The organism is Pseudomonas sp. KH_027 (assembly GCF_057838565.1).
This window is the reverse complement of record NZ_CM174470.1, coordinates 2,957,534-3,013,675: the sequence shown is the minus strand read 5'-3', so window position 1 is coordinate 3,013,675 and position 56,142 is coordinate 2,957,534. Positions and strand designations below refer to the sequence as shown.

The window sequence follows — 56,142 nt, the reverse complement described above, 5'->3', positions numbered from 1 at the left end:
GCTTCGCATGCCGTCGGTGCCCGTTATCGGGGGCGGCCAGTGGGTTGCGGCGAGTATGCGGATATCAGCGTATTCAGTTTCCACCCGGTAAAAATCATCACCACCGGCGAAGGCGGGCTGCTTACCACCCAGCGCGATGACCTGGCCGAACGCTTGCGCCGCCTGCGCAGCCACGGCATCACTCGCGACCCGGCATTGATGACCGAGCCCAACCATGGGCCCTGGTACTACCAGCAGTTGGAGCTTGGCTACAACTACCGCATGACCGACCTCCAGGCCGCCCTCGGGCTTTCGCAACTGAACCGCCTGGACAGCTTCATCGCGCGCCGTCGTGCGCTGGTGGCGCGCTACCAGGAACTGCTGGCGGGTTTGCCGTTGACGCTGCCGGCCCAGCAGGTCGGCGCGGAGTCGGCCTGGCACCTGTATGTGGTGCGCCTGCAGCAGGATGCGCTCGGACGTAGCCAGCGGGAGATCTTCGAGGCGCTGCGCAGTGCTGGCATCGGCGTCAACCTGCATTACATTCCCGTGCATCTGCAGCCGTATTACCGCGCGCAGGGTTTTGCCCCTGGTGATTTCCCCGAGGCCGAGCGCTATTACCAGCAGGCGCTGAGCCTGCCGTTGTTTCCCGAACTGACCGACGAGCAGCAGGACCAGGTGGCGCAGATCCTCGCCCAGGTTCTGCAGTGACCAAGAGAGCACCCGCATGCGTGAGTTGACCGAGCAAGAACGATTCTGGCAGGGCGAGTTCGGCGACGAGTATGTCGACCGCAACGACGGCGACGTGCATGTCGCTGCAAGTACCGCTTTTTTCGCCAATGCACTGCGTAGCGCCGGGCGTATCGAACACCTGATCGAGTTTGGTACCAATCGCGGGCTGAACCTCCAAGCTCTGCGCCAGTTGTTTCCGCGCGCTGATTTGCATGGCGTAGAGCTCAATGCCAAGGCGCAGGCCACGGCGCAGGCACTGGGCATTGCCGAGGTCTGGCAGGGCTCGTTGTTCGATTACCCGGTCGAGCGCCGCTTCGATCTGAGCTTCACCAAGGGCGTGCTGATCCACTTGCCGCCGGAGCTGCTGCCGGCGGCCTATGCCAAGCTTTATGCAGCTAGCCAGCGCTATGTGCTGATCGCCGAGTACTTCAGCCCCTCGCCGGTGGAGGTCACTTATCGCGGCCACCGCGGCAAGTTGTTCAAGCGCGATTTCGCCGGTGAGATGCTCGATCTGTATGCCGATCTGCGCCTGCTGGATTACGGTTTCGTGTATCGCCGCGATGCGAACTTTCCGGCCGACAACGTCAACTGGTTCCTCCTGGAAAAACGCCCATGAGCAGTGTCGCGATTATTCCGGCAAGGGGTGGCAGCAAACGTATCCCACGCAAGAACATCAAGCTGTTCCACGGTCAGCCGATGATCGTCTATTCGATCCGCGCCGCCTTGCAGGCGGGGATTTTCGAGCGTGTGCTGGTCAGCACCGACGATGCCGAAATCGCCGAGGTTGCGCTCGCCTATGGCGCCGAGGTGCCGTTCGTGCGGCCGGCCTCGCTGGCCGATGACCATGCCGGCACGGTCGAGGTCATCCAGCATGCGCTGGCCGAGCTGCATGCCTCTGGCGCCAGGCCGGAATTCGCCTGTTGCCTGTATGCCACCGCGCCTTTCGTGCAGCCGGCGAACCTCAGTGCCGGGCTGCAGCTGCTGCAGTCGCGACCGGACAAAGCCTTTGCGTTCAGCGTCACCAGCTATGCCTTCCCGGTGCAGCGGGCGATTCGCCTGAACGCAGACAACTGCATCGAAGCCTTGTACCCGGAGCACTACGAAACCCGCTCCCAGGATCTTGAGCCGGTCTACCACGATGCCGGCCAGTTCTATTGGGGCCGCAGCGCGGCCTGGGACAAGGGCGAGCCGCTGTTCGCGCCGCACTCATTGCCGCTGCTGCTGCCGCGTTACCTGGTGCAGGACATCGACACGCCTGAGGACTGGCACCGCGCCGAGCTGATGTACGCCAGCCTCCTGGTGGAGGGAGACATCTGAAATGCGCGTGCTGATCCGCGTGGATGCTTCGCAGGTTTTGGGCAGCGGGCACCTGATGCGCTGCCTGACCTTGGCGCGGCAGTTGCGTGCGCAAGGTGCTGAAATCAGCTTCGCCTGCCGTGAATTGCCAGGTACGCCACTCGATGCGCTCGCCGCTGAGTTCGCCTTGCTGCGCCTGCCCGGGACCTATCCCGGCGAGCAGCCGAGTCTGGTCGCCGAGGCCGCCATCGACGCACAGGTTGACAGCCAGGCATTGCAGGCGGTGCTGGGCGAACAGCAGTTCGACTGGTGCATCGTCGATCACTATGGCCTGGCTGCCGATTGGCAACGCCTGGCGCGCCGCTTCGCCCGGTGGATTATGGTCATCGATGACCTGGCCAACCGCCCGCACGCCTGTGACTTGTTGCTGGATCAGGGCCTTCATCCGCAGCCCGATACACGCTACGCGGCCTTGCTCAGCGGCAAGCCACGGCAACTGCTCGGCCCCGACTACGCGTTGCTGCGCGAGGAGTTCCTCGCCGCGCGCGCGCAGACGCAACCGCGCGATGGTCATCTGCAGCGTGTTCTGGTGTTCTTCAGCGGCGGCGACGATCACGGTGAAACTTTCAAGGCGCTGCAAGGCCTGGCCGCTTGGCGCGAGGACGTACGGGTGGAGGTGGTCATCGGTTTGGCGCACCCGGCCGCCGAGCAGTTGGCCGCCTTGTGCCAGCAACGAGGCTGGCACCTGCATCGGCAAATCGATTACATGGCGCGCCTGATGGCGGATGCCGACCTGGCCGTGGGGGCCGCCGGCTCTTCCAGTTGGGAGCGCTGCGCCCTGGGCCTTCCGGCATTGCTCGCGGTACTTGCCGAGAACCAGCGTGAGCAGGCCCGGCAATTGGCTGCCACGGGCGCGGCAATCGACCTGGGCGAGTACCAGGCGTTGACGCCCGAGGATTACCGCTCGGCCCTTGCCGGGCTGACGGCCGCCCACCTGCAGGCGCTTTCCGCCCGTGCCTGGACGCTGGTCGATGGCCACGGCGCCGCGCGCGTGAGCCAGGCCTTGTGGGACAATCAGGCGGATGCGCCGGCGTTCACCGAGGAGGTTACAGACTGATGCACGCACAGCCGTTTTCCATTGCCGGCCGCGCCATTGGCGCAGGCGAACCCGGCTATTGCATTGCCGAGGTCGGGATCAACCACAATGGCGATCTGGAGCTGGCGCTGCGCATGATCGAGGCGGCCAGGCAGGCCGGCGCCGACGCGGTGAAGTTCCAGACCTTCAAGGCCGAGGAGTTCTGCGGCGATCCGCAGCAAATGTTCACCTACCAGTCCCAGGGTCGCAGCGTTACCGAGTCGATGCTGGCGATGTTCCGCCGCTATGAGTTCAGCCCCGCGCAGTGGCTGAAGATCAAGGCGCATTGCGCGGACGTCGGGATCACCTTCTTTTCCTCGCCGCAGAACCGCAGCGATCTCGATCTGCTGCTGCAGATCGGCGTGCCGGCGATCAAAGTCGGCTCCGACGATTTCAGCAACCTGCCGTTGCTGCGCTCATACGCCGAGGCCAAGCTGCCGCTGATTCTTTCCTGTGGCATGAGCGACCTGGCCGATGTCCATCAGGCCTTGGAATGTGTCGGCTGGTTCGCCGGGCAAGCGGTCGCTCTGCTGTTATGCACATCCCAGTACCCGACGCCGGATGCCGACGTCAATCTAGCGAAACTGACCACCTTGCAGCAGGCTTTTCCCGGTCTACTGGTGGGTTTTTCCGACCACACCCAAGGCGCGCTGGCGGCTTCCCTGGCCGTTGCCCGTGGCGCGCGACTGTTCGAGAAGCACTTCACCCTCGATCAGAACCTGCCGGGGCCGGATCACTGGTTTTCCGAAACGCCGCAGGGCCTTGCCGAGTGGGTGACGAGCATCCACCGTGCCGAGGTCATCCTCGGTTCCCCTTACGTACGCCCGACCCTGGCCGAGGGCGACATGCGCGTACTGGCCCGGCGCAGCCTGATGGCCCTGCGCGACATCGCCAGCGGCGAAACCCTGGACGCCAGCAATATCGGCCTGCGGCGGCCGGGCAATGGCTTGCCGCCGATGCTTTTCGAACAAGCCCTGGGCAGTGTCGCGACCCGCGCGATTCGTCAGGGCGAGTTGCTGCGCCTGGGCGACTTCGCCACCGGGGCGTCGGCATGACGGCCGAGCCGGCGCTGGCCATCGGCGCTTACGCCCTGCGCGCCGTGGTGCCAGCCGATGCCGAGCGGCTGTTGCGCTGGCGCAATGCCGAGCGCGTGCGCCAGTACATGTACCACACCGCCCCGATCGAGTTGCCGGCGCATCAGGCCTGGATCCAGGCCGAGCTGAAGAATTCAACGTCCCGACACCTGATTTTCGAGCAGGACGGGCAACCCATCGGCTATGCCAGCCTGACGGACATCGACCATAAGCACCGACGCTGCGCCTGGGGTTTCAACCTGGCCGACACGCCGCCGCCCAAGGGCAGCGGCTCGCGCATGCTGTTCTGCGTGGCGGATTACGCCTTCGACAGCCTGGGGTTGGAAAAGCTCTGCTCGGAAGTCCTGACCTTCAACAGCGCCAGCCTGCGTCTGCACCAGCGCCTGGGTTTCCTGGAGGAGGGCTGCCGGCGCCGACACATCCGCCGCACCGACGGGGTGTTCGACGTGCAACTGCTGGCGCTGTTCGCCGATGATTGGCGAGTGCGGCGCGGGCAACTGGCTGACGAGCTGTTCGATGTCTGAACACTGCCTGCTCGCTGCCCACCAGCCGGCCTATCTGCCGTGGCTGGGCTACCTGGACAAGATCGCGCGGGCCGATGTGTTCGTCTTTCTCGACACCGTGCAGTTCGAGAAAAACAGCTTTATCAACCGCAACCGGATCAAGACCGCCCAAGGCGCGCAGTGGCTGACGATACCGGTGAAAACCCGTGGCCATTTCGATAGCACTCTGCGCACGACCGAAATAGACGATCGCCAGGACTGGCGCTCCCGCCACCTCAAAGCGATCAGCCTCAACTACCGCAAGGCGCCGCGCTTTGCCGAGTGCTACGCCAAGCTGGAGCGGTTGTTCGACGATGACGAGCGCAACCTGGCCGAGCTGTGCTGGCGTCAACTGCGCTTCTGGCTGGACGAGTTGGCCATCGACACGCGCCTGGTACGTTCCAGCGAGCTGCCGGTGAGCAGTCGCAAGTCCGATCTGGTGCTGGATATCTGCCGCAGCCAGGGGGCCGATCAGTATCTTTCCGGCGCGCTGGGGGGCGATTATCTCGATGCAAGCGCATTTCAGGCCGCGGCTATCGACGTGAGTTATCAGGCGTTCGTCCCGCCTGTCTATCCGCAGCTTTGGGGACCGTTCATTCCCGGGCTCAGCGTGTTGGACTGGTGGATGAACTGCACGGCAAGCCCGATCAATTACAAGGAGAGGCCATGAGCTTTTCAGCCGAGTGGGAACAACGCTACGCCGAACATACGCATCTCTCGGTTTGGCCCTGGTCGGACGTGGTCAGCCTGGTTCGTCGGCACTGCCGCGACCTGGGGCCGCAGAGCCGGGTGTTGGAACTGGGCTGCGGTGCCGGTGCGAATATCCCGTTCTTCCAGTCGCTGGGGGTGGCCTATCACGCCATCGAGGGTAGCCCGACCATCGCCGGGCAACTGCGCGAACGGCTGCCGCAACTGGCCGACGCCATCGCCACCGGCGACTTCACTCAGGAGCTGCCGTTCGCGCCGGGTTTCGAGCTGGTCATCGACCGCGCCTCGCTGACCTGCAACAGCGGGCAGGCGATCCGTCGCTGCCTGAAACTCGCCTACGAAGCCTTGCTGCCCGGTGGCTATTTCATCGGCGTGGACTGGTACTCGACTCTGCATTCGGACTACGCCGGCGGTGAGCAGGGCGAAGACGCCTACACGCGCAAGGGCTTTACCAGTGGCTCCTTCGCCCAGACCGGCAACGTGCATTTCTCCGATGAGGCGCATCTGCGCGAGCTGTTCGCCGATTTCCAGTTGTTGCTGCTCGAAGAGAAACAGTCCGTGCGCTACCAGCCGGCCGACAGCCACCGCTTTGCCTCGTGGCTGCTGGTCGCGCGCAAGCCGCTGGCATGAGTGTGCCGGGCATGGATGAACAGGTGATAGTCGTCGGCGGCGGGATTGCCGGCCTGCTGGCGGCGCGTTGGGCCCAGGCCTGTGGCCGCCGGGTCAGCCTCATCGAACGAGCCGAGGCCTGCGGTGGCCTACTGCGTTCGCAGGTCGACGACGCGGGCCATGTCTTCGATCTCGGTACGCACATCCCGGCTTACACCGGCCAGCCGCAGGTCGATGCGCTGATGTTCGACAGCTGCGGACAGGCCTGGGACGAGGTGGAGCTGCTCAAAGTCGGCAATGTGTTCCAGGGCATACTCAACCCGGACAGTCAGTTCATTGACCTGGCCTGCCTGCCTGAAGCCGACTATCAACGCTGTTTGTCCGGCTTGATTAACTCGCTCGGCACCGATGTGGGGGCGGCCAATCTGGACCAGGCCCTGCGCCAGCACTTTGGCGAACCCCTGCTGGAGCAGGTATTCACGCCGCTGCTGAGCCGCTTCTACCAGGCACCGTTCGAGCAACTGAGCGCTGCCAGCCACCGCTTTCTCGGCTATGGGCGCGTTATCGCCGGTTCGGCGCAGGTCTGCCGCGAGCTCAAACGCTCAGCGCTCTATGATGCCAAGGTCGGCTTTCGCAGCTACCGTGAAGGCCGCAGCGCTATCCGTCATGTCTACCCGCGCACAGGCGGGATGGGTGCCTGGATCGGCGCGCTGTGCGACGACTTCCGCCAGAAGGGCGGCGAACTGCTGACCCGCGCCGAGATCATCACAGTGGATCTGCAGGCTCGCCGTCTGGGCCTGGCCGATGGCCGCGCGCTGGATTTCGCCCAACTGGCCTGGACCGCGCCCCTGGCGCTGCTCGGCAAGGCGCTGGGGCTGCCATCCGAGAGTGGGCCGCCACGCTTCCTGCCGATCCGCCTGCATCATCTGTTGCTGGATCGGGCTCCAGCCTGCGACTGTCATTACCTCTATATCAACGAGGCGCACGCGCGCTCCTTCCGAGTCACGCTTTACGACAATTTTTCGGTAGCTAAAGGCGGGGTCTGGCGGGTGACCGTCGAGGCGCTGGAGCGCGCCGACGAAAGCGCGCAGCAGCAGGCCTTGGCCGTCATCGAGGAGCTGCGTGCGGCAGGCATTCTGGCCCCGGGCAGTGTGGTCCGGGTGGCGGCCAGCCAAGCGATCGGCAACGGTTTCCCGGAAGTAACCCTGGCGCAGGAGGCGGCGCAGCAACGCTTGCGCACGCGCCTGGCAGGCATCTCGCCGCATTTGCTGCTTTGCGGGCGCAATGCGTCCGAGGCGTTTTTCATGACTGATGTATTGCACGATGCCGCGGCGACGCTGGCGACGGGTTTCGGCGTGCCGGCGCGGTATCCGGTAGGGGAGGTTACGTGATGGGCGAAACGGTATTGGTGGTGGCGGCTCACCCGGACGATGAAGTGTTGGGTTGCGGCGGCAGCATCGCGCGGCATGTGGCCCAGGGCGACCGCGTGCATGTGGCTATCATGGCGCAGGGCCTGTTCAGCCGCGGTACGCCAGGCGAAGCCGAGCAGGCGGCCTTGCGCGCGGCCTGCACCGCGGCGAACCAGATTCTCGGCGTGCATAGCCTGGAGTGTTTCGAACTGCCGGATAACCGCCTGGACAGCGTCGACCTGCTGGATCTGGTGCAGCAGGTCGAAGCGCTGATCGCCAAGCATCGGCCCGGCATCGTCTACGGCCACTGGAGCGGCGATGTGAACATCGACCACCGACGACTGCATGAAGCGCTGGTCACGGCCTGTCGACCGCAGCCGGGGCATCCGGTGCATACGCTGTTGTTCTTCGAGATCGCGTCGTCCACCGAGTGGCAGGTGGCGCATAGCGCCCCGGTCTTCTGGCCGAACTGGTTCAGCGACATTTCCACCCATCTGGATGCCAAGCTGCAGGCCCTCGCGGCCTATTCGATGGAGTTGCGCGCCTGGCCCCACCCACGTTCGTTGCAGGCCGTCGAGCATCTGGCGCGTTGGCGCGGCGCCACGGTGGGCGTTGAAGCTGCCGAAGCTTTCGTACTGGGACGCCGGCTGATTTCCCGTTGATTGGCGACCCGCTGTCGCCGCCTGATCGAGCCCGACCATGAGTAATGAATCAATGCCTGTTGCCGCGCCTACCGACTGGACGACGTCGGCCCTGCCGTTGGCCGACACCCCGCAGCTGTTCGATAACCCCGGCGTGGTGCGCTTGCGCCAGGCCGTGGAGCAGGCTTTTGCCGAGCGCGAACTGGCTGACCGGCCAACCTTGCGGCTGCAGCCGGGCCAGGTCCGCGCCTGGCAGGCTGAGTCGCAGGATGCCATTCTGGCCCTGGCCGCGTTGTCGGCGCAGGAGCAGTTGCCCGAGTTGCTCGAGGGTTGCGCCAGGACCCTGCGCGACGGCGGGCGGGTGGTGATCGACCTGCGTTCGCCGGCTCACTGGCATGCGGCGTTCGGCGAGTCGAGAGCACAATGGCCGGCGGCTATCCGCGAAGATTGCGCCGTCGCTCTTTGTGCGCCGGGCGAGTTACTGGCGCTGGCCGATGCTTGCGGGCTGAGCCTGGTGGCCCTGGCACCCTACGCCGGCCTTTGGGATAACGGCGCGCTCTACCTGAGCCTGGCACACAAGCACAAATGGCGGCGCCTGCTGTCCTGGCTGGCCAGCGACGAGCGTCTGTTCGAGTTGGCGCTGCTGCTGGAGCAACAGGTGTTTGGCGTACTCGGCCCGGCAGTCAGCGGGCGTTACCTGGTGGCGCTGGAAAAACGTGTCGATCCGTTGGCTAATGCGCGCTGGGCCGAGCGCCTCGCAGGCCTCGATGCTGTCGCCGGCAGCCCGCAGTTGGTCGGAATCGAAGCGTTGTTGCCACTCAGCGCTGCGAACTTCGCCGAGCGCTCGCAGCCGCTGCTTGGCTCGCTGCGCGCACGTCATTTCGCCCATCTGCTGGTGCAGGCGTTGGCGCAGAGCTATCCGGCTTTCAGTCTCGATACTTATCTCGGCGCAGAGGTTCGTGAGCAGTTGCGCCGCTGGCAGGAGGCGCAGGACATCGACCAACGCAATGTGGCGATCGCCCGTCATTGGACGGACGACTGTCCCGAACGCCTGCGCCAGGGCGTGGAAATCACCTCGGGCCTGGAATACAACCTGGTCACCGCCCTGTTGCGGGACTATTTCAAGACCCACAGCGGAGTCAGTTCGTGAAGTCCTCAGCGATCGTCTGTTTTATTTGGGAACCCCAACTCGGTGTACTGCGGGAGTTCTTCAAACGTCATGGCCCGCTGACCGTCATCACGCTCTCGCCCTATGTCTCGCAGGCGTTGATCGAGGTGGTGGCCGAGGTCGGCGGCAAGCTGTTCCTGATCGATCAGGAGCTCGGCGATGCCGGTGCGCAGAGCATTCGCGCCGAGCTGGAGCCGCTGCGCCACGCTCTGGATCGGCACCTCGCCGGGCCGCTGCCGGCAGCGCTGGCGAATGAAGAGGGTGAGGCCGTGGCCGCTGTCGTCCGGGCTCGCCTGGATGCCGAGTTGCCGCTGCTGCTGACGATGCTGCAGGGCCTGGAACTGGCACAGCAGACCTACCGCATCAGTTTGATGCTGGTTAGCGAGGATGTGTTGCCGGTGGCCAAGACCAGCGTGCTGTGGGCGCGCGAGCAGGGCATCCCATCGCTGCACCTGTCCCATGCGTTGGCGTTGAACGATCCGCATACAGTGCATTCGGAGCTGATCGCCGATGTGCATGCGGTCTATGGCCAGCGTGGCCTCGAAGGCTATCTCGACTACGGCGTCGCCCCCGAGCGTTTGCGCGTTACTGGCAACCCGGCCTGGGACAAGTTCGTCGAACTGCGGGGGCAGCGCAGTGCGCGCAATGCCGAGTTGCGCGAGAAATACGCGTTGCGTGAGGGCGAGCCGGTTGTCGTGTTCGGTACGACCTGGACCAGCAGCCTGACGGCCTGTGGGGATGAGGGCATTTATGGGCAGACGCTGGGTGCCTTCATTGCGGCCTGTGAAACCCTGCGTGGCGAAGGGCTGCGTTTCAATCCTGTGATCAAGGACCGGCCGCCCAATTACCACTTCGGCGAGCGCCGCTTCAAGGAGTTGCTGGCCGAGCAGGATGCCGACCCGGCGCATTACTTCTACCTCGTCGAGGATGCCCCGTTGTGGGCGGCGGCGGCCGATGTGCTGATCGCGGTGGATTCCAATTACAGCGTTGAAGCCATGCTCTGCGGCACGCCGGCAATCAACCTTCAGCACCCGGCCAATACCCTGTTCGGGCCTTGCTATGACGCCGAGTCCGGGGTCGTCGATGTCGAGAGCGGCGAATTGTGCGCGGCCATGCGCCAGTTGTTGCTCGACGAGGCGTTTCGGGAGCGGCAAGTGGCGTCGATGGCCGCGCGGGTGCCGTTCTACAACCTCGGTGTCGATGGTCAGGCTGCGGTGCGCGTGGCGCAATTGATGAGCGAAATGGCCGTTGGCCTGGTGCCGAAGCTGCTGACCTGGCTGGAGGCCCGCGTGCCGACGGCAAGCGAACAGGCGCTGATCGCCGAACGCCTGGCTCGCTGCGGCAATGAACGCCCGGTGCTCGGTGTGCTGGTGCTCGACCCGCAGGGCAACCAGGCCGCGCTGGAGCTTACGCTGCGCAGCCTGGAGCAGGCGTTGCCGGCACCGTTGCAGGTGGTGGTGTTCAGCAGCGCCGCAACGCTGCCGGGCGATCGCCCCGGTGCGGTCGATTTCATCTCGGTGGCGGCCGGGGATCAGGTGGCGGCCATCAACCGGTTGGTGCTCGCAGAGCAAACCGCTCCTGCATTCGATTGGCTGCTGTTGGTCGACGCGGGCACGGAGTTCACCCGTGCCGGGCCGCTCTTGTTGAGCCTGCAACTGGCTGAGGCGCAGGCCCGCGAGGGCGCATCTGGCGAGGTGGCGCACGGGTTTTTCGCCGACGAGTTGCAACGTTCCCCGAGTGGCGCGCTGGGCGCGCTGTTCAAGCCGGACTTCAACCTCGACCTGTTGCTCAGCTTCCCTGCCATCGCGGCGCGGCATTGGATGATCCGCCAACGCAGCTTCGTCGAGCTCGGTGGTTTCGATCCGGCATTCGCCACGGCTTTTCAGCTGGATCTGTTGCTGCGCCTGGTTCACGGTTGTGCGGGTAATGGCCTTGGACACGCCGCCGAAGTGCTGCTGATCGCCGATATCCCCAACCTGGGGTTCAACCCGGCCGAGCAGGTGGCGCTCGAACAGCACCTCGAGGCGCGCGGTTACCAGGCGCATGTGCAGGCTTTCCTGCCGGGTCGCTATCACATTGAATATGGCCATCCCCAGCAGCCACGGGTTTCGATCGTGGTGGCGGTACGGGATCATCTGCCGTTGCTGCAGCGCTGCGTCGAAACCCTGCTGGATAAGACCCGCTACGGCCATTACGAGCTGTTGCTGGTGGATTGCGGCAGCCAGGAGACGCAAACGCAGGAATGGCTGGCCGGCGTCGAGGCGCTGAACAGCGAGCAGGTGCATGTCTGGCGTTTCGACGGTGCGTTCAACTTCTCCTCGATGGTCAATGCGGTAGCCGCTACGGTGAGCGCGGAATACCTGCTGCTGCTCAGTCATGACGTGCAGATCGTCCAGGAAGACTGGCTCGAACAGTTGCTCAATCAGGCGCAGCGCCCGGAAGTCGGTGCGGTTGGCGCCAAGGTGCTCGATGCGCAGGGGCGCATCGAACAGGCCGGCATCATTCTCGGTCTGCATGATGTGGCCGATCGCGCCTTTGTCGGTGAGTCGGCGGAGGCATCCGGTTACATGAACCGTCTGCAGGTTACGCAGAACTACAGTGCGGTGGGGGCGGCTTGCCTGATGATCCGCCGCGAGGTGTTCCTTGAGGTAGGCGGTCTGGACGAGAGCCGGCTGAATGCCTTCTATGGCGATGTCGACCTTTGCCTGCGGGTGCGCGCGGCAGGCTTGCTCAATGTCTGGACGCCGCACTGTGTGCTGCTGCGCGACGGTATCGACTTGCCGGCCCTGGCTATCAGCGATGGGCTGGAGCGGCATGCCGCCTTCAAGGCCGAGCAGGAGGAAATGATCCGCCGCTGGTTGCCGATACTGGCCCGCGACCCGGCCTATAACCCCAACCTCGGGCTGAAAGGCGCCGGGTTCGAGTTCGACTACAGCAGCCGGCGCGTGCATCAGCCGCTGCTGCCGCAGGTCCTCTGCTATCCGGCGGATATCACCGGCTGTGGCCATTACCGCGTGCGCCAGCCGTTCGCGGCCATGCGCGAGGCCGGACTGGTCGATGGCCTGCTCAGCAGCATCCATTTGCAGCCGGTGGAGCTTGAGCGCTTCGGTGCGCAGACGGTGGTGTTCCAGCGCCAGATCATGGAGCCGCAGATCGCCAGCATGCGCGAAGTTCAGGCCTATTCCGGTGCGTTCAAGGTCTACGAGCTGGACGATTATCTGCCGAATCTGCCACTCAAAAGCATGCATCGGGAACACTTGCCGCGAGATGTCCTCAAGTCACTCAGGCGCGCGGTAGCGCTTACCGATCGCTTTGTGGTCTCCACCCAGCCGCTGGCCGAAGCCCTTGCCGACCTGCACGGTGACATCCGCGTGGTTCCCAACTGCCTGCCGGTCAACTGGTGGGGCAATCTGCGCAGCGAGCGTCGTCGTGGTCGCAAGCCGCGCGTCGGTTGGGCCGGTGGCAGCAGCCATACCGGGGATCTGGAGCTGATCGCGGATGTGGTGCGCGACCTCGCCGGCGAAGTGGAGTGGGTGTTCTTCGGCATGTGCCCGGACAAGCTCAAGCCCTATATCCATGAGTTCCATACCGGTGTGGCCATCGAACAGTACCCGGCCAAGCTGGCCAGCATGGACCTCGACCTGGCATTGGCTCCGCTGGAGCAGAACCTGTTCAACGAGTGCAAGAGCAACCTGCGCCTGCTGGAATATGGCGCTTGCGGTTTTCCGGTGATCTGCAGCGATGCGCTGTGTTATCGCGGCGACTTGGCGGTGACGCGGGTCAAGAACCGCTACAAGGACTGGATGGATGCCATCCGCATGCACCTGGCCGACCTCGATGCCAGCGCCAGGGCTGGCGATGCGCTGCGCGAGCAGGTGCTGCGTGACTGCATGCTCAGCGCCAGCAACCTCGACTACTGGCGTGCCACCTGGTTGCCGGACTGAACCGGCGGCATAAAAAGGCCGACGAACGGCGTGGTCGGGGTCTCAACCTTCGCCACACCTGCCGATAAATAAGGTGCGAACACAGTTCGCGCCTGCTCGGCAAGCCCAAGGCGAAAAAATTAAAATTTCCCCTAAAGCTCTTCCAGCAAGCGCCGATAAAGAATCTGAATGCGGACTGAATGCGAATTCTAGGGGCGCCTGAGCAAGCAGGCCCTGAACATCGCAAGCTCAGGTAAATACTAGGTACTTTGGGAGACGCCAAATGGCACTTACAGTCAACACAAACATCGCTTCGCTTAACACTCAGCGCAACCTGAACGCTTCGTCCAGTTCGCTGAACACTTCCCTGCAACGTCTCTCCACTGGCTATCGCATCAACAGCGCCAAGGACGATGCTGCCGGCCTGCAGATTTCCAACCGACTGACCAACCAGATCAGCGGCCTGAACCAGGCTACCCGCAACGCCAACGACGGTATTTCCCTGTCGCAAACCGCTGAAGGTGCACTGCAGCAGTCCACCAACATCCTGCAGCGTATCCGCGACCTGTCCATCCAGGCTGCCAACGGCTCCAACAGCGACGCTGACCGTGCCGCCCTGCAGAAAGAAGTAACCGCTCAGCAGGCCGAACTGTCGCGTATCGCTGAAACCACCACGTTCGGTGGTCGCAAATTGCTCGACGGTTCTTTCGGTACCACCAGCTTCCAGGTTGGTTCCAACGCCTTTGAAACCATCGACGTGACCCTGAAGGATGCCTCTTCCAACAAGCTTGGTTCTTACCAAGTGGGTGGCGGTGCTTCGACCAACGCCGCTGGTGCTTCGGCGGCGTCGGTCTCGACTGTTGCCGGTTCTCTGGTTGCCGGTAGCGGTGGTGCATTCACCGCGAACACCGTGACTGTAGTTGGCAACGGCCAGACTGCGGACGTAGTGACTGCCTCCGGCGACAGCGCCAAGAGCATCGCCCAGAAGTTCGATGGTGCTATCGCAGGTCTGAGCGCTACTGCTCGCACGGTCATTCAGGCTGACGTGAACTTCTCGTCGGGCTCCGCTTCGTTCAGCATGACTGTTGGCTCCAACACCGTGCAAATGGTGGGTGTGACTTCCAACGAAGACCTGGCTAACCAGATCAACTCGAACGCCGGTAAGCTCGGTCTGACTGCTAACTACGATTCGCAGAACGACAACATCACCATCACCTCCAGCACTGGTGAGACCATCCAGTTCGGCATCGCAACGGGTACGTCGGCAGGTACTGTCAATGTCGCCGTTCAGGGTGCTGACGGTACCTTGGGTGCGGCAACTGATGTGAAGACCACCGGTGCCAAGGCTTTCGGTACTGTACAGCTGAACTCCCCGGTATCCTTCGCGGTAACCGGCACCACCACCGAAGTGTTCAACACCAGCGCTTCTTCGCTGAGCACCGTAGGTAACGTCGATATCTCCACCGCAGACGGCGCTCAACGTGCCATCGCTGTGATCGACAACGCCTTGGCTGCCATCGACTCCCAGCGTGCCGACCTCGGTGCTGTGCAGAACCGCTTCGACAACACCATCAGCAACCTTCAGAACATCTCTGAGAATGCTGACTCTGCTCGTAGCCGGATCCGTGACACCGACTTCGCCCAGGAAACCGCTACCCTGTCCAAGAACCAAGTTCTGCAACAGGCTGGTACCGCAATCCTGGCCCAGGCCAACCAGCTGCCACAGTCGGTTCTCAGCCTGCTGCAATAAGGCAGGGGAGCACCCATAAGCCATGGGAGGAAGGGGATAACCCTTCCTCCCATTTGGTCATTGTGAGGTATGTAAAATGGATGTCGCGAACATTACGTCTGTTGCTGTCCACCCCAGGTTTTCCAAAGAGGCCGCGCCGACCGTAACTCTGAGCCCGCAGGCTTTGAAGGAGAGCAAGGAGAGCAAGGAGAGTAAGCCGAGCAGTGCCGTTGACGCGGACGCTCCGGCGGCGGATGGAAGCCTGGAAGCGGCGGTGGCCGATATCCAGTCGTTCGTCCAGACCGTCAAGCGTGGTCTCGACTTCAACGTGGATGACTCCAGTGGCGAGGTTGTGGTCAAGGTTATCGATACGGACTCGGGCAAGCTGATTCGTCAGATTCCGTCCGAAGAGTTGTTGCGTCTCGCCGAGCGTCTTGAAGACATCCGTAGTTTGATGTTCGAGGCCAAGGCCTGAGTTGGTACGTTTTTTGAGTACAACTCCCCCGATCGTTTCCAACAGGGAACTCGGGACGTTTTTTTGACGGAGGTACCAGATGGCCGGTATTAGCGGGATAGGTTCAGGGATCGATATCGATACGATCGTGGCGGCTCTGGTCAGCGCGGAAAAAGCGCCCAAGCAGAATCAGCTCGATACCCTTGAGACCAAAACCACCACTAAGCTCACCGCCCTCGGCTCCCTCAAGAGCGCCGTCAGCGAGTTTCAAAGCGCTTTGGCACTGCTCAACAGCCCGACCAGTTTCCTGTCGCGGACTGCGACTTCCTCGAACACCGCCGCCTTGAGCGCCACGGCGAGTCAAAGCGCGGTTTCCGGCACTTACAAGATCGCGGTGTCGCAACTGGCCAGCAGCAGCAAGATTGCCTCTGCTGCATTCGCGGGTGGTTCCGCCGCGGCTTTCAGTACCGGAACGCTGGATATCAAGCTGGGTAGCGATACGGCCCTGAGCCTCACTGTCGACAGCACCAACAACACCTTGGCCGGCATGCGCGATGCGATCAATGCGCAAGGTGCTGCCAAGGGCATCAGTGCCACCATCGTTACCGATACCCAGGGTTCGCGCCTGGTGCTGAGCAGCAGCAAGACCGGGGATGGCAATAACATCACCGTTACCGGCACCAGCACTGGCGGCACTGGCACCTCGCTGGAAGAGCTGACTTTCCCTGGTGCTACGCTCAATGTCGGCGACTTTTCCACCCCGGCTGAATATGACGCAGCGGTGGCCAAGGCGGGCAAGACCATTTCGACCGCGCAAAGCGCGAAGCTGACCATCGATGGCCTGGATGTGGTCAGCGACTCCAATACCGTTACTTCTGCGATCGATGGTCTCAGCCTGACCTTGACCGCGACGACTGCGGTGGACACCCCTCTGACCCTGACCGTGGCGCAGAACAGCACTGGGGTTAAGGCCAACGTCCAGAACTTCGTGACCGCTTACAACAAGATGGTCAGCAGCATCAATTCGCTGACCAAGGTCACCACAGTCGAGAACAGCGACCCTGTGGTTGCGGCGCTTGCCGGCGATTCGACGGCCCGCGCGTTGCTGAGCAGTGTGCGCAACGAGCTGGTTTCAGCCCAGGCTGGCACTGGCTCCGTCCGCGCGCTCGCGGACCTGGGTATCACCACCAAGCAGGATGGCACGCTGGAGCTGAACAGCGCCAAGCTGGACACGGCCATCAGCAAGAATTACGAAGGTATCGCCAGCTACTTCACAGGCGATAGCGGGCTGGCTAACCGCCTGAAAACCAAACTCGACCCCTACACGGTATCCGGCGGGGTCATCGAGCAGCGCAGCAAGGTGTTGCAGGGCAACATCACCAGCATCGACAAGCAGCAAACCGATCTGGATCGCCGCATCGAAGCGCTGCAGACGCGCCTGTACAAACAGTACAACGCCATGGATGCTCTGGTTTCCCAATTGCAGAGCACCAGTGAAAGCCTCACCTCCCAGCTGGAAAGTTTGCCTGGGTTGGTTAAAAAGAGCTGAACACTGCATCCCAGGCTTTGATCCAGGCTTTTTCAATCGTGAAAAAGCTCACCGAAGGCATAAAGCTCCCGCGAATCCAGCCGATATCTTGAATATCGAAACATGGATTCAAAAGGATCTGCAAAATGAGAGCGATGTTGGCCATGAAGCAATATCAGCAGGTTAATGTTCAGTCTCAGGTCTCTGATGCCAGCCCGCACCGACTGATCCAGATGCTGATGGACGGTGGTCTGGAGCGCTTGGCGCAAGCGCAGGGCGCCATGGAGCGCGGCCAGTCCGCTCTCAAGGGCGAACTGATCAGCAAGGCCATCGGTATCGTCGGTGGCTTGCGCGAGGGATTGGATATGACTAACGGCGGCGAGGTTGCGCTGAATCTGGATCGTGTCTATGAATACATGACCGCCCGCATGCTCGAAGCCAATAAGATCAATGATCCGGCTCCGCTCCTCGAAGCCGCCGCTCTGCTGCGTGAGATCAAGTCCGGTTGGGATGCGATCGCACCCTGAGTTGGAGAGAATGATGGCGAGTTCAGTATTGCAACAGATCGAAAGCACCCGTATGGCCTTGATCGATGCCTTCGAGCAACAGGATTGGGAGCGTATCGGTGTTCTTGACCATGCCTGTCGAGAGCAGGTGAATGCTGCCATGGTTGCCAGCGCGGACATCGAAGAGGCGCTGCGCGAGCAAATGGAAGCATTGGTCGAGGTTTATCGCTGCCTGACCGAGGCCTGCGTGCGTCAGCGCGAATCCATAGGCCAAGAGCTGAGCATGATTGCCAAGTCCAGCCAAAGTGCAAAAATCTATCAGATGTTCGGTTAATTCATTCTTTGCAGCTAACCCCCCTCTATCTGAGGGCATTGTCTGGCGGAGCGCACGGACACGCTTATAACGGGTTATAGCTCCCGTCGATCAGGGCAAAAAAATCACGTCATAAAATTGACTGCACCCAATAAATTGACTCTACTAGTGGCCTATTACTGGCGTTGCTCCGAGAGTTCGATGCTGTGCGCTTTCTTCACTCCCAGGATCAGATCAAGACACTATGTGGCGTGAAACCAAAATTTTGCTGATTGATGACAACACTGAGCGCCGTCGTGATTTGGCGGTCATTCTGAATTTTCTCGGGGAAGAGCATCTCGTCTGCAGCAGCGCTGACTGGCGCGAGACTGTCAGTTCGCTGGCCAGCAGTCGCGATGTGTTGAGCGTGCTGCTCGGCGAGGTCGAGGCCAAGGGGGGCGCGCTCGAGTTGCTCAAGCAGCTGGCGACCTGGGACGAGTTGGTACCGATCCTGCTGATCGGCGAAGCGGCTTCGGCCGATTGGCCGGACGACGTACGCCGGCGCGTGCTGACCTGCCTGGAGATGCCGCCGAGCTACAACAAGTTGCTCGACTCGCTGCATCGTGCCCAGGTTTACCGCGAGATGTACGACCAGGCCCGTGATCGTGGCCGTCAGCGCGAGCCCAATCTGTTTCGTAGCCTGGTCGGCACGAGCCGTGCCATCCAGCAGGTGCGGCAGATGATGCAGCAGGTCGCCGATACCGAGGCCAGCGTGCTGATCCTTGGTGAGTCGGGTACCGGAAAGGAAGTGGTTGCCCGCAACCTGCATTACCACTCCAAGCGCCGTGATGCGCCTTTCGTGCCGGTCAACTGCGGCGCAATTCCGGCTGAGTTGCTGGAAAGCGAATTGTTTGGCCACGAGAAGGGTGCCTTTACCGGCGCCATCACCAGCCGGGCTGGGCGGTTCGAGCTGGCCAATGGCGGGACGCTGTTTCTCGACGAGATCGGCGACATGCCGTTACCCATGCAGGTCAAGCTGCTGCGCGTGCTGCAGGAGCGGACTTTCGAGCGGGTAGGAAGTAACAAGACGCAGAGCGCCGACGTGCGCATCATCGCGGCGACGCACAAGAATCTGGAGCAGATGATCGAGCAGGGGACCTTCCGCGAAGATCTTTACTACCGTTTGAATGTGTTTCCGATCGAGATGGCTCCCCTGCGTGAGCGGGTGGAAGACATTCCATTGTTGATGAACGAGCTGATTTCACGCATGGAGTTCGAGAAGCGCGGCTCGATTCGCTTCAACTCCGCGGCCATCATGTCGCTCTGTCGGCATGACTGGGCCGGCAACGTACGCGAACTGGCCAACCTGGTGGAGCGTATGGCGATCATGCATCCCTATGGCGTGATCGGCGTGCTGGAACTGCCGAAGAAATTTCGCCAGGTCGAGGACGAGCATGATCAACAGGCGACCAATCTGCGTGACGAGCTGGAAGAGCGGCTTGCGTTCACCAGCAGCGTGCCGGGCTTGGATTCGTCGACGATGCTGCCGCCGGAAGGTTTGGACCTCAAGGATTACCTCGGCAATCTCGAACAAGGGTTGATCCAGCAAGCGCTGGACGATGCCGGCGGGGTGGTGGCGCGTGCTGCCGAGCGCCTGCGTATCCGCCGTACCACCCTGGTGGAGAAAATGCGCAAGTACGGCATGAGCCGCCGGGATGACGAAGAACAGCCGGAGGATTGACACGCTCTCCGGCATGTTTTTATAAGTTTTTGAAAAATAAGCCTATTTTTTTAGGCACGGGTATTGCTAGTCCTCTCTCGACTGACCGTCTTATGACGGCGCGCCGCGCGAGAGAGGATCATGAACCCAACCGCACTCCAACCCCATATCGCTGAACCGGACGCTGCCACTCCCCAGGAGCAGGCCAGCCGTGTCGGTCTTGAACAGGCGTTTGCCCTGTTCAATCAGATGTCGACGCAGCTCAGCGACTCCTACAACTTGCTGGAGGCGCGGGTTACCGAGCTCAAAGGCCAGTTGGCTTTGGTCAGCGCTCAGCGCATGCAGGAGTTGGCGGAAAAGGAGCGTCTGGCCAATCGCCTGCAAAGCCTGCTCGATCTGCTGCCTGGCGGGGTGATCGTGATCGATGGTCAGGGCGTCGTCCGTGAAGCCAATCCGGTGGCGCGCGGCCTGCTGGGGCAGCCATTGGTCGGCATGCTCTGGCGCCAGGTCATCGCCCGTAACTTCGCGCCGCGTAAAGACGATGGCCATGAAGTCTCGCTGAAGGACGGCCGGCGCCTGGCGATTGCCACCCGCTCGCTGTCGGCCGAGCCGGGGCAACTGGTGCTGTTGACCGATCTGACAGAAACCCGGCGCTTGCAGGATCAGCTCTCACGACATGAGCGCCTGTCCGCCCTTGGGCGCATGGTCGCCTCCCTCGCGCATCAAATCCGTACACCGCTTTCCGCGGCCTTGCTCTATGCCAGCCACCTGGCTGAGCAAGTGCTGCCGGTTGAGCAGCAGCAACGCTTTGCCGGGCGCTTGAAAGAGCGCCTGCATGAATTGGAGCACCAGGTGCGAGACATGCTGGTGTTCGCCCGTGGCGACCTGCCGCTGCCTGACCGTCTGGCGCCCAAGACCTTGTTCGACGCGCTGCGCTCTGCGGCGGAATCGCATCTCGTGGACATGCAGGTGCGCTGGCAATGCGACAGCCATGCCGGTGAGTTGCTGTGCAACCGCGATACCCTGGTCGGCACCGTACTCAACCTGGTCGAGAACGCGATCCAGGCCGCCGGCCGTCAGGCGCGCTTGAAGATCCATCTGTATGCGCGCGGTACGACCTTGCGCTTGTGCGTCAGCGATAACGGTCCGGGCATCGACGCGATGACCATGGCACGTTTGGGTGAACCCTTCTTCACCACCAAGACCACGGGTACCGGCCTCGGCCTGGCAGTGGTCAAGGCGGTCGCGCGTGCGCATCAGGGCGAGTTGCAACTGCGTTCGCGGCCTGGGCGCGGCACGTGCGCCATTTTAGTCTTGCCGCTGATCCATGCGGCGCAAATAGGCGCTGGTGGCATAAGCGAGCCAGCCGCGACTCGCTTATGTCACCAGCGCCTAATAATTCAGGAGTAAGTATCCATGGCTGCCAAAGTCCTATTGGTCGAAGACGACCGTGCGCTGCGCGAGGCCTTGGCCGATACCCTGCAGATCGGTGGGCATGACTACCGAGCGGTGGATTGTGCCGAGGCGGCGCTTGAGGCCTTGAGCGGCGAGACGTTCAGCCTGGTGATCAGCGACGTCAACATGCCGGGCATGGATGGGCATCGGTTGCTCGGCTTGATCCGCAGCCGCTACCCGCACTTGCCCGTGCTGCTGATGACGGCTTTCGGCGCGGTCGAACGGGCGGTCGATGCCATGCGTCAGGGTGCGGCGGATTACCTGGTCAAGCCGTTCGAGCCCAAGGTCTTGCTCGAGTTGGTGGCGCGCCACGCCCTGGGTCGTTTAGGGGCGGCGGAAAGTGACGGGCCGATCGCGCTGGAGCCGGCAAGCCGGCAGTTGTTGGAGCTGGCCGCGCGGGTGGCCAAGAGCGATTCCACGGTGCTGATCTCCGGCGAGTCCGGCACCGGCAAGGAAGTGCTGGCACGCTATATCCACCAGCAGTCGCCACGGGCGAACAAACCTTTCATCGCCATCAACTGCGCGGCGATCCCCGATAACATGCTCGAAGCCACGCTGTTCGGCCATGAGAAGGGCGCCTTTACCGGGGCGGTCGCCTCGCAGCCGGGCAAGTTCGAACTGGCTGAGGGTGGCACCATCCTGCTCGATGAGATTTCCGAAATGCCCCTCGGGCTGCAAGCCAAACTCTTGCGCGTCTTGCAGGAGCGCGAAGTGGAGCGGGTCGGGGCGCGTAAGCCGATTACGCTGGATATCCGCGTACTGGCCACCAGTAACCGCGACTTGGCCGGCGAAGTGGCGGCTGGGCGCTTCCGTGAGGATTTGTTCTATCGCCTGTCGGTTTTTCCGCTGGGTTGGCGGCCGCTGCGTGAGCGGACTGCCGATATTTTGCCGCTGGCCGAGCGTTTGCTGGCCAAACACGCCAAGAAAATGAATCACGCCGCCGCGCGCCTGTCGCTGGAGGCCCAGAGCTCTTTGATCGGCTACCCCTGGCCGGGCAACGTGCGCGAACTGGATAACGCCATTCAGCGGGCGTTGATCTTGCAGCAAGGTGGTTTGATCCAGCCGCAGGACCTCTGCCTGAGTGGCCCGGTCGGATTGGCGGCATCGCCAGCTACGCCGGCGCAGATGTTGACGGTGGTGCCCACGAGCGGGTTGCGCCAGCCTGACGCGACGGCTCTCGATGCTGCCGGTGCGCTGGGTGATGACCTGCGTCGGCATGAGTTTCAGATGATCATCGATACCCTGCGCTCCGAGCGTGGTCGCCGCAAAGAGGCTGCAGAGCGCTTGGGCATCAGCCCGCGGACCCTGCGTTACAAGCTGGCGCAGATGCGCGATGCGGGCATGGATGTCGAGGCATACCTGTTCGCCAGTTGAACGCTATCCGAGTCACCGATAGACCCCTGTTTGGCCCGCCTGGCGCGGGCCTTTTCTTGTCCGGCTTGTTTGGCACCCTTGTTGCTAATACCTAAGCCAAGCACCGCGCAGCGTCAAAAAAACCGCGGCTACCGGAGATAGGTTATGAGCCAGGGTATTGAATTCAATCGCTTGATGTTGGAAATGCGCTCCATGCAAATGGACGCCATGGCCCGCACCAAGCCACCGGTGGAAGCGCCGGCGGCAGGCGCTCCGAACTTCTCCGACATGCTCAGCCAGGCGGTCAGCAAGGTCAACGATACGCAGCAGGCTTCCAGCCAGTTGGCCGAGGCCTTCGAGGTTGGCAAAACCGGGGTCGATCTGTCCGATGTGATGATCGCCTCGCAGAAAGCCAGCGTGTCCTTCCAGGCCATGACCCAGGTGCGCAACAAGATTGTCCAGGCTTATCAAGACATCATGCAGATGCCGGTATGATTCCGGCCCCAGATCATCAGTGCCGGCGTTGAGTTCGAATCACCGAATCGCTTGCCCGGTCGCTGGCCGACCTCCGCGGTATGCATGATCTGGAACCGGAATAAAGGAGTGAGATTGAGAAATGGCAGACGCAGCGCTCAGTAACGTACCGGTCAAGGCGGGCGCAGGGGAGCCGAAAAAGCCGCTGTTCGGCTTGGCTTTTCTGGAGAACATGTCCGAGATGACCATGCTTCGGCAGATCGGCCTGTTGGTCGGTCTGGCGGCGAGCGTGGCGATTGGTTTTGCCGTGGTGCTCTGGTCGCAACAGCCCGATTACCGGCCCCTGTATGGCAGCCTCGAAGGCATGGATGCCAAACAGGTGACCGAAACCCTGACCGCCTCCGATATTCCTTACACCATCGAACCCAACTCCGGCGCGCTGCTGGTCAAGGCTGAGGATGTCTCCCGCGCCCGCCTGAAACTGGCGGGGGCCGGGGTGGCGGCGCGTGACGGCAACCTCGGTTTTGAAATCCTCGACCAGGAACAAGGCCTCGGTACCAGCCAGTTCATGGAAGCCACCCGCTATCGTCGCGGGTTGGAAGGCGAATTGGCGCGCACCGTATCGAGCTTGAATAACGTCAAGGCCGCGCGCGTACACCTGGCCATCCCCAAGAGTTCGGTGTTCGTTCGCGATGAACGCAAACCCAGCGCTTCGGTGCTGGTCGAGTTGTATTCGGGGCGCTCGCTGGAGCCGAGCCAGGTGATGGCGATCGTCAACCTGATCGCCACCAGCGTGCCGGAGCTGAGCAAGTCGCAGATCACCGTGGTCGACCAGAAGGGCAACCTGCTTTCTGATCAGCAGGAGCTGTCCGAGCTGAGCATGGCCGGCAAGCAATTCGACTACAGCCGCCGCATGGAGAGTCTGTTCACCCAGCGCGTGGACAACATCCTGCAACCGGTACTGGGCAGCGGCCGCTACAAGGCCGAGGTGTCCGCGGATGTGGACTTCAGCGCGGTGGAATCCACTTCGGAGATGTTTAACCCGGATCAGCCGGCGCTGCGCAGCGAACAGAAGGTCAATGAAGAGCGTCAGAGCAGCTTGCCGCCGCAAGGCGTGCCGGGCGCGCTGAGCAATCAACCGCCCAGTGCTGCGAGCGCCCCGGCGCAAGCCAATGCGGCCGCAGGCGCGGCTGCGCCAGCCGGCCCGGTGGCGGCTGGTCAGCCTTTGTTGGATGCCAATGGTCAACAGGTGATCGACCCGGCGACCGGTCAGGCGAAACTGGCACCATACCCGGCGGACAAGCGTGAACAGTCCACCCGCAACTTCGAACTGGATCGCTCGATCAGCCATACCAAGCAGCAGCAGGGCCGTCTGCGCCGACTGTCGGTGGCGGTGGTGGTCGACGATCAGCTGAAAATCGATGCCAAAACCGGTGAAACCACCCAGGTTCCCTGGAGTGCTGCCGACCTGGCCCGCTTCACCCGCCTGGTGCAGGACTCCGTTGGCTTCGATGCCAGCCGTGGCGACAGCGTCAGCGTGATCAATACCGCGTTCACCGCCAGTGCCGGCGAAGCGGTCATCGAGATGCCCTGGTACCAGAGCGAACTGTTCCTGATGGCGATGGGCGCGCTCAAGCAGCTGTTCCCGGCTTTATTGATCTTTATCCTGGTCTGGTTCGTGCTCCGCCCGGTGCTGAACAACATCACCGGCGGCGGCAAGCATGGCAGCGGCGCCCACGGCGGTCGCAATGGCGACGTCGAGCTGGGCGAGATGGGTGGGCTGGAGGGCGAGCTCTCGGCTGACCGTGTCAGCCTCGGCGGGCCGCAGAGCATCCTGCTGCCCAGTCCTTCCGAAGGGTATGATGCGCAACTGAATGCGATCAAGGGCCTGGTGGCTGAAGACCCGGGTCGGGTAGCTCAAGTCGTCAAAGAGTGGATTAACGCTGATGAGTGATAACCGCGTCGCCACCAAACTGAACAAGGTCGAAAAGGCCGCCATCCTGCTGCTCTCCCTCGGTGAGACCGATGCCGCGCAAGTGCTGCGGCACCTGGGGCCCAAGGAAGTGCAGAAGGTCGGCGTGGCCATGGCGCACATGCGCAACGTGCAGCGCGAGCAGGTCGAGCAGGTGATGGGCGAGTTCGTCGAGACGGTCGGCGACCAGACCAGCGTCGGCGTCGGCGCCGACAGCTACATCCGCAAGATGCTGACCCAGGCGCTGGGCGAAGATAAGGCCGGCAGCCTGATCGACCGCATCCTGCTGGGCGGCAGCACCAGTGGCCTGGACAGCCTGAAGTGGATGGAGCCGCGGGCGGTGGCGGACGTGATTCGTTACGAGCACCCGCAGATTCAGGCCATCGTGGTGGCGTACCTCGACCCGGATCAGGCCGGCGAGGTGCTCGGGCACTTCGACCACAAGGTGCGCCTGGATATCGTCCTGCGCGTGTCCTCCTTGAACACGGTGCAGCCCGCGGCGCTGAAAGAACTCAACCTGATCCTCGAGAAGCAGTTCTCCGGCAGTGCCAACACCACCCGGGCGACCATGGGCGGCGTCAAGCGCGCGGCGGATATCATGAACTTCCTCGACAGCTCGGTCGAAGGCCAGTTGATGGACTCGATCCGCGAGGTCGATGAAGACCTGTCGACGCAGATCGAAGACCTGATGTTCGTCTTCGACAACCTGGCCGACGTCGACGACCGCGGCATCCAGGCGCTGCTGCGCGAGGTGTCTTCCGATGTGCTGGTGCTGGCCCTCAAGGGTGCGGACGAGGCGATCAAGGAAAAGGTCTTCAAGAACATGTCCAAACGCGCTGCCGAGCTGCTGCGCGACGATCTGGAAGCCCGTGGGCCGGTGCGCGTCAGCGATGTCGAGACGGCGCAGAAGGAAATTCTCACCATCGCCCGCCGTATGGCCGAAGCCGGGGAGATTGTCCTCGGTGGTAAGGGCGGCGAAGAAATGGTCTAAGTTCGTATGGTCAACAAGGATGCTCCCAGCGAGTTGATTCGCGCCAAGGACGTCAGCGCGTTCGATCGCTGGGCGTTGCCGAGCTTCGACCCCGAAGGTTCGTCGCCAGCCGTCGAGGCGAGTGCCGAAGTCGCCGACGAAGGCGTGGCGCTGAGCGAGCCGCAGTCGAACAGTGAAGGTGAAGACGTCTCCTTGGAGAGCGTCAAACCCTTGACCCTGGATGAGTTGGAGGTGATCCGCCAGGAGGCCTACAACGAAGGCTTCAGCACGGGCGAGAAAGATGGCTTCCATGCCGGGCAGTTGAAAGCCAAGCAGGAGGCCGAGGTCGCGCTGAATTCCAAGCTGGCGAGCCTGGAGTTGCTGATGACGCAGCTGTTCGACCCTATCGCCGAGCAGGATCAACAGCTCGAGCAGGTCCTGGTCAACCTGGTCACCCAGATGGCTCGGCAGGTGATCCAGCGTGAACTCAGTACCGATTCCAGCCAGATTCGCCAGGTCCTGCGCGAGGCGTTGAAGTTGCTGCCGATGGGCGCGGGCAATGTGCGCATCCATATCAACCCGCAAGATTTCGAGATGGTCAAAGCCCTACGCGAACGCCACGAAGAGACCTGGCGTATCCTCGAAGACGAAGCCCTGCAGGCGGGCGGCTGCCGGCTCGAATCCGAACACAGTCAGATCGATGCGAGCATCGAGACCCGGCTGGCGCAGGTGTTCAAGCAACTGTTCGAGCAGCAGCGCGAGCAAGCTACGCACCCTGCCGCCGCCGATATCCAGGTGGACCTCAGTGCCAGCCTAGAGCCGCCCCATGCGCCTTGAGCGCATCAGCTTCGCCAAGCGCATGGTCGGCTACAGCGAGGCGGTACAGCTGCCCTCCCAGCCGGTAGTCGAGGGCCGCCTGCTGCGCATGGTCGGCCTGACGCTCGAAGCTGAGGGCCTGCGCGCCGCCCTCGGCAGCCGCTGCCTGGTGATCAACAGTGACAGCTACCACCCGGTGCAGGTTGAAGCCGAGGTGATGGGCTTTGCCAATGGCAAGATTTTCCTCATGCCGGTCGGTAGCCTGGCGGGCATCGCACCGGGTGCCCGAGTGGTGCCACTACCGGACAGCGGTCGGCTGCCGATGGGCATGTCGATGCTCGGCCGGGTGCTCGATGGCGTAGGCAGTGCACTGGACGGCAAGGGCCGGATGAAGGCCGAGGACTGGGTGCCGATCGATGGCCCGACGATCAACCCGCTCAAGCGTCACCCTATCGACCAGCCATTGGACGTCGGCATTCGCAGCATCAACGGGCTGCTGACCGTCGGTCGCGGCCAGCGCCTCGGCCTGTTCGCCGGTACCGGGGTGGGCAAGAGCGTGCTGCTCGGCATGATGACGCGCTTCACCGAGGCGGACATCATCGTGGTCGGGCTGATCGGCGAGCGCGGGCGCGAGGTCAAGGAGTTCATCGAGCATATCCTCGGCGAGGAAGGCATGAAACGCTCGGTGGTGGTGGCGTCCCCGGCCGACGATGCGCCGCTGATGCGCTTGCGCGCGGCCATGTACTGCACCCGCATCGCCGAATATTTTCGCGACAAGGGTAAGAATGTACTGCTGTTGATGGATTCCTTGACCCGTTTTGCCCAGGCGCAACGCGAGATCGCTCTGGCCATCGGCGAGCCGCCGGCGACCAAGGGTTATCCGCCTTCGGTGTTCGCTAAATTGCCTAAGTTGGTGGAACGCGCCGGTAATGCCGAAGCCGGTGGTGGTTCGATCACGGCCTTCTACACTGTACTGTCGGAGGGCGATGACCAGCAGGATCCGATCGCCGATGCGGCGCGTGGCGTGCTCGACGGCCACTTCGTGTTGTCGCGGCGCCTGGCGGAGGAGGGGCATTACCCGGCCATCGACATCGAGGCGTCCATCAGTCGGGTGATGCCGCAGGTGGTGGATGCCGAGCACATGCGCAACGCCCAGCGCTTCAAACAATTGTGGTCGCGTTACCAGCAAAGCCGCGATCTGATCAGCGTGGGCGCCTATGTGCCGGGCGGTGATGCGGAAACCGACTTGGCGATCGCCCGTCATCCGGCGATGGTTCAATACCTGCGTCAGGGCTTGAACGATAATGAAAGCCAGGCACAGAGCCGTGCACACTTGGCCGCGGTCTTCAATCCAGCAGCACCGAGCGGTTGAGGTTCAGTTAAATGCTGCAAAGCCGAGCAACGCGACTGGCTCCGGTCATCGACATGGCTGAGCGCGAAGAGCGTGAGGCCGTCCGACAGCTTGGCCACTGCCAGGCGTTATTGAACCAGGCCGAGGGCAAGCTCAAGGATTTGCACCGCTACCTGGCCGATTACCAGCAGCAGTGGCTTACCGAAGGTCGCCAGGGCGTCTCGGGGCAATGGCTGATGAACTACCAGCGCTTTCTTGCGCAGTTGGAAGCGGCGATTGCGCAACAAAGTCAGAGCGTGGCCTGGAATCGCGATAACCTGCACAAGGCCCGTGCGCTCTGGCAGCAACGTTATGCGCGGCTGGAAGGCCTGCGCAAACTGGTTCAGCGTTACCTTGACGAGGCCCGTGTGGCCGCGGATAAGCGCGAGCAGAAGCTGCTCGATGAGTTGTCGCAGCGGCTACTGGGACGTGATCACGGTTGATTGTGGTTGCTGCTGGCGAGTCTCGGTGCTACATCTGCTAGCAGGTCGTGCGAATAAAATCATTGGTTTCCGCTGCATAGGGAGTGTTTCATGGCCATCACTTCGTTGCCCTCGACCGATGGGCAAGAGTTGATCATTCGGATTCAGGGACGTTTTGATTTTGGCGCGCACCAGGAGTTTCGCGACGCTTACGAGCGGGTGAATGTCAGCCCGAAGCGCTATGTCGTCGACCTCGATAGTACTACCTACCTCGACAGTTCGGCCTTGGGCATGCTGCTGTTGCTGCGTGATCATGCCGGTGGTGACCACGCGCAGATCAGCCTGGTCAACTGCAATGCCGATGTGCGCAAGATTCTCGCCATTTCCAACTTCGAACAGTTGTTCAAAATCGCATAGGGCTGCCCCGATGGCCGAGCGTCTGTCCATCCTGATCGCCGAGGACAACGCGGCCGATCGGATGCTGTTGTCGACCATTGTCAGCCGTCAGGGGCATCGTGTACTGACCGCCAGCAACGGCTTGGAGGCCGTGGGGCTGTTCGAGCTCGAACGGCCGCAGCTGGTGCTCATGGACGCCCTGATGCCGGTGATGGATGGCTTCGATGCGGCCCGGCGTATCAAGCAGGTGGCTGGCGAGGCGCTGGTGCCGATCATTTTCCTCACCTCGCTGACCGAGGGGGAGGCCTTGGTGCGTTGCCTGGAGGCCGGTGGCGACGACTTTCTCGCCAAGCCCTATAACCGGGTCATTCTCGAAGCCAAGATCAAGGCCATGGATCGCCTGCGCCGCCTGCAAGCGACCGTGCTGGAACAGCGCGACCTGATTGCCAGGCACAACGAGCACCTGCTGACCGAGCAGCGTGTGGCCAAAGCGGTATTCGACAAGGTTGCCCACTCGGGCTGTCTCAGTGCGTCGAATATCCGTTACCTGCAATCGCCTTATGCCCTGTTCAACGGTGACCTGCTGTTGGCGGCGTTCAAGCCTTCCGGCGGTATGCATGTACTGCTCGGCGACTTTACCGGCCACGGCTTGCCGGCGGCGATCGGCGCCATGCCGCTGGCGGAAGTGTTCTACGGTATGACCGCCAAGGGTTACTCCCTGGCGGAAATCCTCCGCGAGGTGAATGCCAAGCTCAAGCGCATCCTGCCACTGGGGGTGTTCTGCTGCGCGACGCTGCTCAACCTGAGCTTTCAACGGCGGGTGGTCGAGGTCTGGAATGGCGGGCTGCCGGATGGTTACCTGCACCGTATTGCCAGTGGCGAGCGAACTCCGTTGGTTTCCCGGCATTTGCCGTTGGGGGTGCTGGAGCCGACGGTTTTCGATGACCGTTGCGAGATCTACCCGCTGGAGTTGGGGGATCGGCTGTTCCTGCTCTCCGACGGGGTGTTGGAAACCTGCAACGATGCCGGCCAGCTATTTGGCGAAGAACGCCTGTTGGCGGTGTTCGCCGCCAATCGCCAGCCGGATCAGCTGTTCGAGGAAATCCAACAGGCATTGATCGGTTTTCGTGGCGAGGCCCAGGATGATGTCAGCATGGTCGAGCTCTGCCTGGTCGAAGCCGGCGCCTTGCCTAGCCCGCCGCTGGCGTTCGCCGACAGCGGGCAGTGCAGTCCGCTGGACTGGTCAGCCAGTTTCGAGTTTCGTGCGCAAACCCTCAAGCGCTTCAATCCGCTGCCGTTCCTGCTGCAATTGCTGCTCGAAGTGCAAGGCTTGCGTGACCAGGGCGGGCCGCTGTACAGCGTGCTGGCGGAGCTCTACTCGAATGCTTTGGAGCATGGGGTCCTGGGTCTCGATTCAGCGCTTAAATCCGATGCGGCGGGCTTCGCCGACTATTACCGCGAACGCAGCGAACGCTTGGCCGCCCTGGGTGAGGGCTATGTGCGCTTTCACCTGGAACTGCTGCCGGAACCCGGCGGTGGCCGGCTGATCGTGCGGGTCGAGGACAGTGGCCTAGGCTTTGACGTGCAGCGTGTGCTGGAGCAGCAACGCGTTGCGGGCAGCCTCTGCGGACGCGGCCTGAGCCTGGTGCAGGAGCTGACGGAGCGCTGCGTCTGGCCGGATGACGGGCGGGGCGTCAGCGTGGAGTTTTCCTGGTCGGATCAGGCATAATCGGTCGTACCTTGATCAAGGAGTGAGCAAGTGTCCGACATTCATCTCGACAGCACCGTGCTGGCCGCCTTGCAGGATGTCATGGAGGATGAGTACCCGTTGTTGCTGGATACCTTCCTGGCGGACTCCGAAGAACGTCTGCGCTTGCTGCATGTCGCGCAGCGCGAGCGCGATGCGCAGAGCCTGCGGCTGACGGCGCACAGTTTCAAGGGCAGTTGCAGCAACATGGGCGCGCCGCTGCTGGCCGGGTTGTGCAAACAGTTGGAAGAATTCGGCCGGCGCGATCTGCTGATCGAGGCGCCGGAGCTGATCGAGCAGATCGAGCGCGAATTCGCCATCGTGCGCATCCTCTTCAAGTCCGAGCGACAGCGTTTCGCCCTGCCGCGCACTTAGTGCGAGCTTTATAGCCTTCGCTGCATACTTGGCCCAAGCCTTGCTATATCCCTGGCACGAACCCATCCGCACGGAGAGTGCCCATGTCCGTTGCCCCCGATCTGCTTCTTAAGCCCGCACCCGAAGTAAGGCCTAAGGCGTCTGCGGCGAAAGCCCCGGCGAAACCGGCCGAACCCGCTAAGAATGAGGCCTCCAGCTTCGCTCAGGTGTATGCCAAGGAGCGTCAGGCAAAATCTGTCGAGCGTAGCGAAGCGGCAGCCAAACCCAATCGCGAGAAAACCAGCGAGTCGGAGTGCGAAGCCGACCCAGGCACCATGGCAACCGCTGGCGAGCCGCAGGTTGCCGATAGCGGCAATCCCTTGCCGACCGATCCGGTGCAGCCTGATCTCGTTCTCGATCCAATGCTGTTGATGGCGATGGCCGGTCAACAGCTGCCGATAGAGGAACAGATTGCCGCCCGCGCCGAAGGTGAGGGCGAGCAGGTTTTGCCAGGCGTGCTGGGCAGTCTCAACAGTTCCGGGCCGGCGGCCATCAACATCGCGGGTCATGACCCCGAGTTGGACGCGCTGAGTGAATTGCCAGGCGTGAAAATGGTGCTTGAGCTTGGCGCCAAGGCGCAGGCTGCGGCGCAGCAACAGGCCGTGCCGAATGTCGCGCCGAATGCCGCGGCAACGCAAACGGCATTGAGCGCGGGACAGCATTTCGCCACGGCGATGGCCGCCTTTGCGGATCAGGCGGCGCTGACTGACGAGGGTGAGGCCCCAGTGGAGCTGCCGTTCGCCGAGCTGGCGACTGAAAGTCTGGATGCGCTGAAAGACACCGCGAGCGCCAACGATGTCCGTACGGATAACTTGGCCGGCAAGCCCAACGTGCTGAACCAGGTGGTCGCCCAGACTCCGCGCGCGGCCCTGGTTCCTGGTCAGCCGATACCGATGCAGCAAAGTGGTTGGACCGAGGCGGTGGTGGATCGGGTGATGTGGTTGTCCAGCCAGAACCTAAAATCCGCCGAGATTCAGTTGGACCCAGCAGACCTGGGTCGTTTGGAGGTGCGGATCAGCTTGCAGCAGGATCAGGCGCAAGTCACCTTCGCCAGCCCTAACGCGGGGGTGCGGGATGCCTTGGAAGGGCAGATGCACCGTTTGCGCGAGATGTTCACCCAGCAGGGCATGAACACCTTGGATGTCAACGTTTCCGACCAGTCGCTGAACCGTGGCTGGCAAGGCCAGGGTGGCGGCGATGGTCAGGGCCGAGGCGGTTCGCGCGGTGACCTGTTGGGCGGTGCTGAGGACGATCTGCCGCTGGCGACAAGCGAGGTGCGCGGCGCCGCGCTGGCCGGTGGCCGTGGGTTGGTGGATTACTACGCCTGAGCCTCTTTGCGCCGGCTGCTGTGGCCGCTGGTCCAGGCAGTGCTGAGCCGGCGTTGAATCGGTGAGCGTCCGGAATGGGCTGCGTTCTGATCTGAATGAGTTCGCCCGGTGTCCTCAGGTCGCCGGGCGAACTCGTTTTGGGTGACAGCGGGTGGCCAGGCTGGTATATCCGCTGCGCGAGTTATGGTGTTCTGCGCCGGAAACTGTCGGTAGATTGCTTGCACTCGGCCATGCTGCGTGAAAATGGCCTCGGGATGCTCATGTATGTGCTTGCATGGCCCGCTTCCTCTGCCCTATTTACCTTGTCTGAGCTGCGTGCGGCTGTGACCTGAACAGTCTCTTGGCCGCTTGTTTTTCAAGCTGGCATAACACTTGCTCCTAACCCTTTGAACGCGGATAGAACTCCGATCAGTGACGGATTATTGGCATGGCTAAGAAAGACAGCGCGCAAACCCTGCCAGATGCTGCAGCTGCAAAGGCTGGCAACGGCAAATTGAAGCTCATCATCCTGATAGTCCTCGGGCTGGTACTGGCGATCGGCTTATCGGTGGGCGGCACCTGGTTCCTGCTCAGCAAAGGCGAGCACAAGGAAGAGGCCAAGAGCGAGGAGGGCAGCACTGGCGAACACGCGGCGCCGACCAAGCAACCGGCCATTTACGAAATGCTCGCGCCCGCCTTTATCGTCAACTTCAACTACAAGGGGCGGCAGCGCTACATGCAGGTCAGTATTGCCTTGATGGCCCGTGACCAGAAGCTGCTGGATGCGTTGAAAGTGCATATGCCAGTGCTGCGCAACAACCTGGTGATGCTGTTTTCCGGTCAGGATTTTGACTCCTTGGCTACCCCGGTAGGCAAGGAAATGCTCCGCCAGCTGGCGACCGCCAGTGTGCAGGAGTTGGCGCAGAAGGAGACGGGCAACGTGACCGTCGAACAAGTGCTCTTCACTAACTTCGTCTTACAGTAGGTACTGCCGATGGCCGTCCAAGACCTGTTGTCCCAGGATGAGATCGACGCCCTTTTACACGGTGTCGATGACGGCGCTGTCGAAACCGAAGACGCGGCAATACCCGGCAGCGTCAAAAGTTATGACCTGTCCAGCCAGGATCGCATCGTCCGCGGACGGATGCCGACCCTGGAAATGATCAACGAGCGTTTCGCCCGTTATACCCGTATCAGCATGTTCAACCTGTTGCGCCGCTCGGCGGACGTGGCGGTGGGCGGCGTGCAGGTGATGAAGTTCGGCGAGTACGTGCATTCGCTGTACGTACCGACCAGCCTCAACCTGGTGAAGATGAAACCGTTGCGCGGCACCGGGCTGTTCATTCTGGATGCCAAGCTGGTGTTCAAGCTGGTGGACAACTTTTTCGGCGGGGATGGCCGGCACGCCAAGATCGAAGGCCGCGAGTTCACCCCGACCGAACTGCGCGTCGTGCGCATGGTGCTGGATCAGGCCTTTATCGACCTGAAGGAAGCCTGGCACGCGGTCATGGACGTCAATTTCGAGTACATGAACTCGGAAGTGAACCCTGCACTGGCCAATATCGTCAGTCCCAGTGAAGTGGTGGTGGTGTCGACTTTCCATATCGAACTGGACGGTGGTGGCGGTGACCTGCATGTGACCATGCCCTATTCGATGATCGAACCGATCCGCGACATGCTCGATGCCGGCTTCCAGTCGGATGTCGATGATCAGGACGAGCGTTGGGTGAAAGCCCTGCGCGGGGACATTCTCGACGTCAGCGTGCCGCTCAGTGCCACCATTGCGCGGCGTCAACTGCGCCTGCGGGATATTTTGCATATGCAGCCCGGGGATGTGATCCCGGTGGAAATGACCGACATCATGGTCATGCGCGCCAGCGGCGTGCCGGCCTTCAAGGTCAAGCTCGGGGCGCACAAGGGCAACCTGGCGTTTCAAGTGTTGGAACCGATCGAGCGCTAACGTTGACGGTCGATTGAACCCCATTCGGATGTAACCCCGGTTAAAGCAAGGCGAGGACCCGCAACATGGCAGACGACTCACATACCACCCCCGAAGAGCAGGCTTTGGCCGATGAATGGGCGGCGGCACTCTCCGAGGCAGGCGATGATGCCAGCCAGGACGATATTGACGCGATGCTGGCGCAAAGCGGCGCTGGGGCGGAGCCTTCGGCGCCGCGTGCGCCGCTGGAAGAGTTCGGCAGCGTGGCGAAATCCAACTTGCCGGTCAGCCTGGACGGGCCGAACCTGGATGTGATTCTCGATATCCCGGTGTCGATTTCCATGGAGGTCGGCAACACTGAAATCACTATCCGCAACCTGCTGCAACTCAATCAGGGCTCGGTGATCGAGCTCGATCGTCTGGCCGGTGAACCCCTGGATGTGCTGGTCAACGGCACCCTGATCGCCCATGGCGAAGTGGTGGTGGTCAACGAGAAGTTTGGTATCCGGCTGACCGATGTGATCAGCCCGAGCGAACGCATCAAGAAGCTGCGCTGAAACCATGCACAGAGCGCACGTACTTCTGGGTCTTGTCTTGAGTCAGCCATTCGCCGCGCTGGCCGCCGAGTCTGCGCCGCAAGCGGTCGCGCCGCTGGCCGGCAGTGGCATCGGTGGGCAACTGGTACAGCTGCTGCTGGGCCTGCTGCTGGTGATCGGCCTGATTTTCCTGCTCGCCTGGCTGTTGCGCAGGGTGCAGCAGATCGTGCCGCGCGGTGGTCAGGTCATCAAGCTGCTTGCCAGCCAGGCCCTGGGCCCTCGCGACCGCCTGGTGCTGGTGCAGGTGGGTAACGAGCAGATTCTGCTTGGCTTGAGTGCCGGGCGGATCACGCCTTTGCATGTGCTCAAGGAGCCGGTGCAATTGCCGGACGGTGAGGCTGCTACACCCGAGTTCGCCCAGCGCCTGATGGAGCTGTTGGGCAAGGATCAGAAGGACAAGCCTTGATGAGTCCGTTGCGCATTTTGCTGGCGCTGTTGTTCGTGCTGGCCGCGCCCTTGGCATTCGCTGCCGATGACCCGCTGTCGATTTCCGCGATCACGCTGTCGACCAATGCCGAAGGGCAGCAGGAATATTCGGTAAGCCTGCAGATCCTGCTGATCATGACGGCGCTGAGTTTCATCCCGGCCTTCGTCATGCTGATGACCAGTTTCACCCGGATCATCATCGTGTTTTCCATTCTGCGGCAGGCCCTGGGCCTGCAGCAGACGCCGTCGAACCAGATCCTGATCGGTCTGGCGATGTTCCTGACCCTGTTCATCATGGCGCCGGTGTTCGACCAGATTAATCGCGATGCCTTGCAGCCCTACCTGAACGAGCAGTTGCCGGCCCGGGAGGCGATCAATAAGGCCGAAGTGCCGATCAAGAACTTCATGCTGGCGCAGACCCGTTCCTCGGATCTCGAACTGTTCATGCGTCTCTCCAAGCGCACCGATATCGCCAGCCCGGAGCAGGCGCCGCTGACCATTCTGGTTCCGGCGTTCGTCACCTCGGAGCTGAAGACCGCGTTCCAGATCGGTTTCATGATCTTTATCCCGTTTCTGATCATCGATCTGGTGGTGGCCAGTATTCTCATGGCGATGGGCATGATGATGCTCTCGCCGCTGATCATTTCGCTGCCGTTCAAGATCATGCTGTTCGTCCTGATCGACGGCTGGGCATTAATCATCGGCACCCTGGCCAGCAGTTTCGGTGGTGTCTAGGCGTCTGCCTGAGTGTGGAGAGGGCGTATGACTCCCGAAATTGCCGTCGACCTGTTTCGCGAAGCCTTGTGGCTCACAGCCATGATGGTCGCCGTGCTGGTGGTGCCGAGCCTGATCGTCGGCTTGATCGTCGCCATGTTCCAGGCGGCCACGCAGATCAACGAACAGACCCTGAGCTTCCTGCCGCGCTTGCTGGTGATGTTGGTGACCCTGATCTGGGCCGGCCCATGGCTGATCCGCTCGTTCATGGAGTACATCACCAACCTGTACACCAACATCCCGTTGTTGATCGGCTAGCTAGGCTCTGATGACGTTTAAATGACGGTCGCGCTGTCGCCCCGCAACGCGCAAGACTAGGCATGAGGAGAGAGGTTTGGTCATTCCAGATGAACGACGAATAACGACGTATTGCGCTTTGCGGGGCACGGCCTTTCAGGTTGGAGCGACCCTTGCCGGCGTCCCGCGCCTTGCCAGGCACCCTCACCGCTCCAACGCGCTCCGCCATTTGAACGTCAACAGAGCCTTATGCTCGATCTGAGCGATGCGCAGATTGGCGGCTGGGTCGGCAGTTTTCTGCTGCCGATGTTTCGCATCGCCGCATTGCTGATGACCATGCCGATCATCGGTACCCAACTGGTGCCGGTGCGCGTGCGTCTGTACCTGTCCCTGGCGTTCTGCGTGGTGCTGATGCCGACGCTGCCGCCGATGCCCGAGGTCGATGCGATCAACCTGCGCTCGTTCATGTTGATCGGGCAGGAAGTGCTGATTGGCGCCATGCTGGGTTTCACCTTGCAGCTGTTTTTCCACGCGTTCGTGATTGCCGGGCAGATTGTCACCACGCAGATGGGCCTGGGCTTCGCCTCCACGCTCGATCCCACCAACGGCGTTTCGGTGGCGGTGCTCGGGCAGTTCTACCTGATGCTGGTGACCTTGCTGTTTCTCGCCATGAACGGTCACCTGGTGGTGTTCGAGGTGCTGGCCGAGAGCTTCGTGACCTTGCCGGTGGGGGGGGGGCTGATGGTCGAGCACTACTGGGAAATAGCCGGCCGGCTTGGTTGGGTGCTGGGCGCCAGCCTGCTACTGGTGTTGCCGGCGATCACGGCGCTGCTGGTGGTCAACCTGGCTTTCGGTGTGATGACGCGCGCGGCGCCGCAATTGAACATCTTCTCCATCGGTTTTCCGCTGACCTTGGTGATGGGGTTGATCATCGTCTGGATCGGCATGGCCGATATTCTCGTGCAGTACCAGATGCTGGCCACCGAAGCCCTGCAGCTGTTACGCGAATTGGCGCAGGCGAAATAAGCCATGGCCGAGAGCGAAAGCGGGGCGGAAAAAAGTGAAGACCCCACCGAGAAACGGCTCAAGGAGTCGCGGGAAAAAGGCCAGGTCGCCCGTTCCCGCGAGCTGAATACGCTGGCCATCATGGTGGGCGGGGCCGGCGGCCTGCTGGCCTATGGCGGTAGCCTGGGCGATGCGCTGCTGAAGATCATGCAGGCCAACTTTTCCTTGCCGCGCGAAGCCTTGCTGGATGAGCGGGCCATGGGCCTGTGGTTCATGTCATCCATACAGATCGCGCTGGAGGCGATGCTGCCGCTGTTCGTGGTCTTGCTGGTGGCTGCCATCCTCGGGCCGATCGCCCTTGGTGGCTGGCTGTTCTCGGCCGATGCGCTGCAACCCAAGTTCAGCCGCATGAACCCCTGGGAAGGGCTTAAACGGATGTTCTCGGCCAAGGCCGTGCTGGAACTGCTCAAGGCCCTGGCCAAGTTCAGCCTCGTCTTGCTGGTTGCGCTGGCGGTGCTCTCGTCCGATCAGGACGATCTGCTCGCCATGGCCCATGAGCCGCTGGAAATGGCCATCATGCACAGTGCCCAGGTGGTGGGCTGGAGTGCGCTGTGGATGGCCTGTGGCCTGATCCTGATCGCCGCGGTGGATGTGCCTTTCCAGCTCTGGGATAACCGCCAGAAGCTGATGATGACCAAGCAGGAAGTGCGCGACGAATACAAGGACAGCGAGGGCAAGCCCGAGGTCAAGCAGCGCATTCGCCAGATGCAGCGGGAGATGGCCGAGCGGCGGATGATGGCGGCGATACCGCAAGCGGACGTGGTGATTACCAACCCCACGCACTTTGCCGTAGCACTCAAGTACGACCCGAAGAAAGGCAACGCCCCGGTGCTGTTGGCCAAGGGTGGCGATTTCATGGCGCTGAAGATTCGTGAGATCGCCCAGCAGCACAAGGTCATGGTGCTCGAGTCGCCAGGCCTGGCGCGGGCGGTGTACCACTCCACCGAGCTGGATCATGAGATTCCAGCCGGCCTCTACCTGGCGGTGGCCCAGGTGTTGGCTTACGTCTACCAGCTCAGGCAATTCCAGGCCGGCAAGGGCAAGCGCCCCGGGCCGCTGCCGGACCTGCCGATTCCGCCGGACTTGCGCCGCGACGAGTGAGTCCTGTCGTCGTTAGCGGCTAGACCAGTAGGGTGGAATCCCCGGAGGGGCTTCCACCGCCTGCCGTGAACCAACTGGCTGCGAGCTTGGTTTGGTGGATTACGCCGCTGTGCGGCTAATCCACCCTACTGGCTCGCAAATGATTGGTAACGTGCGCAGGTCAGTAGGGTGGAATCCCCGGAGGGGCTTCCACCGCCTGCCGTGAACCAACTGGCTGCGGAGCCTGGTTTGGCGGATTACGCCGCTGCGGGGCTAATCCACCCTACTGGCTGCCTCGTTTTAATCTTTTCCCCGGTGTGCCTGCGCGAGTTGGACGACTTCTTGCAAAAGCAGCCCTGCAGGCGCGATGCGCGTCAAAAGATTGAATCGACTGGGGTAGGGATGTGGCAGTAGATCGCTCGCAAATGATTGGTAACGTGCGCAGTAACCTCTCCGGTCTGCGGCAAGGCAATCTGGGCATACCGCTGATGCTGTTGGTCATGCTCGGTATGGTGATGCTGCCGATCCCGCCATTCCTGCTCGACGTGCTGTTCACCTTCAGCATCGCGCTGTCCATCGTCGTCCTGCTGGTCGCCATTTACGCCCTGCGGCCGCTGGACTTCGCGGTTTTCCCGACCATCCTGCTGGCCGCGACCTTGCTGCGTCTGGCCCTGAACGTGGCATCAACGCGGGTGGTGTTGCTGCACGGCCAGAATGGCCATGATGCGGCGGGGCAGGTGATTCAGGCCTTCGGCGAGGTGGTGATCGGCGGCAACTACGTGGTCGGTATCGTGGTGTTCGCCATTTTGATGATCATCAACTTCGTCGTTGTGACCAAAGGTGCCGGGCGAATTTCCGAGGTCAGCGCGCGGTTCACCCTGGACGCCATGCCGGGCAAGCAGATGGCCATCGATGCCGACCTCAATGCCGGCTTGATCGAGCAGGCCGAAGCCAAGCGCCGCCGTACCGAAGTGGCCCAGGAGGCTGACTTCTATGGCTCGATGGACGGTGCCAGCAAGTTCGTGCGCGGCGATGCGGTCGCCGGTTTGCTGATTCTGTTCATCAACCTGATCGGCGGCATGGCGATCGGTATTTTCCAGCATGACCTGAGCCTGGGCGATGCCGGGCGGATTTATACCCTGCTGACCATCGGTGATGGCCTGGTGGCGCAGATTCCTTCGCTGCTGCTGTCCACGGCGGCGGCGATCATGGTCACCCGGGTCTCCAGTTCGGAAGACATGGGCGAGCAGGTCACTCGGCAAATGTTCGCCTCGCCGCGTGCCCTGGCGGTCGCCGCGGCGATCATGATCGCCATGGGCCTGGTGCCCGGCATGCCGCACTTTTCCTTTATCAGCCTCGGCCTGGTGGCGGCCGGTGCGGCCTACTGGATTGCCAACAAGCAACGCCAGGTCAAAGAAGACGCCGTGCAGGAAGTGCAGCGCCAGCAGGAGCTGCTGCCCGCCCAGCGCGCCCAAGAGGTCAAGGAACTCGGCTGGGACGACGTGACGCCCGTGGATATGGTCGGCCTGGAGGTGGGCTACCGGCTGATTCCGCTGGTCGATCGCAACCAGGGTGGCCAGTTGCTGGCGCGGATCAAGGGGGTGCGCAAGAAGCTCTCGCAAGAGATGGGCTTTCTCATGCCCTCGGTGCATATCCGCGACAACCTCGATCTGCAGCCCAATGGCTACCGGCTGACCTTGATGGGGGTCAGCCTGGCCGAGGCCGAGGTTTTTCCCGACCGCGAGCTGGCCATCAATCCGGGGCAGGTCTTCGGTACCCTCAACGGCGTGGCCGCCAAAGATCCGGCGTTTGGTCTGGAAGCGGTATGGATCGACCCCAGCCAGCGCGATCAGGCGCAGTCCCTCGGTTATACCGTGGTCGATGCCAGTACCGTGGTCGCGACCCATCTCAACCAGGTGCTGCACAAGCACGCCCACGAGCTGTTGGGGCATGAGGAAGTGCAGCAGTTGATGCAGTTGCTGGCCAAAAGCTCGCCGAAGCTGGCTGAAGAGCTGGTGCCGGGCATGGTGTCGTTGTCGACCCTGCTCAAAGTGCTGCAGGCGCTGTTGCATGAGCAGGTGGCGGTACGCGACATCCGTTCGATTGCCGAAGCCATCTCCAACGTCGCACCGAAGAGTCAAGATCCCGCCGCGATGGTCGCAGCGGTACGGGTGGCGTTGGCCCGCTCGATCGTGCAAGGCATCGTGGGACTAGAGCCGGAGCTGCCTGTGATCACCCTTGAGCCAAGGTTGGAACAGATATTGCTCAATAGTCTACAGAAGGCCGGGCAGGGCTCCGAGGATGGCATCCTCCTCGAACCCAGCATGGCCGAGAAGCTGCAGCGTTCCCTGGTGGATGCGGCGCAGCGCCAGGAAATGCTCGGCAAGCCGGCGATTCTGCTGGTGGCCGGTCCGGTTCGGGCGATGCTCTCGCGGTTTGCACGGTTGGCAGTGCCGAATATGCACGTGCTGGCTTACCAGGAAATCCCAGATAACAAGCAGGTCACCATCGTTGCGACGGTGGGTCAGAACTGAGGCTCTAGCTCATGCAAGTTAAACGCTTTTTCGCCGCCGATATGCGTCAAGCCATGAAGTTGGTTCGCGATGAGCTGGGCGCCGATGCGTCCATCATCGGCACCCGTCGGGTTGCCGGTGGGGTAGAGCTGACAGCTGCCTTGGATTACCAGGTGCCGGCCGCACCGCTGCGCCAGCCGAATCCGGAACTGGAAGTCGAGCTGCGCAAGACCCAATCGCGTATCGCCTCGGCGCAGGCTGAGTTGGCCGCCCGCGCGCTCGGTGATGGGATCAAGGACGGTCAACTGTTCGCCAATGAATCCATCGTCGCCCCTGAGCTGCCGGCCTCGTTCGTGCGCAGTGAGCGGCCGGCACTGGTCGCCGCGGCTCCGGCCGCGCCGGCCGCCACGGACCAGCGGGCTCTGGATGCGATGCGTTTCGAACTGCATGGTTTGCGCGAGCTGATCGAAGTCCAGCTTGGTTCCATGGCGTGGGGCCAGTTGCAGACGCGTCGCCCGCAGCAGGCCAACCTGTGGCGTCGCTTGCAGCGCATGGGCCTGTCCGCGGAATTGTCGCGTACCCTGCTGGAGCGCGTCGCCAATGTCGCCGAGCCGCGCCAGGCGTGGCGTATGCTGCTCGCTCACCTGGCCCACGCCATCCGCACGCCGAAAGAAGAGCCGCTGGAAGAGGGCGGCGTGATTGCCCTGGTCGGCCCGGCCGGCATGGGTAAAACCACCACCCTGGCCAAGTTGGCGGCCCGCTACGTGTTGAAATACGGCGCTCAGAACATCGCGCTGGTGAGCATGGACAGCTATCGGATTGGCGCACAGGAACAGTTGAAGACCCTGGGGCGTATTCTCAACGTCTCGGTGACCCAGGTGGACCCGGGTCAATCGCTGACCCAGGCGTTGGTGCCTTTGGCCCGCAAGCGCATGGTGCTGATCGATACCGCCGGCTTGCCGGGCAGCGATCCGGCGCTGCAGATGCAGCTGGAGACGCTGGCCGGGCGTGGGGTGAAAGCGAAGAATTACCTGGTCCTGGCGGCTACCAGCCAGAGCCAAGTGCTGAAGGCGGCCTACCATAGCTATAAGCGTTGTGGATTGTCTGGCTGCATCCTGACCAAACTGGACGAGGCCACCAGTCTTGGCGAGGTTTTAGGGCTGGCTATAAGCCAACGTCTACCGGTAGCCTATCTGGCGGATGGGCCGCGAATTCCGGATGATCTGCAGGTGCCGCGCAGTCATCAGTTGGTCAGTCGTGCGGTCAGCCTGCAAGCGCCGCAGGACCCGAGCGAAGATGCCATGGCCGACCTGTTTGCCGGCCTGTACCAGAACCCCGCACGGCGTGCCGGTTAAGCGTGGTCAGGACGCCAGAGTTGGCAAAGCATAGAATGAGTTGCGTACCGTTCAGCGTGCCCGAACGGAGTCAGATAAATGGCCTTAGCGGTAGTTAGGGGTTGTTTTGCGCATCGTCCAGCGCAGGCCGGACAAGGTGCGACGTAGAGAGTCAAGGTGGCCGAACACGCGGAGTTCACGGGTTGTGAATCAGCAGCCCGCAGCCATTTTTAACGCAGCACCACCGATGTGCAGATAGTTTCGAAACGACCTCTTAGACAAGGTGTGTAGATAACATGGGAATGCATCCCGTACAGGTGATCGCGGTGACCGGCGGCAAGGGCGGCGTCGGCAAAACCAATGTGTCGGTGAACCTCTCCCTGGCCCTGGCCGACCTCGGTCGTCGGGTGATGTTGATGGACGCCGACCTCGGTCTGGCGAACGTCGACGTGCTGCTCGGCTTGACCGCCAAGCGCACCTTGGCCGATGTCATCAGTGGCGAGTGCGAACTGCGCGATGTGGTGCTGCAAGGGCCGGGCGGCATCCGCGTGGTGCCGGCGGCCTCGGGTACGCAAAGCATGGTGAACCTCACGCCGATGCAGCACGCCGGTTTGATCCAGGCCTTCAGCGACATCAGTGACAACCTCGATGTGCTGGTGATCGATACCGCCGCCGGCATTGGCGATGCGGTTGTCAGCTTCGTGCGGGCCGCCCAGGAAGTCATAGTGGTGGTGTGCGATGAGCCCACGTCGATCACCGACGCCTATGCGCTGATCAAATTGCTCAATCGCGACCATGGCATGAGCCGGTTCCGCGTGCTGGCCAACATGGCGCATAGCCCGCAAGAGGGGCGCAACCTGTTTGCCAAGCTGACCAAGGTGACCGACAGGTTCCTCGATGTGGCGCTGCAGTACGTTGGCGCCGTGCCCTACGATGAGTCGGTGCGCAAAGCCGTACAGAAACAACGGGCGGTCTACGAGGCCTTCCCCCGCTCCAAGTGCGCGCTGGCCTTCAAAGCCATCGCCCAGAAAGTCGACACCTGGCCGCTGCCCGCCAACCCGCGTGGGCATCTGGAATTCTTCGTCGAACGCCTGGTGCAGCAACCGATCGCTGATACGGCCGTATGACAGCGGCCAATGGACTTCGTATGTATAGCAAGGCTCAGGCGCAGGATACCCAGCATCAGTTGATCGAACGGTATGCACCGTTGGTCAAGCGCATTGCCTATCACTTGCTCGGCCGTTTACCGGCCAGTGTCCAGGTGGAGGACTTGATCCAGGCCGGCATGATCGGCCTCCTCGAAGCCTCGAAAAAATACGACTCCAGTAAAGGCGCCAGTTTCGAAACGTTTGCCGGTATTCGCATCCGTGGCTCCATGCTGGATGAGGTGCGCAAAGGTGACTGGGCACCGCGGTCGGTGCACCGCAACAGCCGGATGGTCAGCGACGCAATCAGAAAAATTGAGGCTAGAACCGGTCGAGACGCTAAAGATCAAGAGGTTGCGGCCGAACTCCAATTGAGTCTCGAGGATTACTACGGCATTCTTGGCGACACTTTGGGCAGCCGCTTGTTCAGTTTCGACGACCTGTTACAGGACGGAGAGCATGCCGGCTTGCGTGAAGACGCGGGTATTACCCATTTCGAGCCTTCGCGCGAACTGGAAGATGAACGCTTCCAGTCGGCGCTGGCGGATGCCATCGCCAACCTGCCGGAGCGCGAGCAGTTGGTGCTATCGCTGTATTACGACGAAGAACTGAATCTTAAAGAAATTGGCGAAGTGCTGGGGGTCAGCGAGTCGCGTGTCAGCCAGTTGCATAGCCAGTGTGCCGCGCGTTTGCGGGCACGCTTGAGCGAGTGGCGCGCGCGCTGAGCGGTACTGCCGGTTTCACGATTGAACGGCGTATTCAGGTGCTGGATACGTTTGGGACTGTACGGAGGTCGACTTGGACAAAAACATGAAAATCCTCATCGTTGACGACTTCTCAACGATGCGACGGATCATCAAGAACCTCTTGCGTGACTTGGGATTCACCAACACCGCTGAGGCCGACGATGGCACCACTGCGCTGCCGATGTTGCAAAGCGGCAGTTTCGACTTTCTGGTCACCGACTGGAACATGCCGGGTATGACCGGCATCGATTTGTTGCGTGCAGTGCGAGCTGATGAGCGTTTGAAGCAATTGCCGGTGTTGATGGTGACTGCCGAAGCCAAACGCGACCAGATTATCGAAGCGGCGCAAGCCGGGGTGAATGGTTATGTGGTTAAACCGTTCACAGCCCAAGTGCTGAAAGAGAAGATTGAAAAAATCTTCGAGCGAGTTAACGGCTAATGTCAGCCGTGGGGGCACTATGGAGCATAACGAATTACCAATGGGTGACCTTGAGTCGACCCTGAAATCCCATGCCCGTGAGCTCGTCGATAGCCTGGAAAAAGGTAATTTCGGCGATGCGGTGCAGCTTATCCATGAACTCAACAAGACCCGCGACCGCGGCCTGTACCACGAAGTGGGCAAGCTGACGCGCGAGTTGCACAACGCTATCGTCAATTTTCAGCTCGATCCGCGAGTTCCCTATGCTCAGGAGGTGTCGCAGATCACCGACGCCACCGAGCGGCTGAACTACGTGGTGACGATGACCGAAAACGCGGCCAATCGGACCATGGATCTGGTCGAGCAGAGCGCGCCGTTGGTCAACGATCTGAGCAGCGAAGCGCAGGGCCTGAGCGCCGACTGGGGGCGTTTCATGCGCCGTGAGCTCGGTGCCGATGCTTTCCGTGAACTGGCCAAGCGTATCGAGTTGTTCCTCGCCCGCAGTGAGCGCGACAACGCCAAGTTGTCGAGCCATCTCAACGACATTTTGCTGGCGCAGGACTATCAGGACCTCACCGGTCAAGTGATTAAACGGGTTACCCAACTGGTCACGGAAGTGGAAAGTAACCTGCTGAAATTGGTGCTGATGGCCAGTCAAGTCGACCGTTTTGCCGGTATCGAACATGACCATGCAGCGCTACGTGCCGAACAAGAACAACAAAAAGAGCCTTCCCGTGGTGAAGGTCCGCAGATTCATGCCGATAAGCGTGAAGACGTCGCATCCAATCAGGACGACGTTGACGATCTGCTATCCAGCCTAGGGTTTTAGGGAGCACACCAATGAGCTTCGGCGCCGATGAAGAAATCCTCCAGGACTTCCTGGTTGAGGCCGGCGAGATACTTGAGCAGTTATCCGAGCAACTGGTCGAGCTGGAAAGCCGTCCTGATGACTCGAACCTGCTCAATGCCATTTTCCGTGGTTTCCATACCGTCAAAGGTGGCGCCGGTTTCCTCCAGCTGAATGAGCTGGTGGAGTGCTGTCACATCGCCGAAAACGTGTTCGACATCCTGCGTAAGGGTGAGCGACGCGTTGATTCCGAGCTGATGGACGTCGTCCTGGAAGCCCTGGACGCGGTCAATGGCATGTTTTCCGACGTGCGCGAGCGTGCCACGCCGACGCCGGCCACGCCCGAATTGCTGGCCGCGTTGGCGCGTCTGGCCGAGCCGCAGGCAGCGCAAGAACGTGAAGCGCCGGTTGTCGCGGTCGCTGTTGCAGCTGTTGCCGAGACTACGGCCTCTGGCGACATCACCGACAGTGAGTTCGAGCAACTGCTCAATGCTCTCAACGACGAGGCGCAACCCGATAACACGCCCGCTGCCGTGGGTGCTGCCGATGAAATTACCGATGATGAGTTCGAGTCGCTGCTCGACCAGTTGCATGGCAAGGGCCAGTTCGTGGCTGCGCCCGCTGCAACCGCCGTCGCCGTCGCGCCTGCCGCAGTAGCGGCGGCCAGTGTTGCCGCGAGTGCGAGTGACGAGATCACTGACGATGAGTTCGAGGCGCTGCTCGATCAGTTGCATGGCAAAGGCAAGGCCGTTGAGCCGGCTAGCGCCGCCAGCGCGCCAGCCGAACCGGTGCCGGCGGTTGCCGCAGGTGCTGGCGATACCATTAGCGATGATGAATTCGAAGCCTTGCTGGACCAGTTGCACGGCCAGGGCAAGTTCGTCGAGCCTGCCGCCCAGGCGCCTGTAGCGCCGGCCGCGGCGGTCAAAGCAGTGGCGCCGAGCAAGCCTGTGGTCAAGGCCGCAGCCAGATCCGAGCCCGCCAAGGCGCCGCCGGTTGCCGCCGTGGCTGAGAAAGCGATGCCGGCCAGCGAGGCGGAAACCACGGTGCGGGTCGATACCGCGCGGCTGGACGAGATCATGAACATGGTCGGCGAACTGGTGCTGGTGCGTAACCGGCTGGTGCGTCTGGGCTTGAACAGCGGCGATGAGAACATGGCCAAGGCCGTGTCCAATCTCGACGTGGTGACGGCCGACCTGCAGACCGCCGTGATGAAAACCCGGATGCAGCCGATCAAGAAAGTCTTCGGGCGTTTCCCACGTCTGGTGCGTGATCTGGCGCGACAGCTGAAGAAAGAAATCAATCTGGAACTGGTGGGCGAGGAAACCGACCTCGACAAGAACCTGGTGGAGGCTTTGGCCGACCCGTTGGTGCACTTGGTGCGCAACTCGGTCGACCATGGCATCGAGATGCCTGAGCAGCGCGAGGCCAATGGCAAGAACCGGGGCGGCAAGATCGTCCTGGCCGCGCAGCAGGAAGGCGACCATATCCTGCTGTCGATCTCCGACGATGGCAACGGTATGGACCCGGACGTGCTGCGCGCCAAGGCGGTCGAAAAAGGCGTGCTGGACAAGGATGCGGCGGAGCGCTTGAGCGAGGCCGAATGCTACAACCTGATCTTCGCGCCGGGCTTCTCGACCAAGACCGAGATTTCCGATGTGTCCGGTCGTGGCGTTGGCATGGATGTGGTGAAAACCAAGATTTCCCAGCTCAACGGCATCATCAACATCTACTCGGCCAAGGGCCAGGGCACCAAGATCGTCATCAAGGTGCCGTTGACCCTGGCGATCATGCCGACGCTGATGGTGATGCTCGGCAACCAGGCTTTTGCCTTCCCGCTGGTCAACGTCAACGAGATTTTCCACCTTGACCTGTCGCGCACCAATGTCGTTGATGGCCAGGAAGTGGTGATCGTGCGCGACAAGGCGCTACCGCTGTTCTACCTCAAGCGTTGGCTGGTCAGCAGCGCGGCCCATGAGGAGCAGCGCGAAGGCCACGTGGTGATTCTTTCGGTCGGCACCCAGCGCATCGGCTTCGTCGTCGATCAGTTGGTCGGGCAGGAAGAAGTGGTGATCAAACCACTGGGCAAAATGTTGCAGGGCACTCCGGGTATGTCCGGGGCGACCATTACCGGCGACGGTCGGATTGCGCTGATTCTCGATGTCCCCAGCATGCTCAAGCGCTACGCGCGACGGATGTGATTTTTTGGCGGTCCGGCCAGTTCTGGTCGGCGCCAGTTAGGAGTGTTTATGGCAGTTAAGGTCCTGGTGGTGGATGACTCAGGTTTCTTCCGCCGGCGCGTCTCGGAGATTCTTTCCGCCGACCCGAATATCCAGGTGATAGGCACTGCCACCAATGGCCGTGAGGCGATCGACCAGGCGCTTGCGCTGAAACCGGATGTCATCACCATGGACTACGAGATGCCGATGATGGACGGCATCACCGCTGTGCGGCACATCATGCAGCGCTGTCCGACGCCGGTGTTGATGTTCTCCTCGCTGACCCACGAAGGCGCCCGGGTAACGCTGGATGCGCTGGATGCCGGGGCCGTGGATTTCCTGCCGAAGAATTTCGAAGACATCTCGCGTAACCCGGAGAAGGTCAAGCAACTGCTCTGCGAAAAAGTGCACAGCATCGCCCGCAGTAACCGCCGTTACAGCAATTACACCGCCGCGCCCGTAGCGGCGCCAACGCCAACGCCAACGCCAACGCCAACGCCGAGCGCTGCAGCGGCGCCTGTCAGCCGGCCGAGCAGTGTGGCGCGTGCTGCGCTGCCGACGGCATCCAGCGCGGCGGCGAGCAGTGCTACGCCCAAGCGCAAGGCGTATAAGCTTTTGGCCATTGGCACGTCGACAGGAGGGCCCGTGGCATTGCAGCGGGTGCTGACGCAGCTGCCGGGCAACTTTCCGGCTCCGATAGTGCTGATCCAGCACATGCCGGCGGCGTTCACCAAGGCCTTTGCCGAACGCTTGGACAAGCTCTGCCGCATCAGCGTCAAGGAAGCCGAGGATGGCGATCTGTTGCGTCCAGGTCTGGCGCTGCTGGCACCTGGCGGCAAGCAGATGATGGTCGATGGGCGTGGCATGGTGAAAATTCTGCCGGGCGATGAGCGCCTGAATTATCGGCCCTGTGTGGATATCACCTTCGGTTCGGCGGCCAAGTCGTTTCACGACAAAGTGCTGGCCGTGGTGCTCACGGGCATGGGCGCCGATGGCCGGGAAGGCGCGCGCTTGCTCAAACAGGGGGGCAGTCAGGTGTGGGCGCAGGATGAAGCCAGTTGCGTGATCTATGGCATGCCCATGGCGATCGTGAAGGCTGACCTGGCCGACGCCATCTACAGTCTCGACGATATCGGCCGGCATCTGGTTGAGGCCTGCATCTGATGGATGTGCTCAGCTTTATCGGGGTCATTCTGGCGTTCGTCGCCATTCTTGGCGGCAACTACCTCGAGGGCGGGCATGTCGGTGCTTTATTGAATGGTCCGGCGGCGTTGATCGTGATTGGCGGCACCCTGGGTGCGGCATTCCTGCAGGCGCCGATGAATGTGTTCAAGCGTGCCCTGATGGTGGTGCGCTGGATCTTTTTTCCGCCGCACGTGGACCTGGCCGGCGGCATCAATCGGGTCGTCGGCTGGAGCATGACGGCGCGCAAAGAGGGCCTGCTCGGGCTCGAGGCCGTGGCCGATGTCGAGCCCGACCCATACTCCCGCAAGGGTTTGCAGCTGCTGGTCGATGGGGCTGAGCCGGAGGCGATTCGCAGCATTCTCGAAGTCGATCTTTACACCCAGGAAGGGCGAGATATTCAAGCGGCCAAGGTGTTCGAGAGCATGGGCGGCTATGCGCCCACCATCGGCATTATCGGCGCGGTGATGGGCCTGATCCATGTCATGGGCAACCTGGCCGACCCGAGCATGCTCGGCAATGGCATCGCGGTAGCCTTCGTCGCCACTATCTACGGCGTGGGCTTCGCCAACCTGCTGTTGTTGCCGATCGGCAACAAGCTCAAAGCTGTCGTGCTGCGCCAGTCGCGTTACCGCGAAATGCTCCTGGAGGGGATTCTGTCCATCGCCGAAGGCGAGAACCCGCGGTCCATCGAACTGAAGCTGCAAGGCTTCATGGACTAGAGGTTCTGCTGATGTTCAATGACGGCCGCAACGGAGCCTGCTGTTGTGCAGGGCCAGGCGCTCCAAATGAACGACGAGTAACGCAGTCCTGCACAACAACAGGCCCGTCCTTTTGGGTTATGCCTGAAAACGCGGTTCGTCATTGAACAACAGCAGAACCTGATATGGCCCGTCGGCGTCATCAAGAAGAGCATGAGAATCACGAGCGCTGGCTGGTTTCCTACGCCGACTTCATCACCTTGCTGTTCGCTTTTTTTGTGGTGATGTACTCGATCTCTTCGATCAACGAAGGCAAGTACAAAATTCTTTCCGATACGTTGGTGGGGGCTTTCAATCAGCCGGATCGCGCGCTAAAGCCCATCCCGGTGGGTGAGGAGCGGCCGTTGACTACCGAGCCCGAGCGTGTGCAGGACGAAGCCAGTGCGCAGGCCGAAGACGCCAGTCAGGCGTTGCAGGAGATCGCCGACAGTGTGCGGGCAGCTTTCGGTGATTTGATCAAGACCGATCAATTGTCGGTGCGCGGCAACGAGTTGTGGGTGGAGATCGAACTGAATTCCAGTTTGCTGTTTCCCAGCGGTGACGCTATCCCCAATGACACGGCATTCACCCTGATCGAAAAGGTTGCCAAGATTCTGGCACCTTATGAAAACCCTGTGCATGTCGAAGGCTTCACTGACAATCTGCCGATCAAGACCGCGCAGTACCCGACCAACTGGGAGCTGTCTTCGGCGCGGGCGGCCAGCATCGTGCGAATGCTGGCGATGGATGGGCTCAGTCCAGCGCGCTTGGCTGCTGTGGGTTATGGTGAGTTCCAGCCGGTGGCGGATAATGCCTCGGCGGTTGGGCGGGCCCGCAACCGCCGGGTCGTATTGGTGATTTCACGCAACCTCGATGTGCGCCGTAGCGTAACGGGTGTGGGCAGTGCTCGCGCAAAACCCGATGGCGCTCTGCAGCGGGCTGGCATGCAACCTGCACCGCCGCCTGCAGTGCAGGCGCCCGCAGCGGGTGCCGTCAATTCTCCGTCGTCCGCCCCGTGAGGGCGGCGCCAATTCTCGGTAAGCCCAGAGGCGCGCCGGGAGGATCAAGAACATGAGAGTCTGGGCAGTAGCCAATCAAAAGGGTGGTGTCGGCAAGACCACCACCAGCATCGCACTGGCGGGCCTGTTGGCGGATGCCGGCAAGCGCGTGGTGGTGGTCGATCTCGATCCCCATGGGTCGATGACCAGTTATTTCGGGCATGACCCCGATAGCCTGGAGCACAGCGCCTTCGATCTGTTCCTGCATAATGGCAACGTGCCACAAGGCTTGCCCGGGCAGTTGCTGCTGCCGACCAGCAATCAATCGATTTCGCTGCTGCCTTCGAGCACGGCGTTGGCGACGCTGGAGCGCCAGTCTCCAGGGCAGAGCGGCCTGGGTCTGGTGATCGCCAAGAGCCTGGCGCAACTCTGGGATGACTTCGATCACGCGATCATCGACAGCCCGCCGTTGCTCGGTGTACTGATGGTTAACGCATTGGCCGCCAGCCAGCAGTTGGTGATTCCGGTGCAGACCGAGTTCCTCGCGGTCAAGGGCCTGGAGCGGATGGTCAGCACCCTGGCCATGATCAACCGCTCGCGCAAACAGGCGTTGCCTTATAGCATCGTGCCGACCCTGTTCGACCGGCGTACCCAGGCTTCGCTGACCACCCTGCGGGCCTTGCGCAATGCCTACCCTGAGCACCTCTGGCCGGCTTATATTCCGGTGGATACGCGCCTGCGCGATGCGAGTCGGGCCGGGCTGACACCCTCGCAATTCGACGACAAGAGCCGTGGCGTGTTGGCCTATCGGGCGCTGCTCAAGCATCTGTTGGCCCAGGAACTGGCGGCGCAGGTGGCCTGAGATGCTGATTTCTGCTGAAACGTATTGCTCAAGTCTGCCGCTAGGTCGGCCGATAGGATGTACAGATCATTTTCACGGGTTTCATCCATGAGCCGTTCCGTCGCCACCGCCAAACGTCCCCAGCTGGCTTTGCAGTCCTATCTGGACAGCCTGCTGCAGGAAGCCGCGCTCGAACTGGCGGACGCGGTCAGCCTCGATGAGTTCGAGGCCGCTGTGCTCGAAGAGCAGGTTCGCGATGCGCGTCAGCAGCCTGCAGTGCCACCGATGGCGCTGGCTGAGCCGCCTGCGCCGTTGCTGCCCACCATCGAGCTGCCGCCGCCAGGGATAACCGCAGCGGCGCTGATCGAGTCGGTGGCTGATGTGCATAGGCCCGAGACATCCAAGAATGCGCCGGCAGCCTTGCAGCTCGATGGGCGCCCGAGTTGGGCCGAAGAACCGTTCGAGTGCCTGTTATTCGATGTCGCGGGCCTGACCCTGGCGGTGCCGCTGGTGTGTCTGGGCTCGATCTACCCGTTGGTCGGCCAGGAACTGACACCTTTATTCGGCCAGCCGGACTGGTTTCTCGGCATACTGCCGTCCCAGGCTGGCAACCTGAAGGTGCTGGATACCGCACGCTGGGTGATGCCCGATCGTTACCGTGACGATTTTCGCCAGGGTTTGCAGTACGTGATATCCGTGCAAGGCTATGAGTGGGGTCTGGCCGTGCATCAGGTCAGTCGCTCGATTCGCCTCGATCCGAGCGAGATCAAATGGCGCAGCCAACGTAGCCAGCGGCCCTGGTTGGCCGGAACGGTGATCGAACATATGTGCGCGCTGCTGGATGTTGCGGTGCTCGCCGACTTGATCGCCAGTGGCGCCATCAAGCGGATGGCCAAAGGGCAGGTGCATTGAAAGATTGAGCAGTCTCGCCAAAGGCGGGGCTTTAGAGCAAACAGCGGGCTGTACCCGCGCGCCGCACGAGCGGTTCTGATGAGGCTAGGGATATGAAGAAAACGTCTGCGCAAGGTTCCGAAGATCCCATTCTGCAGTGGGTGACCTTTCGCCTGGATAACGAGACTTACGGCATCAACGTGATGCAGGTCCAGGAAGTGCTGCGCTACACCGAGATCGCTCCGGTGCCGGGCGCGCCGAGTTATGTGCTGGGTATCATCAACCTGCGCGGCAATGTGGTGACGGTGATCGATACCCGTCAGCGCTTTGGCCTTGATTCCGCGGCGGTGACCGACAACACACGCATCGTCATCATCGAGGCGGACAAGCAAGTGGTCGGTATCATGGTCGATAGCGTTGCCGAAGTGGTTTACCTGCGCCAATCCGAGGTCGAAACCGCACCCAATGTCGGTAACGACGAGTCGGCCAAGTTTATCCAGGGCGTCTGCAACAAGAACGGCGAACTGCTGATTCTGGTCGAGTTGGACAAGATGATGTCCGAAGAAGAATGGTCCGAGTTGGAGAGCATCTGACCCATGCTGGAAATCGCGCTGATCGTGCTGGCCCTCGTAAGCGTGGCGCTTGCCAGCGTCTGCCTGTGGCTGGCTGGCAAACAGCGCGAACAGGCCAGGCAGGCGCTGCTGCAAGCCGAACGCGATGCCGTGCGTGATCAGCGCATCAAGGACCTGAGCAAGCGCCTGGACGCTTACCTGACCGGTAGTATCCGCATGGGCGAAGAGCTGCACGAGTTGCGTCGCGTGGTGGCGCCACTGCCGGACAAGCTGACCCAGATGGAGCAGCGTGACCCCAGCAGCTTGTCCTTCACCCAGGCGGCCCGGCTGGTCGGTCTGGGTGCCAGCGTCGATGACCTCACCCAATCCTGCGGGTTGAGCAGGGCGGAAGCCGAGCTGGTCAGCAAGTTGCACCAGTCCAAGCGCTGATTGTGCTGTGACGCTTCTCCGGTATTCCCGCGAGTCCCCGATTACCCCTTCGAGCTGGCGTCACTCCTGCGAATGCGGGCACCCGAAAGCGTGCGGCAAGCGAACAGCAACCTCACGCTTTCGGCCCGTCCAGCAACGGTAATGGCGGGGTTATATCGCGATCCTGATCGAAGCCGGCCGGGCATTTGCCTTTCAAGTACCAGGCGAAGGCGATGATCTCGGCGATGCTGCGATAGAGCGCCTCGGGAATCGCGTCGCCCAATTCCAGGCGAGCCAGCAGGCGCACCAGATCAGCGTTCTCGTAGATTGGCACTTCATATTCGCGGGCGATCGCCAGGATGGCCTCGGCCAGCTCGTCATCGCCTTTGGCGGTGAGGCTGGGGGCGCTCAGCCCGTCATAGCTGAGGGCGATGGCTTGGCGTGGGCTTTGGCGTTTCATGCGGTTTCGTCGATCCAGCGTTGTTCAAGAGCGGTCCGTTGGCCTTGGGCTGGCATGCCTTGGCGGCAGGCCAGTTCGCCGACGTTGAGGCCGGTAGCGGTCAGGCGTTCGCGCAGGTGGCCGAGTTCGGCGTCGATCAGGTTGGCGGTGCTCGCGCGCTCGGCCCAGAGCTGGCTGGTCAGGCAGCCGCGCGCCAGTTGTGCCTGGACCTGCAGCGGGCCGAGCGGAGCGAGATCGAAGGCGAGATCGACCCGCCAGACCATTTCCTGCTGTTCCTTCTTGCCCTGCTTGGGTTGTTCCTCGCGTTGCAGCTTGAGTTGCAGGGGCACCAGGTCTTGCTGGTTGCGCATAGGCAGTTCCAACTGCCAGGTGGTCAGCAGGTTGCCCTCGGGCGTCAGCTGGGTTTGCGCCAGGCTCGAAAGCTGATGGGTTTGCAGGCGCGAAACAGCGGCCGCAGCCAGTTTGAGCAGGGTTTCCAGATCGTCTTCGCCCTCCATGGCCTGCAGCAGCTTGGCAGGGAGCGGAAAGCCCAGTGCCTGCTGGCGCGAGCCCGTTTGGCCGAAAGAGCCCAAGGCGTTACGCACGAAGGTCGGTAGCGCCTGGGCGAGGGCGCTGCCGGCGTTCGTCGGGCTGAGTGGTGTGCCCGGCGGCAGGGCTGGCAACAGCTGAGCGATCAGGCGCAGCAGGTTGGCTTTCAGGTCCTGCGGCAAGCCGGCGGTGTGCCCGCCCAGCAGCTTGGCTTCGAGGAACAGGCCGCTCTTTTCCAGGGCTTGCGCCAACCCTTTGGCGTCGCTGAGCTGGCTGATGTCGGCAGTGGCTCCGAGTAGCTTGTCGACGCTGTTGCGCAGGCCCTCGGGCAAGCCGGGCTGCTCGCCCAGGCCTTGCAGGGCTTTGAACAGTCCTTCGAGCGAGCCCTGGCGGTTCTGCTGGGTCGCCAATTGCTGGCCCAGTTCCAACTGCTCCATACGGCCATTCAGGGGCAGGAAGCTCAGGGCCTGATTGCCTTGCACCTGGGCGGTCAGCAGGCTGCCGAGGGGCAGCGGCAGCGGCGTTTCAATCGCCAGCTTGCTGCCGGCCAGTGGCGTATTGAGCAGGTTGACCAACACTTTGTAGAGCACTTGTTGCGCCTTGCCCTGGGCGATCTGCTCGCTGGCGAGTACTTTGCCCTGGATCAGCGTACCCGTTGGTAGTAGATCCAGGTCGAGGCTGGTGAGGGGGTTGTCGCCAGCGGTTTGCAGCAGGATGGACAGGCGCGTGTCCGAGAGGGCGGTGACAGACAGCGCCGTGCCTTGTGCCAGCGGCAGCAGGCTGCTGGCTTGCACGGTGGTCTGGCGACCGCTGTCGAGCGTCAGTTTGAGCAGCACCTGGAAACTGTGTGCGACCTCCTTCAGGGCGATGACTTCGGCCTTGGCCGTTTCACCCTGGGCCAGCAGGCCTTCCAGGGGTTGCAGCAGCTTGAGCGCCAGATCGCCGGCGGCCGCATTCGCGCGCGGCGTGGGCGCTGTCGGCGGAAGCGGGCGAGGGCTACTGATTTCGCTCATTAACGGGTTACAACCTGTCGAAAATGCCCACTGCGGGGGGCAGGGCATGACATGTATAATGCCGCCCCGTCCGGGCCGGCAGCGCACTCAACTTGCGTCAGTATAGCGGCCAAGCCTGCCCGGACTTGATAGCCAGACGCTTGAATACCCGAAAGGTCGCCATGCTGTGAATGAGACACGCCCGCCTTTACTCGAAGCCGTGGCACTCGCCTGCGAGCGGGATTGGCGCATGCTCTTCGAGCGGCTCGACCTGCGCCTGGTTGGCGGTGAAATGTTGCAGGTGTCCGGCCCCAATGGCAGCGGCAAGACCAGCCTGCTGCGTTTGCTGGCGGGCTTGATGCAACCCACCGCCGGTGAGGTGCGCCTCAATGGCCAGGCCCTGATCCGGCAGCGTGCCGAGTTGACCCGCAACCTGTTGTGGATCGGCCATGCCGCCGGGATCAAGGGTTTGCTCAGCGCCGAGGAAAATCTCACCTGGCTCTGCGCCCTGCATCGTCCTGCCGAGCGTGCGGCGATCTGGCAGGCGCTTGACGCGGTGGGGTTGCGCGGTTTCGAAGATGTACCCTGCCATGCCTTGTCGGCTGGCCAGCAGCGGCGGGTCGCCCTGGCCCGGCTGTATCTGGATGCGCCGCCGCTGTGGATTCTCGACGAGCCGTTCACCGCGCTCGACAAGCAGGGCGTGGCCCAGCTGGAAAACCATCTGGCACAGCATTGCGAACAGGGCGGCCTGGTGGTGTTGACCACTCACCACTCGCTGGCGGTAAAGCCGGCTGACTATCGCGATCTCGACTTGGGGCAACGCCACCTATGAGCAATGTCTTCACCTTGCTCGTCGCCCGTGAGGCGCGCCTGCTGTTTCGCCGCCCCGCGGAGTTGGCCAACCCGCTGGTGTTCTTCGCCATCGTGATCGCTCTGTTCCCGCTCGCCGTCGGGCCGCAAACGCAATTGCTGCAAACCTTGTCGCCGGGTTTGATCTGGGTGGCAGCACTGCTGGC

General features: G+C 62.1%; 57 protein-coding genes (2 of these 57 only partly in view). 54 read left to right on the top strand and 3 right to left on the bottom strand.

What is annotated here, in order from left to right; genetic code table 11:
* The 15 genes from pseC to fliD all read left to right on the top strand — a co-directional run.
* Positions 1–687, top strand: the 3' portion of a protein-coding gene (pseC, locus tag AC3IYG_RS14150; RefSeq protein WP_489313915.1) for a UDP-4-amino-4,6-dideoxy-N-acetyl-beta-L-altrosamine transaminase. Its footprint begins 471 nt before the window's first position; only the last 687 of its 1,158 coding nucleotides appear in the window; its start codon lies beyond the left edge, outside the window; its stop codon occupies positions 685–687.
* A 16-nt stretch (positions 688–703) separates the two neighbouring features.
* On the top strand, positions 704–1,324 hold the full coding sequence (locus tag AC3IYG_RS14145; RefSeq protein WP_489309379.1) for a pseudaminic acid biosynthesis-associated methylase: 621 nt from the start codon (positions 704–706) through the stop codon (positions 1,322–1,324).
* Positions 1,321–2,025 carry a pseudaminic acid cytidylyltransferase gene (pseF, locus tag AC3IYG_RS14140; RefSeq protein WP_489309377.1) on the top strand — a complete coding sequence of 235 codons (705 nt, stop codon included), beginning with the start codon at positions 1,321–1,323 and terminating at the stop codon, positions 2,023–2,025. Before AC3IYG_RS14145 ends, pseF begins: the two co-directional genes overlap by 4 nt.
* Before the next feature lies 1 nt (position 2,026).
* Positions 2,027–3,121 carry a UDP-2,4-diacetamido-2,4,6-trideoxy-beta-L-altropyranose hydrolase gene (gene pseG, locus AC3IYG_RS14135; protein WP_489309375.1) on the top strand — a complete coding sequence of 365 codons (1,095 nt, stop codon included), beginning with the start codon at positions 2,027–2,029 and terminating at the stop codon, positions 3,119–3,121.
* Positions 3,121–4,194 (top strand): N-acetylneuraminate synthase family protein, encoded by a 1,074-nt coding sequence (locus AC3IYG_RS14130; protein WP_489309374.1) that lies wholly within the window; start codon positions 3,121–3,123, stop codon positions 4,192–4,194. The genes pseG and AC3IYG_RS14130 overlap by 1 nt, the downstream gene beginning before the upstream one ends.
* Entirely contained in the window at positions 4,191–4,757 is a 567-nt protein-coding gene (gene pseH / locus AC3IYG_RS14125; protein WP_489309372.1) for a UDP-4-amino-4,6-dideoxy-N-acetyl-beta-L-altrosamine N-acetyltransferase, read from the top strand. Before AC3IYG_RS14130 ends, pseH begins: the two co-directional genes overlap by 4 nt.
* Positions 4,750–5,445, top strand: a complete 696-nt coding sequence (locus AC3IYG_RS14120; protein WP_489309370.1) for a WbqC family protein — start codon at positions 4,750–4,752, stop codon at positions 5,443–5,445. The genes pseH and AC3IYG_RS14120 overlap by 8 nt, the downstream gene beginning before the upstream one ends.
* Positions 5,442–6,113, top strand: a complete 672-nt coding sequence (locus tag AC3IYG_RS14115) for a class I SAM-dependent methyltransferase (protein WP_489309368.1) — start codon at positions 5,442–5,444, stop codon at positions 6,111–6,113. Before AC3IYG_RS14120 ends, AC3IYG_RS14115 begins: the two co-directional genes overlap by 4 nt.
* Before the next feature lie 11 nt (positions 6,114–6,124).
* Positions 6,125–7,483: an NAD(P)-binding protein gene (locus AC3IYG_RS14110; protein ID WP_489309366.1), complete on the top strand. Its 1,359-nt coding sequence runs from the start codon at positions 6,125–6,127 to the stop codon at positions 7,481–7,483.
* Positions 7,483–8,163 (top strand): PIG-L deacetylase family protein, encoded by a 681-nt coding sequence (locus AC3IYG_RS14105; protein WP_489309364.1) that lies wholly within the window; start codon positions 7,483–7,485, stop codon positions 8,161–8,163. The genes AC3IYG_RS14110 and AC3IYG_RS14105 overlap by 1 nt, the downstream gene beginning before the upstream one ends.
* Before the next feature lie 37 nt (positions 8,164–8,200).
* The gene (locus AC3IYG_RS14100) at positions 8,201–9,292 is read left to right on the top strand and encodes a hypothetical protein (RefSeq protein WP_489309362.1); all 1,092 of its coding nucleotides are present in this window, start codon (positions 8,201–8,203) and stop codon (positions 9,290–9,292) included.
* Positions 9,289–13,254 carry a glycosyltransferase gene (locus AC3IYG_RS14095; protein ID WP_489309360.1) on the top strand — a complete coding sequence of 1,322 codons (3,966 nt, stop codon included), beginning with the start codon at positions 9,289–9,291 and terminating at the stop codon, positions 13,252–13,254. Before AC3IYG_RS14100 ends, AC3IYG_RS14095 begins: the two co-directional genes overlap by 4 nt.
* Before the next feature lie 262 nt (positions 13,255–13,516).
* Entirely contained in the window at positions 13,517–14,983 is a 1,467-nt protein-coding gene (locus AC3IYG_RS14090; protein ID WP_489309358.1) for a flagellin, read from the top strand.
* Between the two features lie 76 nt (positions 14,984–15,059).
* The gene (locus AC3IYG_RS14085) at positions 15,060–15,437 is read left to right on the top strand and encodes a flagellar protein FlaG (RefSeq protein WP_489309356.1); all 378 of its coding nucleotides are present in this window, start codon (positions 15,060–15,062) and stop codon (positions 15,435–15,437) included.
* Positions 15,438–15,516: 79 nt separating this feature from the next.
* The gene (gene fliD / locus AC3IYG_RS14080) at positions 15,517–16,965 is read left to right on the top strand and encodes a flagellar filament capping protein FliD (protein ID WP_489309354.1); all 1,449 of its coding nucleotides are present in this window, start codon (positions 15,517–15,519) and stop codon (positions 16,963–16,965) included.
* Here the strand turns inward: fliD and AC3IYG_RS14075 are convergent.
* Positions 16,952–17,110, bottom strand: a complete 159-nt coding sequence (locus AC3IYG_RS14075) for a hypothetical protein (protein WP_489314001.1) — start codon at positions 17,108–17,110, stop codon at positions 16,952–16,954. The two genes, fliD and AC3IYG_RS14075, sit on opposite strands and share 14 nt — an antisense overlap.
* On the opposite strand from AC3IYG_RS14075, the gene fliS reads away from it, so the two are divergent.
* The 37 genes from fliS (at position 17,091) to AC3IYG_RS13890 (ending at position 53,167) form a co-directional block, all read left to right on the top strand.
* Positions 17,091–17,471 (top strand): flagellar export chaperone FliS, encoded by a 381-nt coding sequence (gene fliS, locus AC3IYG_RS14070; protein ID WP_489309352.1) that lies wholly within the window; start codon positions 17,091–17,093, stop codon positions 17,469–17,471. The genes AC3IYG_RS14075 and fliS overlap by 20 nt on opposite strands.
* Before the next feature lie 52 nt (positions 17,472–17,523).
* Positions 17,524–17,784 (top strand): flagellar protein FliT, encoded by a 261-nt coding sequence (locus AC3IYG_RS14065; RefSeq protein WP_489332103.1) that lies wholly within the window; start codon positions 17,524–17,526, stop codon positions 17,782–17,784.
* A gap of 223 nt (positions 17,785–18,007) precedes the next feature.
* A complete protein-coding gene (locus tag AC3IYG_RS14060) occupies positions 18,008–19,483 on the top strand; it encodes a sigma-54 dependent transcriptional regulator (protein WP_489309348.1) in 1,476 nt (491 codons plus the stop codon).
* 120 nt (positions 19,484–19,603) lie between these two features.
* Positions 19,604–20,872, top strand: a complete 1,269-nt coding sequence (locus AC3IYG_RS14055) for a sensor histidine kinase (protein WP_489309346.1) — start codon at positions 19,604–19,606, stop codon at positions 20,870–20,872.
* 6 nt (positions 20,873–20,878) lie between these two features.
* A complete protein-coding gene (fleR, locus tag AC3IYG_RS14050; RefSeq protein ID WP_489309344.1) occupies positions 20,879–22,291 on the top strand; it encodes a sigma-54-dependent response regulator transcription factor FleR in 1,413 nt (470 codons plus the stop codon).
* Between the two features lie 144 nt (positions 22,292–22,435).
* Complete coding sequence (gene fliE / locus AC3IYG_RS14045) at positions 22,436–22,765, top strand: flagellar hook-basal body complex protein FliE (protein ID WP_489309342.1); 330 nt, start codon at positions 22,436–22,438, stop codon at positions 22,763–22,765.
* 121 nt (positions 22,766–22,886) lie between these two features.
* Positions 22,887–24,698 carry a flagellar basal-body MS-ring/collar protein FliF gene (gene fliF / locus AC3IYG_RS14040; RefSeq protein ID WP_489309340.1) on the top strand — a complete coding sequence of 604 codons (1,812 nt, stop codon included), beginning with the start codon at positions 22,887–22,889 and terminating at the stop codon, positions 24,696–24,698.
* The gene (fliG, locus tag AC3IYG_RS14035; protein WP_489309338.1) at positions 24,691–25,707 is read left to right on the top strand and encodes a flagellar motor switch protein FliG; all 1,017 of its coding nucleotides are present in this window, start codon (positions 24,691–24,693) and stop codon (positions 25,705–25,707) included. The genes fliF and fliG overlap by 8 nt, the downstream gene beginning before the upstream one ends.
* A gap of 6 nt (positions 25,708–25,713) precedes the next feature.
* Positions 25,714–26,523, top strand: coding sequence for a flagellar assembly protein FliH (gene fliH, locus AC3IYG_RS14030; protein WP_489309336.1), 810 nt, complete (start codon positions 25,714–25,716; stop codon positions 26,521–26,523).
* On the top strand, positions 26,513–27,874 hold the full coding sequence (gene fliI, locus AC3IYG_RS14025) for a flagellar protein export ATPase FliI (RefSeq protein ID WP_489309334.1): 1,362 nt from the start codon (positions 26,513–26,515) through the stop codon (positions 27,872–27,874). The genes fliH and fliI overlap by 11 nt, the downstream gene beginning before the upstream one ends.
* Before the next feature lie 11 nt (positions 27,875–27,885).
* Complete coding sequence (fliJ, locus tag AC3IYG_RS14020) at positions 27,886–28,335, top strand: flagellar export protein FliJ (protein WP_489309332.1); 450 nt, start codon at positions 27,886–27,888, stop codon at positions 28,333–28,335.
* 90 nt (positions 28,336–28,425) lie between these two features.
* A complete protein-coding gene (locus tag AC3IYG_RS14015) occupies positions 28,426–28,731 on the top strand; it encodes an STAS domain-containing protein (protein ID WP_489309330.1) in 306 nt (101 codons plus the stop codon).
* 10 nt (positions 28,732–28,741) lie between these two features.
* Complete coding sequence (locus AC3IYG_RS14010; RefSeq protein WP_489309328.1) at positions 28,742–30,439, top strand: SpoIIE family protein phosphatase; 1,698 nt, start codon at positions 28,742–28,744, stop codon at positions 30,437–30,439.
* Between the two features lie 30 nt (positions 30,440–30,469).
* Positions 30,470–30,832, top strand: coding sequence for an Hpt domain-containing protein (locus tag AC3IYG_RS14005; RefSeq protein ID WP_489309326.1), 363 nt, complete (start codon positions 30,470–30,472; stop codon positions 30,830–30,832).
* Between the two features lie 83 nt (positions 30,833–30,915).
* Positions 30,916–32,199: a flagellar hook-length control protein FliK gene (locus AC3IYG_RS14000; protein ID WP_489309324.1), complete on the top strand. Its 1,284-nt coding sequence runs from the start codon at positions 30,916–30,918 to the stop codon at positions 32,197–32,199.
* Between the two features lie 427 nt (positions 32,200–32,626).
* Positions 32,627–33,163, top strand: a complete 537-nt coding sequence (gene fliL / locus AC3IYG_RS13995) for a flagellar basal body-associated protein FliL (RefSeq protein ID WP_489309322.1) — start codon at positions 32,627–32,629, stop codon at positions 33,161–33,163.
* Between the two features lie 9 nt (positions 33,164–33,172).
* On the top strand, positions 33,173–34,138 hold the full coding sequence (gene fliM / locus AC3IYG_RS13990; RefSeq protein ID WP_489309320.1) for a flagellar motor switch protein FliM: 966 nt from the start codon (positions 33,173–33,175) through the stop codon (positions 34,136–34,138).
* Between the two features lie 65 nt (positions 34,139–34,203).
* Positions 34,204–34,674, top strand: coding sequence for a flagellar motor switch protein FliN (fliN, locus tag AC3IYG_RS13985; protein WP_489309318.1), 471 nt, complete (start codon positions 34,204–34,206; stop codon positions 34,672–34,674).
* Positions 34,675–34,678: 4 nt separating this feature from the next.
* Entirely contained in the window at positions 34,679–35,119 is a 441-nt protein-coding gene (gene fliO, locus AC3IYG_RS13980) for a flagellar biosynthetic protein FliO (protein ID WP_489309316.1), read from the top strand.
* The gene (gene fliP / locus AC3IYG_RS13975) at positions 35,119–35,874 is read left to right on the top strand and encodes a flagellar type III secretion system pore protein FliP (protein ID WP_489309314.1); all 756 of its coding nucleotides are present in this window, start codon (positions 35,119–35,121) and stop codon (positions 35,872–35,874) included. The genes fliO and fliP overlap by 1 nt, the downstream gene beginning before the upstream one ends.
* Positions 35,875–35,901: 27 nt before the next feature.
* Positions 35,902–36,171, top strand: a complete 270-nt coding sequence (gene fliQ, locus AC3IYG_RS13970; protein WP_489309312.1) for a flagellar biosynthesis protein FliQ — start codon at positions 35,902–35,904, stop codon at positions 36,169–36,171.
* A 228-nt stretch (positions 36,172–36,399) separates the two neighbouring features.
* The gene (gene fliR, locus AC3IYG_RS13965) at positions 36,400–37,176 is read left to right on the top strand and encodes a flagellar biosynthetic protein FliR (protein WP_489309310.1); all 777 of its coding nucleotides are present in this window, start codon (positions 36,400–36,402) and stop codon (positions 37,174–37,176) included.
* A gap of 3 nt (positions 37,177–37,179) precedes the next feature.
* A complete protein-coding gene (gene flhB / locus AC3IYG_RS13960; RefSeq protein WP_489309308.1) occupies positions 37,180–38,316 on the top strand; it encodes a flagellar biosynthesis protein FlhB in 1,137 nt (378 codons plus the stop codon).
* A gap of 404 nt (positions 38,317–38,720) precedes the next feature.
* On the top strand, positions 38,721–40,829 hold the full coding sequence (gene flhA / locus AC3IYG_RS13955; RefSeq protein ID WP_489309306.1) for a flagellar biosynthesis protein FlhA: 2,109 nt from the start codon (positions 38,721–38,723) through the stop codon (positions 40,827–40,829).
* 11 nt (positions 40,830–40,840) lie between these two features.
* A complete protein-coding gene (flhF, locus tag AC3IYG_RS13950; RefSeq protein WP_489309304.1) occupies positions 40,841–42,163 on the top strand; it encodes a flagellar biosynthesis GTPase FlhF in 1,323 nt (440 codons plus the stop codon).
* A 275-nt stretch (positions 42,164–42,438) separates the two neighbouring features.
* A complete protein-coding gene (gene fleN, locus AC3IYG_RS13945; protein ID WP_489309302.1) occupies positions 42,439–43,269 on the top strand; it encodes a flagellar synthesis regulator FleN in 831 nt (276 codons plus the stop codon).
* The gene (gene fliA, locus AC3IYG_RS13940; RefSeq protein ID WP_489309300.1) at positions 43,266–44,012 is read left to right on the top strand and encodes an RNA polymerase sigma factor FliA; all 747 of its coding nucleotides are present in this window, start codon (positions 43,266–43,268) and stop codon (positions 44,010–44,012) included. The genes fleN and fliA overlap by 4 nt, the downstream gene beginning before the upstream one ends.
* Before the next feature lie 85 nt (positions 44,013–44,097).
* Positions 44,098–44,472, top strand: a complete 375-nt coding sequence (locus tag AC3IYG_RS13935; protein ID WP_177345177.1) for a chemotaxis response regulator CheY — start codon at positions 44,098–44,100, stop codon at positions 44,470–44,472.
* Positions 44,473–44,491: 19 nt separating this feature from the next.
* Positions 44,492–45,280, top strand: coding sequence for a protein phosphatase CheZ (locus AC3IYG_RS13930; RefSeq protein WP_489309297.1), 789 nt, complete (start codon positions 44,492–44,494; stop codon positions 45,278–45,280).
* 11 nt (positions 45,281–45,291) lie between these two features.
* Positions 45,292–47,496 carry a chemotaxis protein CheA gene (locus AC3IYG_RS13925; protein WP_489309295.1) on the top strand — a complete coding sequence of 735 codons (2,205 nt, stop codon included), beginning with the start codon at positions 45,292–45,294 and terminating at the stop codon, positions 47,494–47,496.
* A 48-nt stretch (positions 47,497–47,544) separates the two neighbouring features.
* The gene (locus AC3IYG_RS13920; RefSeq protein ID WP_489309293.1) at positions 47,545–48,678 is read left to right on the top strand and encodes a protein-glutamate methylesterase/protein-glutamine glutaminase; all 1,134 of its coding nucleotides are present in this window, start codon (positions 47,545–47,547) and stop codon (positions 48,676–48,678) included.
* Positions 48,678–49,418, top strand: a complete 741-nt coding sequence (locus AC3IYG_RS13915; RefSeq protein WP_489309292.1) for a flagellar motor protein — start codon at positions 48,678–48,680, stop codon at positions 49,416–49,418. The genes AC3IYG_RS13920 and AC3IYG_RS13915 overlap by 1 nt, the downstream gene beginning before the upstream one ends.
* Positions 49,419–49,582: 164 nt before the next feature.
* Complete coding sequence (gene motD, locus AC3IYG_RS13910) at positions 49,583–50,455, top strand: flagellar motor protein MotD (RefSeq protein WP_489309290.1); 873 nt, start codon at positions 49,583–49,585, stop codon at positions 50,453–50,455.
* Between the two features lie 52 nt (positions 50,456–50,507).
* Positions 50,508–51,296, top strand: a complete 789-nt coding sequence (locus AC3IYG_RS13905; protein ID WP_489309288.1) for a ParA family protein — start codon at positions 50,508–50,510, stop codon at positions 51,294–51,296.
* A gap of 87 nt (positions 51,297–51,383) precedes the next feature.
* Positions 51,384–52,187 (top strand): CheW domain-containing protein, encoded by an 804-nt coding sequence (locus AC3IYG_RS13900; protein WP_489309286.1) that lies wholly within the window; start codon positions 51,384–51,386, stop codon positions 52,185–52,187.
* A gap of 92 nt (positions 52,188–52,279) precedes the next feature.
* Complete coding sequence (locus tag AC3IYG_RS13895) at positions 52,280–52,759, top strand: chemotaxis protein CheW (protein WP_119955518.1); 480 nt, start codon at positions 52,280–52,282, stop codon at positions 52,757–52,759.
* Positions 52,760–52,762: 3 nt separating this feature from the next.
* Positions 52,763–53,167 (top strand): DUF2802 domain-containing protein, encoded by a 405-nt coding sequence (locus AC3IYG_RS13890; protein WP_489309284.1) that lies wholly within the window; start codon positions 52,763–52,765, stop codon positions 53,165–53,167.
* A 112-nt stretch (positions 53,168–53,279) separates the two neighbouring features.
* Here the strand turns inward: AC3IYG_RS13890 and AC3IYG_RS13885 are convergent, their stop codons facing one another.
* On the bottom strand, positions 53,280–53,606 hold the full coding sequence (locus tag AC3IYG_RS13885; RefSeq protein ID WP_489309282.1) for an EscU/YscU/HrcU family type III secretion system export apparatus switch protein: 327 nt from the start codon (positions 53,604–53,606) through the stop codon (positions 53,280–53,282).
* Positions 53,603–55,147 (bottom strand): flagellar hook-length control protein FliK, encoded by a 1,545-nt coding sequence (gene fliK, locus AC3IYG_RS13880; RefSeq protein WP_489309280.1) that lies wholly within the window; start codon positions 55,145–55,147, stop codon positions 53,603–53,605. Before fliK ends, AC3IYG_RS13885 begins: the two co-directional genes overlap by 4 nt.
* A 166-nt stretch (positions 55,148–55,313) precedes the next feature.
* Between fliK and ccmA the strand changes: the two genes are divergently transcribed.
* Together ccmA and ccmB are read left to right on the top strand one after the other, a co-directional pair.
* Entirely contained in the window at positions 55,314–55,958 is a 645-nt protein-coding gene (gene ccmA, locus AC3IYG_RS13875) for a cytochrome c biogenesis heme-transporting ATPase CcmA (RefSeq protein ID WP_489332101.1), read from the top strand.
* Positions 55,955–56,142, top strand: the beginning of a protein-coding gene (ccmB, locus tag AC3IYG_RS13870) for a heme exporter protein CcmB (RefSeq protein WP_489309278.1). It continues 484 nt past the right edge of the window; the window shows 188 of its 672 coding nt (coding positions 1–188); its start codon is at positions 55,955–55,957; the stop codon falls past the right edge of the window. The genes ccmA and ccmB overlap by 4 nt, the downstream gene beginning before the upstream one ends.

Bases quoted from the DNA above. Each gene is read 5' to 3' on its own strand.
- AC3IYG_RS14145 (WP_489309379.1), top strand. From the start codon at position 704: ATGCGTGAGTTGACCGAGCAAGAACGATTCTGGCAGGGCGAGTTCGGC.
- pseF (WP_489309377.1), top strand. From the start codon at position 1,321: ATGAGCAGTGTCGCGATTATTCCGGCAAGGGGTGGCAGCAAACGTATC.
- pseG (WP_489309375.1), top strand. From the start codon at position 2,027: ATGCGCGTGCTGATCCGCGTGGATGCTTCGCAGGTTTTGGGCAGCGGG.
- AC3IYG_RS14130 (WP_489309374.1), top strand. From the start codon at position 3,121: ATGCACGCACAGCCGTTTTCCATTGCCGGCCGCGCCATTGGCGCAGGC.
- pseH (WP_489309372.1), top strand. From the start codon at position 4,191: ATGACGGCCGAGCCGGCGCTGGCCATCGGCGCTTACGCCCTGCGCGCC.
- AC3IYG_RS14120 (WP_489309370.1), top strand. From the start codon at position 4,750: ATGTCTGAACACTGCCTGCTCGCTGCCCACCAGCCGGCCTATCTGCCG.
- AC3IYG_RS14115 (WP_489309368.1), top strand. From the start codon at position 5,442: ATGAGCTTTTCAGCCGAGTGGGAACAACGCTACGCCGAACATACGCAT.
- AC3IYG_RS14110 (WP_489309366.1), top strand. From the start codon at position 6,125: ATGGATGAACAGGTGATAGTCGTCGGCGGCGGGATTGCCGGCCTGCTG.
- AC3IYG_RS14105 (WP_489309364.1), top strand. From the start codon at position 7,483: ATGGGCGAAACGGTATTGGTGGTGGCGGCTCACCCGGACGATGAAGTG.
- AC3IYG_RS14100 (WP_489309362.1), top strand. From the start codon at position 8,201: ATGAGTAATGAATCAATGCCTGTTGCCGCGCCTACCGACTGGACGACG.
- AC3IYG_RS14090 (WP_489309358.1), top strand. From the start codon at position 13,517: ATGGCACTTACAGTCAACACAAACATCGCTTCGCTTAACACTCAGCGC.
- AC3IYG_RS14085 (WP_489309356.1), top strand. From the start codon at position 15,060: ATGGATGTCGCGAACATTACGTCTGTTGCTGTCCACCCCAGGTTTTCC.
- fliD (WP_489309354.1), top strand. From the start codon at position 15,517: ATGGCCGGTATTAGCGGGATAGGTTCAGGGATCGATATCGATACGATC.
- fliS (WP_489309352.1), top strand. From the start codon at position 17,091: ATGAGAGCGATGTTGGCCATGAAGCAATATCAGCAGGTTAATGTTCAG.
- AC3IYG_RS14075 (WP_489314001.1), bottom strand. From the start codon at position 17,110: ATGGCCAACATCGCTCTCATTTTGCAGATCCTTTTGAATCCATGTTTC.
- AC3IYG_RS14065 (WP_489332103.1), top strand. From the start codon at position 17,524: ATGGCCTTGATCGATGCCTTCGAGCAACAGGATTGGGAGCGTATCGGT.
- AC3IYG_RS14060 (WP_489309348.1), top strand. From the start codon at position 18,008: ATGTGGCGTGAAACCAAAATTTTGCTGATTGATGACAACACTGAGCGC.
- AC3IYG_RS14055 (WP_489309346.1), top strand. From the start codon at position 19,604: ATGAACCCAACCGCACTCCAACCCCATATCGCTGAACCGGACGCTGCC.
- fleR (WP_489309344.1), top strand. From the start codon at position 20,879: ATGGCTGCCAAAGTCCTATTGGTCGAAGACGACCGTGCGCTGCGCGAG.
- fliE (WP_489309342.1), top strand. From the start codon at position 22,436: ATGAGCCAGGGTATTGAATTCAATCGCTTGATGTTGGAAATGCGCTCC.
- fliF (WP_489309340.1), top strand. From the start codon at position 22,887: ATGGCAGACGCAGCGCTCAGTAACGTACCGGTCAAGGCGGGCGCAGGG.
- fliG (WP_489309338.1), top strand. From the start codon at position 24,691: ATGAGTGATAACCGCGTCGCCACCAAACTGAACAAGGTCGAAAAGGCC.
- fliH (WP_489309336.1), top strand. From the start codon at position 25,714: ATGGTCAACAAGGATGCTCCCAGCGAGTTGATTCGCGCCAAGGACGTC.
- fliI (WP_489309334.1), top strand. From the start codon at position 26,513: ATGCGCCTTGAGCGCATCAGCTTCGCCAAGCGCATGGTCGGCTACAGC.
- fliJ (WP_489309332.1), top strand. From the start codon at position 27,886: ATGCTGCAAAGCCGAGCAACGCGACTGGCTCCGGTCATCGACATGGCT.
- AC3IYG_RS14015 (WP_489309330.1), top strand. From the start codon at position 28,426: ATGGCCATCACTTCGTTGCCCTCGACCGATGGGCAAGAGTTGATCATT.
- AC3IYG_RS14010 (WP_489309328.1), top strand. From the start codon at position 28,742: ATGGCCGAGCGTCTGTCCATCCTGATCGCCGAGGACAACGCGGCCGAT.
- AC3IYG_RS14000 (WP_489309324.1), top strand. From the start codon at position 30,916: ATGTCCGTTGCCCCCGATCTGCTTCTTAAGCCCGCACCCGAAGTAAGG.
- fliL (WP_489309322.1), top strand. From the start codon at position 32,627: ATGGCTAAGAAAGACAGCGCGCAAACCCTGCCAGATGCTGCAGCTGCA.
- fliM (WP_489309320.1), top strand. From the start codon at position 33,173: ATGGCCGTCCAAGACCTGTTGTCCCAGGATGAGATCGACGCCCTTTTA.
- fliN (WP_489309318.1), top strand. From the start codon at position 34,204: ATGGCAGACGACTCACATACCACCCCCGAAGAGCAGGCTTTGGCCGAT.
- fliO (WP_489309316.1), top strand. From the start codon at position 34,679: ATGCACAGAGCGCACGTACTTCTGGGTCTTGTCTTGAGTCAGCCATTC.
- fliP (WP_489309314.1), top strand. From the start codon at position 35,119: ATGAGTCCGTTGCGCATTTTGCTGGCGCTGTTGTTCGTGCTGGCCGCG.
- fliQ (WP_489309312.1), top strand. From the start codon at position 35,902: ATGACTCCCGAAATTGCCGTCGACCTGTTTCGCGAAGCCTTGTGGCTC.
- fliR (WP_489309310.1), top strand. From the start codon at position 36,400: ATGCTCGATCTGAGCGATGCGCAGATTGGCGGCTGGGTCGGCAGTTTT.
- flhB (WP_489309308.1), top strand. From the start codon at position 37,180: ATGGCCGAGAGCGAAAGCGGGGCGGAAAAAAGTGAAGACCCCACCGAG.
- flhA (WP_489309306.1), top strand. From the start codon at position 38,721: ATGATTGGTAACGTGCGCAGTAACCTCTCCGGTCTGCGGCAAGGCAAT.
- flhF (WP_489309304.1), top strand. From the start codon at position 40,841: ATGCAAGTTAAACGCTTTTTCGCCGCCGATATGCGTCAAGCCATGAAG.
- fleN (WP_489309302.1), top strand. From the start codon at position 42,439: ATGGGAATGCATCCCGTACAGGTGATCGCGGTGACCGGCGGCAAGGGC.
- fliA (WP_489309300.1), top strand. From the start codon at position 43,266: ATGACAGCGGCCAATGGACTTCGTATGTATAGCAAGGCTCAGGCGCAG.
- AC3IYG_RS13935 (WP_177345177.1), top strand. From the start codon at position 44,098: ATGAAAATCCTCATCGTTGACGACTTCTCAACGATGCGACGGATCATC.
- AC3IYG_RS13930 (WP_489309297.1), top strand. From the start codon at position 44,492: ATGGAGCATAACGAATTACCAATGGGTGACCTTGAGTCGACCCTGAAA.
- AC3IYG_RS13925 (WP_489309295.1), top strand. From the start codon at position 45,292: ATGAGCTTCGGCGCCGATGAAGAAATCCTCCAGGACTTCCTGGTTGAG.
- AC3IYG_RS13920 (WP_489309293.1), top strand. From the start codon at position 47,545: ATGGCAGTTAAGGTCCTGGTGGTGGATGACTCAGGTTTCTTCCGCCGG.
- AC3IYG_RS13915 (WP_489309292.1), top strand. From the start codon at position 48,678: ATGGATGTGCTCAGCTTTATCGGGGTCATTCTGGCGTTCGTCGCCATT.
- motD (WP_489309290.1), top strand. From the start codon at position 49,583: ATGGCCCGTCGGCGTCATCAAGAAGAGCATGAGAATCACGAGCGCTGG.
- AC3IYG_RS13905 (WP_489309288.1), top strand. From the start codon at position 50,508: ATGAGAGTCTGGGCAGTAGCCAATCAAAAGGGTGGTGTCGGCAAGACC.
- AC3IYG_RS13900 (WP_489309286.1), top strand. From the start codon at position 51,384: ATGAGCCGTTCCGTCGCCACCGCCAAACGTCCCCAGCTGGCTTTGCAG.
- AC3IYG_RS13895 (WP_119955518.1), top strand. From the start codon at position 52,280: ATGAAGAAAACGTCTGCGCAAGGTTCCGAAGATCCCATTCTGCAGTGG.
- AC3IYG_RS13890 (WP_489309284.1), top strand. From the start codon at position 52,763: ATGCTGGAAATCGCGCTGATCGTGCTGGCCCTCGTAAGCGTGGCGCTT.
- AC3IYG_RS13885 (WP_489309282.1), bottom strand. From the start codon at position 53,606: ATGAAACGCCAAAGCCCACGCCAAGCCATCGCCCTCAGCTATGACGGG.
- fliK (WP_489309280.1), bottom strand. From the start codon at position 55,147: ATGAGCGAAATCAGTAGCCCTCGCCCGCTTCCGCCGACAGCGCCCACG.